Here is a 57,671-nt window from a genome sequence, read left to right as displayed (position 1 = left end):
GACGATCAGCAGTGCGGTGCACAGCAGAAAGTCATAGAACATCGCTGCCAGGCGACGACCTAGGCCAACGGGAGGAAAGTCCCCTTGGGGCGTGAGCAGGTTTTTCGACATGGCAGCCTCTGGATGCAAAATGAAGCGCCATTTTACGGATTCGCGCGTACAAAAAAGCCCCTGATATCAATATCAGGGGCTTTTTCGTAACAGAAAATCAGGCTTCTGCTTGTACTTCGTCAGCCTGCATGCCTTTCTGGCCCTGCACAGCAACGAAGGTCACTTTTTGGCCTTCTTTCAGGCTTTTGAAGCCGTTGCCCTGAATGGCGCGGAAATGCACGAACAGATCCGGACCGCTTTCTGGAGTGATAAAACCAAAACCTTTCTCGTCGTTAAACCACTTGACGGTACCGCTCTGACGTGTGGACATTTCTTATTTCCTTTGACGCAAAAATTGATGACAGTCTCTTTCTCATGAAAGAGTACTGGGGCTGGTTGCAGGAGAGTAAGAAGACGTCGAACGGGATGTAGCTAACTTGTAGGCTACTGCCCAGGTCACGATTCAAAGCTGACCCATGCAAACACAGTGGACAAACTCTACGCCAACTACGGGAGAAAAAACAAGCCCCGTGAAGAGCCCGGTTTTCCTACGCTTGCTGGCACTTAGTCGGTTCGCTAGTGCGGTCTTAGACGATTCGCTTGTTCAATTGTTTTCGAACGTTATAAGCAAAGTTCAAATGCGAATCGAATGTTAGAAAATGCACTTTTTTGTGGCGATTGCGTTACACATTAGTGCACGCATAACGCAATCGCGTTACTTATAGAAACAGTCAATCAACCGCGATAGTAGCGTTGTGGAACAAATGGCATTTTGCTTACAAGCATTTGCACCTTTTTCCCACGAACGATGGCCCAGACCGGTGTGTCGAGGGTTACATAAGCACTGTCGAGGTAACCCATCGCCAGCGGCCCGCCCAAGGTCGGACCGAAACCGCCACTGCACACGCTGCCGATGATTTCGCCGGTTTCGTTGACGATTTCCGCGCCTTCACGCACAGGCGTACGTTCTTGCGGCAGCAGGCCGACGCGTTTGCGCGCGACGCCGTTCTGTTGTTGCGCGAAAACAGTCTCTGCCCCCGGGAAACCGCCAGCCCGTGCGCCATCAGCGCGGCGCGGCTTGGAAATCGCCCACAACAGGCTCGCTTCGATCGGCGTGGTCTCGGTGTTCATGTCGTGGCCGTACAGGCACAGGCCGGCTTCCAGACGCAGCGAATCGCGGGCACCGAGGCCGATGGCTTGGACTTCCGGTTCGGCGAGCAGGGCGCGGGCGAGTTTCTCGGCATCGGCAGCCGGAACGGAGATTTCGAAACCGTCTTCACCGGTGTAACCCGAACGGCTGACGAAGCAATCCACGCCGAGCAACGACACGCGGTTGAATTGCATGAAGGTCATCTTTGCTACTTCCGGCGCAAGACGCGCCAGCACTGTAACGGCCGTCGGGCCTTGCAACGCGAGCAGCGCGCGCTCTTCGAACAGCGCCGTAATGGTGCACTGATCGCCAATGTGTTGTTGCAGGTGAGCCAGGTCCTGATCCTTGCACGCGGCGTTGACCACCAGAAACAGTTCATCGTTGCCGAGGTTGGCGACCATCAGGTCATCGAGAATGCCGCCGTTGTCGTTGGTAAACATCGCGTAACGCTGCATGCCCACCGGCAGATCGATGATGTCCACCGGCACCAGGGTTTCCAAGGCTTTGCCAGCGTTGGCGCCGGTCAGGCGAATCTGGCCCATGTGCGAGACGTCGAACAGCCCGGCCTGCTCACGGGTGTGTTGGTGTTCTTTCATCACGCCAAGCGGGTACTGCACCGGCATGTCGTAGCCGGCGAACGGCACCATGCGGGCGCCGAGTTCGAGGTGCAGAGCGTGCAGCGGGGTTTTCGACAGTTGTTCGGTGGACATGCGTGGCTCCTTGAAAATGTGGTTCGAGGGTCGGGGCTAGATCAAGATCAAAGGCCCCTCACCCCAGCCCTCTCCCGGAGGGAGAGGGAGCTAGTTACGTTTCTCTCCCGGGGGGAGAGGGGGCTAAGTACGATCGTCTCCCTGAGGGAGGCCGAGTTGAATAAGGCTCAGCATTCGATAATGTTGACCGCCAGACCGCCGCGGGCGGTCTCTTTGTATTTGCTTTTCATGTCGGCGCCGGTCTGGCGCATGGTGCGGATGACTTTGTCGAGGGAGACGAAATGCTGGCCGTCGCCTCTCATGGCCATGCGTACCGCGTTGATGGCTTTCACCGAACCCATGGCATTGCGCTCGATGCACGGCACCTGCACCAGTCCGCCAATCGGGTCGCAGGTCAGACCGAGGTTGTGTTCCATGCCGATTTCCGCGGCGTTCTCGACTTGCTGCACGCTGCCGCCGAGCACTTCGCACAATGCCCCGGCCGCCATCGAACAGGCCACGCCGACTTCACCCTGGCAACCGACTTCGGCGCCGGAGATCGAGGCGTTTTCCTTGTAGAGAATGCCGATGGCCGCCGCCGTCAGCAGAAACCGTACGACGCCGTCGTCATTCGCGCCGGGGATAAAACGCATGTAGTAATGCAATACCGCCGGAATAATCCCCGCCGCGCCGTTGGTCGGTGCGGTAACCACGCGGCCACCATTGGCGTTTTCTTCGTTGACTGCCAAGGCGTAGAGGTTGACCCAGTCGAGCACCGACAACGGATCGCGCAACGCTGATTCCGGGTTTTTGCACAGTTGTCGATGCAGCGCTGCCGCACGACGTTTGACCTTCAAGCCGCCCGGCAAAATACCTTCGTTACGGCAACCTGCAGCCACGCAGTCCTGCATCACCTGCCAGATGTTCAGCAGTCCGGCGCGGGTTTCCGCTTCCGGGCGCCAAGCGCTTTCGTTGGTCAGCATCACCTGGCTGATCGACAGACCGTAGGTGGCGCAATGACCGAGCAAGTCTTTGGCACTTTTGAACGGGAAGGTCAGCGGTGTGGCGTCTTCGACGATGCGGTCGGCACCGGCGGCATCCTCGTCGACGACGAAACCACCACCCACCGAGTAGTACTCGCGGCTGCGAATCTGCAGGCCCGCCGCATCGAAGGCGCGGAAGATCATACCGTTGGGGTGATAGGCCAACGGCTTGCGGATCATTGCCAGGTGTTCTTTCTCGTTGAACGCAATGCTGTGCTCGCCGAGCAGATTCATTCGGCCGTTGCCGCGAATCTCTTGCAGGCGCGCGGCGACGGTTTCGGTATCGACGGTGTCCGGATGTTCGCCTTCGAGGCCGAGCAACACGGCTTTGTCGCTGCCGTGACCTTTACCCGTGGCGCCGAGGGAGCCGTAGAGTTCAACGCGAACGCTGGCGGTGGCCGTTAGCAGGTTCTCACGGCGTAAACCTTCGGCGAAACGCGCAGCAGCACGCATCGGGCCGACGGTGTGGGAACTGGAGGGGCCGATGCCAATCTTGAACAGGTCGAACACGCTTAACGACATGAGTGGTTCTCCGGTTTCTTGTTATAGGAATTGGCGGAAATATCAGGCTTGATGCGTTCCTTGTGGGAGCTGGCTTGCCAGCGATGGCGGTGGGTCAGGCAACAAAGATGTAGGCTGATCCACCCTCATCGCTGGCAAGCCAGCTCCCACAGGGATTTGTGGTGTTCAGGAGAAAGAGGCAGGTATTCCTGCCCCTCATTCCATTAAGCGTAGCTTTCGATCGACGGGCAGGCGCACACCAGGTTGCGATCGCCGAAGACGTTGTCGACGCGACCGACCGGTGGCCAGTATTTGCCTTCGATCAACGACGCTACCGGATAAACGGCCTGCTCGCGGCTGTACGGGTGAGTCCACTCGCCAACCAGTTCCGCCGCGGTGTGCGGAGCGTTCTTCAGCGGGTTGTCGTCCTTGTCCAGCGTGCCGTTTTCCACCGCGCGGATTTCTTCGCGGATGCGGATCATCGCGTCGCAGAAGCGATCCAGTTCTTCCTTGGATTCGCTTTCGGTCGGCTCGATCATCAGCGTGCCCGCTACCGGGAACGACATGGTCGGCGCGTGGAAACCGAAGTCGATCAGGCGCTTGGCGACGTCATCAACGCTGATGCCGCTGCTGTCTTTCAACGGACGCAGATCGAGAATGCACTCGTGCGCCACCAGACCGTTGCTGCCGGTGTACAGGACTGGGTAGTGCTCTTCGAGGCGACGGGAAATGTAGTTGGCATTGAGGATTGCCAGTTGCGAAGCGCGCTTCAGACCGGCGCCGCCCATCATGCGAATGTACATCCAGGTGATCGGCAAAATACTTGCGCTGCCGAACGGTGCCGCGCAGACCGCGCCTTCCTTGCGTTCCATCTGGCCGTGGCCCGGCAGGAACGGCGTCAGGTGCGACTTCACGCCAATCGGACCAACGCCCGGGCCGCCACCGCCGTGCGGGATGCAGAAGGTTTTGTGCAGGTTCAGGTGCGAGACGTCGCCGCCGAACTTGCCCGGTGCGCAGAGGCCGACCATTGCGTTCATGTTGGCGCCGTCGATGTACACCTGACCGCCGTTGTCATGAATGATCCCGCAGATTTCGCGGATGCCTTCTTCGAACACGCCGTGGGTCGACGGGTAAGTGATCATCAGCGCGGCGAGGTGTTCGCGGTGCTCGATGGCTTTGGCACGCAGGTCTTCGATGTCGACGTTGCCGCGCGCATCGCAGGCGGTCACGACCACGCGCATGCCCGCCATGTTGGCGGTAGCCGGGTTGGTGCCGTGGGCGGACGAGGGGATCAGGCAGATGTCGCGGCGTTCATCGCCACGGCTCTGGTGATAGGCGCGGATCGCCAAGAGGCCTGCGTATTCACCTTGCGAACCGGCGTTCGGTTGCAGCGAGATCGCGTCGTAACCGGTAGCGGCGCAGAGCATCGCTTCCAGTTCATCGGTCAGTTGCTGGTAACCGGCACTTTGCGCGGCCGGGGCGAACGGGTGCAGGGCACCGAATTCAGCCCAGGTCACCGGGATCATTTCGCTGGCGGCGTTGAGTTTCATGGTGCACGAACCCAGCGGGATCATGGTGCGATCCAGTGCCAGGTCTTTGTCCGCCAGTTTGCGCAGGTAGCGCATCAGCTCGGTTTCCGAGTGATAACGGTTGAACACCGGGTGGCTGAGGATTGGCGACTGACGTACCAGCGAGGCTGGAATAGTGCTCTGCACGGTCGCAGCAAGTGCAGCGAAGTCCGGCAGGGTTTTGCCGTCGGCGAACAGGCTCCACAGGGTTTCGATGTCAGCCTGAGTGGTGGTTTCGTCGACCGACAGACCCAGACGCTGAGCGTCGATCACGCGCAGGTTGATCTGTGCAGCGTGCGCCTTGTCGTGCAGCGCTGCGGTGTGTGCGCCGGTGGCCACGGTCAGGGTGTCGAAGAAACTGGCTTGTTCGACATTAGCGCCCAGCGCGGTCAGGCCCTTGGCCAGAATCGCGGTCAGGTGATGCACGCGGTTGGCGATCTGCGTCAGGCCTTTCGGGCCGTGGTAGACAGCGTACATGCTGGCGATGTTGGCCAGCAGCACCTGCGCGGTGCAGATGTTCGAGGTGGCCTTCTCGCGGCGGATGTGTTGCTCGCGGGTCTGCATCGCCAGACGCAGCGCAGGCTTGCCGAAGCGGTCAACCGAGACACCGACCAGACGGCCCGGCATATCGCGTTTGAACGCATCTTTGGTGGAGAAGTAAGCCGCGTGCGGGCCACCGAAGCCCAGCGGCACGCCGAAGCGTTGCGCGGAACCGATGGCGACGTCAGCGCCGAACTCGCCCGGGGCGGTCAGCAAGGTCAGGGCCAGCAGGTCGGCGGCGACGGCGACCAAGGCGTTGGCGGCGTGGAAGCGTTCGGTCAGTTCGCGATAGTCGAACACATCACCGTTGCTCGCCGGGTATTGCAGCAGTGCGCCGAAGAACGGCGTCACGTCAGTCAGTTCACGCTCATCGCCGACCACAACATCAATGCCCAGCGGCTCGGCACGGGTGCGCAGCACGTCGAGGGTTTGCGGGTGGCTGTGGATCGAGGCGAAGAATTGGTGGCTGCCCTTGTTCTTGCTCAGGCGTTTGCAGAAGGTCATGGCTTCGGCAGCGGCGGTGGCTTCGTCGAGCAGCGAGGCGTTGGCAATCGGCAGGCCGGTGAGGTCGCTGATCATGGTCTGGAAGTTCAGCAGCGCTTCGAGACGGCCTTGGGAAATTTCTGGCTGGTACGGCGTGTAAGCGGTGTACCAGGCCGGGTTTTCCAGCAGGTTGCGCAGGATCGGCGACGGCGTGTGGCAGTTGTAGTAGCCCTGGCCGATGTAGGTTTTGAACAGCTGGTTTTTGCCAGCGATCGATTTGATCATCGCCAGGGCATCGGCTTCGCTCAAACCGTCGTCCATGCCGAGCACGCTGGTGCCCTTGATGCTTTCCGGGATGACGCTGGCGCTCAGCGCTTCGAGCGAATCGAAGCCGAGGCTGTTGAGCATGGCTTGCTCGTCACCGGCGCGCGGGCCGATATGACGGGCGATGAATTCGTTGGCGGTGCCAAGGTTTACTTGAGTCATGTCGGTGTTCCTCAGGCTTCGGCTTGGGCTTTGATCAGACGGTCGTATGCGTCCTGGTCGAGCAGTTTGCCGACAGCGGCGGCGTCGCTTGGCTGAAAGCGGAAGAACCAGCCTTCGCCCAGAGGATCTTCGTTGACCAGTTCCGGGGCGTCTTCCAGCGCCGGGTTGACTGCCAGTACGTCGCCATCGAGCGGCATGTACACGCCGCTGGCAGCTTTTACCGATTCCACGGTGGCGGCTTCGGCGCCTTTTTCGTAAGCCTGCAGCTCAGGCAGTTGCACGAACACCACGTCGCCCAAGGCGTTCTGCGCGAAAGCGGTGATGCCGACAGTAACGCTGCCATCAGCTTCGGTGCGCAGCCATTCGTGATCTTCAGTAAAACGCAACTCGCTCATGGAAACTCCTCAGGGGGCCAGACTCGTCTGGTGGACGCGGTGGAATAGTCGGGCGCGAAGGCCCTTATTTATGAGGGGTTGATTAGCAAGAATGCGGCCAACGTTTATTTATTTATATAAATCAATAAGTTATCTGTTTTGGTGAGATGGCTTGAGCTGGGGTGTGTAGCGAAATCGCTACAGCCTGGAGCGAGGATAAAAGCTGAACGGGATCAAAGCCTTGCACAGCGGTGATCGGAGGAGGGTGTAGCGATATCGTTCCGCTGTAGCGCTTTCAGTACAGTTGGAGGTCGTTTTTAAACTGGGAACCCTGATTTTTTGAATTGGAAACCCGGACTGTAGGAGCTGCCGAAGGCTGCGATCTTGATCCGGGCAATACACATCCAAAGTCAAAAGATCGCAGCCTCCGGCAGCTCCTACAAGGGAATTTGTGGTGCTTTCAGGGTTTGTTGGGAATGCCGTACTTGCGCAGGCGATGGGCGATGGCCGTGTGCGAAGTTTGCAGGCGGCTGGCCAGTTGGCGGGTCGAGGGATAGCTGACGTAGAGTTTTTCCAGCAGGGAACGCTCAAAAGCTTCGACCGCTTGTTCGAGGCTGTCGACATCGCTGTCGGTTTGCCGCGCCACCGAGGTACCGGCAATGTCGAGGTCGCCAATATCCACCAGGCTACTCTCGCAAATCGCCGCCGCGCGGAAGATCACGTTCTGCAATTGCCGCACGTTGCCCGGCCAGCGATTGCCGAGTAGTGCCGGGTAAGTCCCCGGGGCGAGGCGGCAGACCGGGCGCTGAATCTGCGCACAAGCCTGCTGCATGAAATAGCGGGCCAATAGCAAAATGTCCTGCCCGCGCTCACGCAGTGGCGGCACCTCTACGTTGAGCACGTTGAGGCGATAGAACAGGTCTTCGCGGAACAAGCCTTCGCTGACCATTTTCTCCAGATCGCGGTGGGTTGCGCTGAGGATGCGCACGTTGACCTTCACTTCGCGATCACCGCCCACGCGGCGGAAGCTGCCATCGTTCAAGAAACGCAGCAGCTTGGCCTGCAAGTACGGCGACATCTCGCCGATCTCATCGAGAAACACCGTGCCTTGGTTGGCCAGTTCCATCAGCCCCGGTTTGCCGCCGCGCGCTGCTCCGGTGAAGGCGCCGGGGGCGTAGCCGAACAGTTCGCTTTCGGCGAGGTTTTCCGGCAGGGCCGCGCAGTTCAGGGCGAGAAACGGTGCGCTGTGCCGCGCACTGATCGCGTGGCAGGCACGGGCGACCAGTTCTTTGCCGGTGCCGGTTTCGCCTTGAATCAACAGCGGTGCGTCGAGGGCGGCGACTCTTTGAGCGCGGGCCTTGAGGGTGCGGATTGCCGGGGATTCTCCGAGCAATGCATCGAAACCTTCGGCATGGTCGTGGTGCAAGGCCGAGAGTTGTTCGCCGATGCGGTTCGGTTGATACAAGGTCAGCAGGGCGCCAGCGTCGGTGATCGGCGTGGCATCGAGCAACAAGGTCTGACCGTTGACGGTGATTTCGCGCAGCGGCAAACGGAAGCCGTGTTCGAGCAAGGTGTCGAGCAGCGCGGGATCATTGAACAGTTCTGCAACACTCTCACCGGCCGGTTCGCGACCGTACAACGCGATCAACGCCGGGTTGGCCAGCAGCACCTTGCCGGCACTGTCGAGCGCCAGCACCGGATCGGTCATTGCCGCCAGCAACGCGTCGAGCTGCAAGTGCCGACGCTGGCCAGGGAGGATGTCGACCACGGTTACCGCCTCGACGCCGAGCACGCGAAACAAAGCATCTTTCAGCTCTTCGAGCACTTGCGGGCTCAACGTTGGCGCGTCGATGTAGACGTTTGGCGGGATCATCTCCACCGCATCCAGATTGAGATTGCGCCCACCGAGGATAGCCAGGACTTCCTGGGTGATGCCGACGCGGTCGATGAAACTGACGTGGATACGCATGGGGCGGTTCAGTGATCTGCAGAGCGGAGGGTGGCAAGTATGCCTTGGGCTTGGAGAGAGGTGAAAGCAAAAGCACCCTCACCCCAGCCCTCTCCCAGGGGGAGAGGGGGACTGACCGAGGTGTCTGAGGTTTGACATCGACCTGAAAGAACCAGTCGATTATGGATTCGGCAAAGCAAGTTCAGGTCGGCGTAACTCTGAAGCATTCCCCAATCAGTCCCCTCTCCCTTTGGGAGAGGGCTAGGGTGAGGGGCTTTTGCGGGTTACTCGAAATGCTCAAGATTGACCGGATCCCCGGATTTCATATCAAGTTGCTTGCGGATGTCTTCAAACATCATGTCGTAATGCTTGTGCACCGAACCGATCTGACTGTGAGTCTTGGGAATGCCGTACTTCTCGGCGATTTTCGTCACGTTGTTGGCAAAGTTGTAGGCCTCCTCTTTGGGCAGGAAGAAGGTCTCTTTCATGTCCTTGCCCTGAAGGTTGCCATGCATCGTGAACTGGATGCCTTTGCCTTTTTGCGGATCGGTGAATACTTCATAGTCGAGGTGCACGTTGTAACTGACGTCATCCGGCGTCAACGCATGCCGCTCAATGTGCAGATGACCGGGTTCAAACTGGGCCATGGGTTTCTCCTTTCAAGGCATGGGAGAAGGGCAGACCCTCGGTCTGCCCCCGGAGTTTCTGATTATCGGTAAGTGATGCCCGGCTTCGCCGTGGTCACGCGAGTACCGGCAGTGCCCTGAACGATGGCTTCGATATCCGCCAGCGAACCGATCACCGCGACCTTGCCAGTATGGCGCGCGAATTCGCAGGCTGCCTGCACCTTGGGCCCCATCGAGCCGGCGGCGAAACCGAGGCGTTCGAGTTCGTCCGGGTGCGCTTCGGCAATGGCTTTCTGCGTCGGCTTGCCGTAATCGATGAACGCCGCGTTGACGTCGGTGGCGATCACCAGCAGGTCGGCTTCCAGTTGCTCGGCGAGCAGCGACGAGCACAGGTCCTTGTCGATCACCGCCTCAATACCCTTGAGATTACGGTTCTCGTCATACATGGTTGGAATCCCGCCGCCACCGGCGCAAATCACGATGCTGCCCTTGTCCAGCAGCCACTTGATCGGGCGGATTTCGAAGATGCGTTTTGGCCGCGGACTGGCGACCACGCGGCGGAATTTGTCGCCATCCGGAGCAATCGCCCAGCCTTTTTCAGCAGCGAGTTTTTCCGCTTCGGCCTTGTCGTAGACCGGGCCGATCGGTTTGGTCGGGTTCTGGAAGGCCGGATCCTTGGCGTCGACTTCAACCTGGGTCAACAGGGTGGCAAACGGCACTTCGAAATCGAGCAGGTTGCCCAGTTCCTGTTCGATGATGTAGCCGATCATGCCTTCGGTTTCGGCACCGAGCACGTCCAGCGGGTAAGGGCTGACGGAGGTGTAGGCCGCCGCTTGCAACGACAGCAGGCCGACTTGCGGGCCATTGCCGTGGGCGATGACCAGTTGGTTGCCGGGATGGATCTTGGCGATTTGCTCGGTGGCGATGCGGATGTTGGCGCGCTGATTGTCAGCGGTCATCGGTTCACCACGGCGGAGCAGGGCGTTACCGCCCAGAGCTACGACGATACGCATAATGCAATCCTTTCAGAATTCGATGACCCTGTAGGAGCTGCCGAAGGCTGCGATCTTTTGACTTTGTTTCTTAAGATCCAGATCAAAAGATCGCAGCCTTCGGCAGCTCCTACAGGTCAGTGGTTGATCAGGAAATCCCGATCAGCTGTTACAGATCAGCCAGGGTCGAGACCAGAATCGCCTTGATCGTGTGCATGCGGTTTTCCGCTTGCTCGAAGGCGATGCAGGCTGGGGACTCGAACACGTCGTCGGTCACTTCGATGCCGTTGGCCAGGTGCGGATACTGCTCGGCAATCTGTTTGCCGACCTTGGTATCGCTGTTGTGGAACGCCGGCAGGCAGTGCATGAACTTGGTGCGTGGGTTGCCGGTGGCTTTCATCAGCTCTTTGTTGACCTGATACGGCAGCAGTTGCTGGATACGTTCAGCCCAAGCCTCAACCGGCTCGCCCATCGATACCCAAACGTCGGTATGGATGAAGTCGACACCTTTGACGGCGGCTTTCGGGTCTTCGGTCAGGGTGATGCGCGCACCGCTTTCTTCCGCGTATTTGTTGCAGCGCTCGACCAGATCGTCATGCGGCCACAGCGCTTTCGGCGCGCAGATGCGCACGTCCATGCCGAGTTTGGCGCCGACCAGCAGCAGCGAGTTGCCCATGTTGTTGCGCGCGTCGCCCAAGTAGGCGTAGCTGATTTCATGGATTGGTTTGTCGGCGTGTTCACGCATGGTCAGCACGTCGGCGATCATTTGCGTCGGGTGATATTCATCGGTCAGGCCGTTGAACACCGGCACACCGGCGAATTTTGCCAGCTCTTCGACGATTTCCTGTTTGAAGCCACGGTATTCGATGGCGTCGTACATGCGCCCGAGTACGCGGGCGGTGTCTTTCATGCTTTCTTTGTGGCCGATCTGCGACGAGTTCGGGTCGATGTAGGTGACGTTGGCGCCTTGGTCATAGGCCGCCACTTCGAACGCGCAACGGGTGCGGGTCGAGGTTTTTTCGAAGATCAGGGCGATGTTGTTGCCCTTCAGGTGTTGCTGCTCGGTGCCGGTGTATTTCGCGCGTTTGAGATCGCGGGACAAGTCGAGCAGGTAACGCAGCTCACGTGGGGTGTGGTGTTCCAGGCTGAGCAGGTTACGGTTGTGGATGTTGAACGCCATGATGATTCTCCTTGGATTCGGTAATCGGCCCGGCCGCTACGGGATGGGTGCGGCCGGGGAGATGGTCGTTTAGTAATCGATTGGGTCACGCACGATCGGGCAGGTCATGCAGTGGCCGCCGCCACGGCCTCGGCCCAGTTCACCGGCGCTGATGGTGATGACTTCCACGCCGGCCTTGCGCAGCAGGGTGTTGGTGTAGGTGTTGCGGTCGTAGCCGATGACCACGCCCGGTTCCACGGCCACCACGTTGTTGCCGTCGTCCCATTGCTCGCGTTCGGCGGCGAAGCTGTTGCCGCCGGTTTCCACCACGCGCAACTTCGGCAAATTGAGGGCTTTGGCCACGGTGTCGAGGAAAGTGCCTTCTTCGCGGCGGATGTCGATGCCGCCCTGTTTGCTTTCGTCAGGGCGCAGGGTGAAGGCGACGATCTGATTCACCACTTCCGGGAAAATCGTCACCAGGTCGCGGTCGCAGAAACTGAACACGGTATCCAGGTGCATCGCCGCGCGGGACTTCGGCAGGCCGGCAACGATGACTTTTTCCACGGCTTTGTTTTTGAACAGGTTCAGCGCCAGTTGGCCGATGGCCTGACGCGATGAGCGCTCGCCCATGCCGATCAACACCACGCCGTTGCCGATTGGCATGACGTCGCCGCCCTCGAGGGTGGAGCTGCCGTGGTCCTTGTCCGGGTCGCCGTACCAGATCTCGAATTCGGCGTTGGTGAACTGCGGGTGGAATTTGTAGATGGCGGTGGTCAGCAGGGTTTCCTGACGACGCGCTGGCCAGTACATCGGGTTCAGCGTCACGCCACCATAGATCCAGCAAGTGGTGTCGCGGGTGAACTGAGTGTTCGGCAGCGGCGGCAGGATGAAGCTGGAGTGGCCGAGGAAGTCGCGGAACATCTGGATGGTCTTGCCGCCGAAACTGTCCGGCAGATCATCGGCGGACACGCCGCCGATCAGGAATTCGGCGATGTGTCGCGGCTCGAGGCTTTTCAGCCAGGACTTCACTTCGCTGATCAGGCCCAGGCCCACCGAATCGGCGGTGACCTTGCGCTCGAGAATCCAGTCCAGCGCCTCAGGGATGGCGACGATGTCGGTCAGCAGGTTGTGCATTTCCAGCACGTCGATGCCGCGCTCGCGCATTTTGGTGACGAAGTCGAAGTGGTCGCGCTTGGCCTGAGCCACCCAGAGCACGTCGTCGAACAGCAGTTCATCGCAGTTGTTCGGGGTCAGCCGCTGATGGGCCAGACCTGGGGAGCACACCATGACTTTGCGCAGTTTGCCGGCTTCGGAATGGACGCCGTACTTAACTTTTTCCGTGGTCATTTCAGATCCTCCAGATAACAAATCAATCAGGGATTACAGAGTCAGGAAGCCGTCGTAGAGACCGTAGGCAGCCACCAGGGCACCCACGACCACTGCGGCGAAAATCAGCTTCTCGACGTTAGTGAAAATCGGTTGTTTGAGTTCCAGCTTGGCTTTGGCGAACAGGATCGCGCCAGGTGCGTAGAGCAGGGCCGAGAGCAGCAAGTACTTGACCCCGCCGGCATAAAGCAGCCACACCGCGTAGATCAGCGCGATGCCGCCGATAATCAGATCCTTGCGTCGCTCGGCCGCAAAGCCTTCGTAGCTTTCCCCGCGCACCGCCAGCAGCAGGGCGTAAGCCGCCGACCACAGGTATGGCACCAGAATCATCGAGGTGGCGAGGTAGATCAGCGACAGGTAAGTACTGGCCGAGAACAGCGTGATGATCAGGAAAATCTGCACCATCGCGTTGGTCAGCCACAGGGCGTTGACCGGTACGTGGTTGGCGTTTTCCTTGCGCAGGAACTCCGGCATGGTGTGGTCTTTGGCAGCGGCGAACATGATCTCCGCACACAGCAGCACCCACGACAGCAGCGCACCCAGCAGCGAGATGATCAGGCCGACGCTGATCAGCACCGCGCCCCAGTGACCGACCACATGCTCGAGCACTGCGGCCATCGACGGGTTCTGCAGTTTCGCCAGTTCCGGTTGGGTCATGATGCCCAGCGACAGCACGTTCACCAGCACCAGAAACAGCAGCACGGTGATGAAACCGATCACGGTGGCTTTGCCGACGTCCGAGCGTTTTTCCGCACGGGCCGAGAAGATGCTCGCACCCTCGATGCCGATGAACACCCAGACGGTGACCAGCATCATGTTGCGCACCTGGTTCATCACACTGCCCAGATCCGGGTTTTTGATGCCCCAGATGTCGGCGGTGAAGATGTCCAGTTTGAAGGCGAACACCGCGATCAACACGAACAGCAGCAGCGGTACGACCTTGGCGACCGTGGTCACCAGGTTGATAAACGCCGCTTCCTTGATCCCGCGCAGCACCAGAAAGTGCACCGCCCACAACAGCACCGAGGCGCCGATTACCGCCGCAACGGTGTTGCCTTCACCGAAAATCGGGAAGAAATAACCGAGGGTGCTGAACAGCAGAACGAAGTAACCGACGTTGCCCAGCCAGGCGCTGATCCAGTAACCCCAGGCGGACGAGAAACCCATGTAATCGCCGAATCCGGCCTTGGCGTAGGCGTAGACACCGCCGTCCAGGTCAGGCTTGCGATTGGCGAGGGTTTGAAAGACAAAAGCGAGGGTGAGCATGCCGACAGCGGTGATGGCCCAACCGATCAGTACTGCACCGACGTCGGCGCTGGCGGCCATGTTTTGTGGCAAAGAAAATATCCCGCCACCGATCATTGAGCCGACTACCAATGCAACCAGTGCACCTAGTCGTAGTTTTCCGGGAGCTTCAGACATTGCATGACTCCATTGCAGGAGAGAAGAGATCACAGCGTAGTTCTGTTGTCTGTTCAAACAGCTGACTTAGATCAGTGCATGGTCACATTCCATTGTTAATGAATGACTTAGGCTTCGACTGAAGGCATAAATACTCTGCCCGCAAGGCCCGTCCTAGAGGCGTTGTGGCTACATTGTTGGGAATGGCTATTATTACTTTTGAATTATCACGCTAGTTCTTTTTCAGCTTTTGGCAAATTTTCAGCGTCTGTTTTCAGTACAGAATTGATTTATCAGGATCAGCGCACAAAACTGTCTTAACGTGCTAGGCGTTAGCGTCATCGGCTATATATAAACAGGCGTTAATTGGCGTTACCTGATAAACGTCATCTACCTTTATCCGTTTAGTTAATAGTTGTTACAAATGCACGCTCACCACACTTCAAAGGGAAACTGAAATGTCGCAACCGACGCAAAAGCTGCGATTAGGCGCGTTGATCGCCCTGGTGGTGGGTTCGATGATTGGCGGAGGGATTTTCTCGCTGCCGCAGAACATGGCGGCACGCGCCGATGCCGGGGCGATCCTGATCGGTTGGGGCATCACGGCGATCGGCATGCTGACCCTGGCGTTCGTGTTCCAGACGTTGGCCAATCGCAAACCCGAGCTGGATTCCGGCGTGTACGCCTACGCCAAGGCCGGGTTTGGCGACTACATGGGTTTCTCGTCCGCGTGGGGTTACTGGATCAGTGCGTGGCTGGGCAATGTCGGCTATTTCGTCCTGCTGTTCAGCACCCTCGGTTACTTCTTTCCGGTATTCGGCCAAGGCAATACGCCGATCGCCATCGGCTGCGCCTCGGTGCTGCTGTGGGCCGTGCATTTTCTGGTGATGCGCGGGATCAAAGAGGCGGCGCTGATCAATCAACTGACCACGGTGGCCAAAGTCGTACCGCTGATCATGTTCATCGTCATCGCGGCAGTCGCGTTCAAGGCAGACATTTTTACCCGCGACATCTGGGGCACCAGCAACCCGAATTTCGGTGGGGTGATGGATCAGGTGCGCAACATGATGCTGGTCACGGTGTTTGTGTTCATCGGCATCGAAGGCGCCAGTGTGTACTCGGCGCGGGCGGAGAAACGCAGCGACGTCGGCCGCGCCACGGTGATCGGTTTTATCGGTGTGCTGGCGCTGCTGGTGCTGGTCAACGTGCTGTCGCTGGGGATCATGAGCCAGCCGGAACTGGCGAATCTGCAGAACCCGTCGCTGGCGGCGGTGCTCGAGCACATTGTTGGGCCGTGGGGCGCGCTGTTGATCAGCATCGGTCTGGCGATTTCCCTGCTCGGTGCGTTGCTGTCCTGGGCCTTGCTGTGTGCGGAAATCCTCTTCGCCACGGCCAAGGACAAGACCATGCCGGCGTTCCTGAAAAAGGAAAACAAGAACCATGTGCCGGTCAATGCGTTGTGGCTGACCAACGCGATGATCCAGATTTTCCTGTTGATCACGCTGTTCTCGGCGGGCACTTACACCAGTCTTATTTATCTGGCCTCGTCGATGATTCTGGTGCCGTACCTGTGGTCGGCGGCGTACGCGGTGCTGCTCAGCGGGCGCGGCGAAACTTACGAACACGCCTCGGCTGAGCGCACCAAGGATCTGCTGATCGGTGGCATCGCCCTCGGTTATGCGGTGTGGTTGTTGTATGCCGGCGGGGTGAAGTATTTGCTGTTGTCGGCGTTGCTGTATGCGCCGGGGGTGATCCTGTTTGCCAAGGCCAAGCATGAAGCGGGTGAGCCGTTGTTCACTCATGTCGAGAAGGGCATTTTCACCTGCGTGGTCATCGGCGCGGGGCTGGCGGCGTATGGGTTGTACAGCGGTGTGCTGTCGTTGTGAGGTTATCGCTTGCCTATGCGCCGCCGTATGACTGGGAGGCGATGTTGGGGTTTCTCGCGGCGCGGGCGGTGGTCGGGATGGAGGCCGTGGGCGATGGCGTGTATTCGCGTAGCATCGGGTTAAACGGTGTTCACGGCACGGTTTCGGTCTGGCTAGGGACGGCGGATGCGCTGGAGGTCGAGCTGGACTTTCCTGATCCGGCAGCCGTGCCCGAGATCGTTGTCAGGTTGCGGCGGATGTTTGATCTGGATGCGGATCTGGCGCTGAGGCAAGGGCATCTGGCGAATGATCCGTTGCTGGCGCGGTTGATTGTCGAGCGTCCGGGGTTGCGCATTCCCGGTGCGTGGGATGGATTGGAGTTGGCGTTTCGCGCGGTGCTTGGGCAGCAGATTACGGTGGTGGCGGCGATTCGTCTGGCGGGGAAACTGGTTGCGCAATATGGCGCGCCGCTGGATTCCACCGTGCCCGGATTTACGCATGTATTTCCCGAGGCGCACGTAATGGCGGCGGCAGATCTGGCAGCGTTGGGCATGCCGAAAAGTCGTGGGCGCACGTTGTCGAGCGTGGCGCAGACGTTGCTGGATGAACCTTCGTTGTTTGAGCCGAATCGCGAGGGTGGCGTGGCGCGGTTGTTGGCGCTGCACGGGATTGGCGAGTGGACGGCGCAGTACATCGCGTTGCGGCAGTTGCGGGATATGGATGGGTTTCCCCATGGTGATGTCGGGTTGCTGCGGGCGCTGGAAGTGCTGGAAGGCAAGCGGCCGACAGCGCGGGAATTGTCGTTGCGCGCTGAGGCGTGGCGGCCTTATCGAGGGTATGCGGCGCAGTTGTTGTGGACGTCTTTGAGCCGGGCAGATTGATACATCATCGCTCGGCCTGAAATTGCAGCCCTCACCCCAGCCCTCTCCCGGAGGGAGAGGGGGCCACCGAGGTGTCCTGCGTTTTACATCGACCTGCAAGACCGAGTCGATTATGGATTCAGCGCCGATCGTTCAAGTCGGTGAATGTCTTCAGTATCCCCGAATCAGCCCCTCTCCCGGAGGGAGAGGGGGCCGACCGAGGTGTCTTGCGTTTTACATCGACCTGAAAGACCGAGTCGATTATGGATTCAGCGCCGATCGTTCAAGTCGGTGAATGTCTTCAGTATCCCCGAATCAGTTCCTCTCCCGGAGGGAGAGGGGGCCGACCGAGGTATCTGGCGCTGTCCATCGACCTGCAAGACCAAGTCGATTATGGATTCCGAATCAATCGTTCAAGTCGGTGAATCTCTTCAATATCACCCGATCGGTCCCCTCTCCCTCTGGGAGAGGGTTAGGGTGAGGGGCTTTTAATTCCACTGTGGGTGATGAGAACCCAGCTCTGTAGCCGGCAACGCCCACTGAATCGGCGTGCCGCTGATCTTCACCGGCACCTGCAAACGATGCGCCGGGCCCCAAGGGGTCTGTTCCAGAAATGAACCCTGATCCTGCTCATCTTCCGCTCGCAATGCCTCACTTGTCCCCGGCCCATGCTCGATCAACAACTTCGCCGTCCGCGCCAGCGACAACCGCGCCGAGCCACCGCGTCCGGTGTTCAAACGCTCGGTCAACAGTCGGAGCGCACTCGCCGCCATCAAATACCCCGTCGCATGATCCAGCGCCTGCACCGGCAATGGCGTCGGTTTCTCAGCCTGCTGCCAGCGCTGGCCGGCCTCGGCGATGCCGCTGCTCATCTGCACCAAACTGTCGAAGCCCCGGCGGTTCTGCCACGGGCCGTTCCAGCCGTAGGCGTTGAGGGCGACATCGATCAGGCCCGGTGCCAGATGGCGACGGCGCTCAACGCCGAAACCGAGATTGTCCAAAGCGTCGGCGCGGTAACCGTGCAGCAAAATATCGGCGTCTTTCAACAAGCCTTCGAACACCGCGCGATCCGCCGGATCCAGCAAGTTCAGCCGCGCGCAGTGTTTGCCGAGGGTCATTTCCGGAACGACACCAGGCTCATTCCAGGTCGGGGAATCGATGCGCAACACGTTGGCGCCAAGGCCAGCGAGAAAACGGCTGGCGGTGGGGCCGGCGAGCACGCGTGTCAGATCCAGCACCTTGATCCCGGCCAACGGTTGCGCCACCGAGCCTTGCCACGCTTGGTGCTGTTCATCCTGCGAATCAAGGAAATGCACCAGCGGCTCGGCATTCACCGCGAGCCCCTGCGGATGCTTCTGCCATTGCGCCCAACTGCGCATTTCGGCGGCGCAGCCCTGGGCCTCGACCACCGCTTGTTCCAGATCCGTACTCGTCCATTGCGCGACTTTCGCCGCCATTGCATCACGGTCGGCGCAGGCGCCGAGCACACGTTCAGCGGCGGCGCGGTGATGTGGAGCGTTGGTGTGCAGGCGGATCCAGCCGTCGCGGGTCGCGTAGTCGCCGGCGATCGGGTCCCACAGCGGTGGCACCTGCCAGCCGATTGGTCGCAGCGAGCTGGAGAACCAGAACGAGGCCAATCGACGGTCGACTGCAACGGCCGGCAAATGACCTGACTGCTGCTGGATCAACTCGCTGACGGCCTGACCGGCAGCAGCGATGCTGACGCAGGCAAGCTCCGTGACGGCGAACGCCGAGGGCAGGGCGCCTTGCTCGGTGAAAGGAATCGGTGTGCGAGGCAAGCCGAGTGCGGCTTGAATGGACGTGAGTAAATCAGTCATCGAAGGCCCTCCGGAGCGAGAGGGCGATGATAGTGCAAAACAATCCCGTGTCAGATGAAATCCAAGATTGCAGGGTTGCCACTTGACCCTGTGGGAGCTGGCTTGCCAGCGATAGCGGAGTGTCAGTCAACAATGTACTGACTGATGTGCCGCCATCGCTGGCAAGCCAGCTCCCACAAGGTTTTGTGGTGGATTGAGTGGCGGGCTCAGACGCGAAACTGATCCATCAATTTCATCTGCTGACTCGCCAGGGCATTGAGCTGGCTGCTGATCGCCGCCGACTCAGTAGCCTGCTCGGTCAGGGTTTCAGTCACGGTACGAATCGCCGAAACGTTGCGATTGACCTCTTCGGCGACCGCACTCTGCTGCTCAGCCGCGCTGGCAATCTGCAGGTTCATGTCGCTGATCACCGTCACCGCATCACTGATCTTGCCCAGCGCATCCACCGCCTGACGAATCTGCCCGGCGTTGTTGTGTGCCTGAGTCTGGCTCGAATGCATGGTCGCGACCACGCCACGGGTGCCTGTCTGAATCTTCTCGATGACTATGCGAATTTCTTCCACCGAATCCTGCGTGCGCTTGGCGAGGTTGCGCACTTCGTCGGCAACCACGGCAAAACCACGGCCGCTCTCACCGGCGCGGGCCGCTTCAATCGCCGCGTTGAGCGCCAGCAAATTGGTCTGTTCGGCGATACTGCGGATCACTTCCAGTACCGAGCCGATCTGCTCGCTGTTGACTGCCAGCGCTTCAACTTCGGTCACCGCTTTGCTGACTTCTTCGGCCAGTTGATTGATATCGCGGGTGCTGCGCTCGATGATCGACATGCCGTCCTTGGCCGACTGATCGGCACCTTTCGCGGCATTGGCGGCGTTCGATGCGCTGTTGGCGACGTCATGGGCGGTGGCGCTCATTTCGTTGGAGGCGGTGGCCACCTGATCGATCTCGCGGAACTGCACCTGCATGCCTTCGCTGGTCTGGCGGGCGATTTCCGAAGACTGGTCGGCGGTGCCGCGCGCCTCGGTGATGCTCTGCTTGATCTGCGCGATGGTCGGTTGCAGCTTGTCGAGGAAACGGTTGAACCAGTTGACCAGTTCGCCCAGTTCATCCTGTTTGCTGTAGTTCAGGCGTTGGGTCAGATCACCTTCGCCGCTGGCAATGTTCTTCAGCATCTCGGCAACGCTATTGATCGGGCGAGTAACGCCGGACGCGGTCAGCCAGATCAGCAACAGGCCAACCAGACCGGCAACCACGGCGACCAGCAGCGCGGTGATCACGCCGGTTTCCTGAGCATCGTCGAGTACCGCTTGCAGCTTGACCGAATCGGCCAGCAGCACTTGTTTTGGCAGGTCGATGACTACGCCCCAGGCGCGTGAGTTACCGATCGGATCGACCGGGTATACGGCGCGAATCAGATCGCCCTGTTCGAGAATCTTCGGTGTGCCTGAGCTCAGCAGTTGCAGTACGTCCTTGCCATCGGCGCCGAGAGTGTCGCTGATCTTTTTGCCGACCTTGCTCGCGTCGGAACTGTCAGCACCGAGCACGCCGCTGCCGGAAACAATCAGCATGTGCCCGGCGTTGTTGAACAGGTTGCGCTGGGAATCCACGGCCGCTGCTTGCAGGGCATCGAGGGCGATGTCGACACCGACCACGCCGATGGCCTTGCCGTCGACGATCAACGGCACGGAAATAGTCGTCATGAGCATTTCCTTGCCACCGACGGTGTCGGCATACGGGTCGAGCAGGCAGGTGCGCTTGGCATCGCGAGGGCAGGTGTACCAGCTGTTGTACGGTGTGCCGCTGACGCTGAGGGTGGTTTTGGTCAGGTCTTCTTCGACCATGATGGTGTTCAGCGAGGCGCCGGCGGCGCGGCTCCAGTACGTGGCAAAACGTCCGGCTTCGTTGGACTGGCGCGCAGCATCGTTGGCGAACTCGCTGTCCTTGCCGTCGAGAGCGTTCGGTTCGAAAGCGAGCCAGATGCCCAGCACTTTGTCGTTGCGCTCAAAAGCGGTTTTCAGGCTCAGGTTCAACTCTTCGCGCAAGGCACCGGCGTCCAGCGAACGCTTGGCGGCCATGACGCGCATGTCCTTGATCTGGTCAGCCAGGGCAGTGATCACCGTCAGGCTTTCGCCGAAGGTCTTCTGCACCCGCACCGCTTGCTCGGCGGCTTTGGCTTGCAACAGATTCTGCACGCTGGCGGTGAGCAATTTATTGCTCGAGTCACTGACCAGTTGGTCGTTCTGGTTGGTCTGGTAGATGTTCATGCCGACGATCAGCGCAACCACACCGAGCAGGCACAGGCCGGAGAGCAGAACGATTTTCAGGCGAATGGACAGAGAGTCGAACATGGGGCGATCTCGCGAATGAATAAACGGGTGGCAGGCGGATATGAACTATCCGGTTCGCCAAATCCATTCAGCGCCATGCAATGCTCATCGGCGTGGAAGCAGAGGGCATGAGGCGCGTGCCGACGGACGGTCAGCGCTAAACGTTTGCGCAGGAGAAAGTGCTGAAAAAGCGATTAATTACAGGGATGTTTCAGTGTGGATACGGGGGCGGGTTCACGCGGGAATCGATTCCGGACGCGACCAGATCCACAGATTGCCCAGGCTCATCCCGGCAATCGCCAGATAGACCGGCCAGCCGTGATCGAGCATCACCAGCATTAACGTCGCGCAAAGCAACATGCTCACTGTCGCGCTGACTTTGGCCCTGCGCGCGATGATCTTGCCGTTGCGCCAATTGCTGAGGATCGGTCCGAACAAGCGATGGTTTTCCAGCCAGGCACTCAGGCGCGGCGAGCTGCGGGTCGCGGCCCAGGCGGCAAGAAGGATGAACTCGGTGGTCGGCAGGCCGGGCACGACGATGGCGATCAGGCCAATGCCGAGGCTGACGTAGGCCAAGAGGCCGAACAGCACGCGGGCGAGTTTCGAGGAGGCGGGTTGCGGCATGGGCTCAGCGGTGGCTTCTGAAGCGGAATGGAGATCTTACAGGCTTACGCAGTTCCCCTGTAGGAGTGAGCCTGCTCGCGATAGCGGTGTATCAGTCGACATTCATGTCGAATGACAGGACGCCATCGCGAGCAGGCTCACTCCTACAGGGGGATGTGTGTTGTGTCAGGCCGGCTCAGCTTCTGTGGCGTAAGCCTGTTCCAGCAACACGGTGAAGCGGTTGAACGCGTCGATCGCGCCTTGCTCCACTTCAGCCTCTTCTTCAGCAGTGAAATGCAGCGAATCGAGGGTGCGCACGAAGCTTTTCCAGCCTTCGGCACGGCCACCTTCAGGCTCACCCAGGTGACGGGCACCGAAGGTTTCGCTCAGCTCCAGCGCCACCGCGCGTTTGATCAGGAATGCCGCACCGAGCTTCGAACCTTCGGAAACAAAGATCCAGCCCAGAGCACGAGCCTTGCTCGGTTTTTTCACCGCGCCTGCTACCGGGGCCGGTACTTCGGTTTCCAGGTCCGCGAGGTCAGCCTTGGCCGCTTCGGCGCGGCAACGGGCCGGCAGATCCGGGACGATGGCGGTCAGTTCGGCATCGTTGTACAGCTCGACCAGTTCCGACTGGAACAGGTACTGCGCGACGACGAAACGGGCGAAATTGGCGCGGGTCTCGAACGGCGCGTGGGCTTTGACCAGGGCGTCGAGCTTGCTGTGCGGCTCGTGGGTGATCTGGTTCAGGCGTTGTGAACGCAGGGCTTTTTCCGATGTGCTCATGACATGTCCTTGATAAAAGAGGCGCTTGATAACGAGACGAACAAGGCGACGTGCAAGCGTAAAAAAACCTCACTGCGCGGTGCCTGAACACGCGCAGTGAGGTCGACCGGATCAGATGTCCCAGATCAGATTGATCGCGAAGTTGCGACCCGGTTGGGTCAGGCGATCGAGGTTGGCCGGCTGTGTCACCGACGCTTCGCCGACGCTGTCGTAACCGCGCACGTCATCCCACAGCCAGTATTTCTTGTCGGTCAGGTTGTAGATGCCGCCGCTGACGGTGACGTCGTCGGTGACTTTGTAATAACCGGCCAGATCAAGAATGCCGAAGCCCGGGGTTTTGAACTGGCTGCTGACGCCATCGGGCGACTTGAAGTTGCTGTCGTCGACGCGATCCTTTTTCTTCACCACGGTCCAGCTCAGCAGGCCGCCGTAGTTGTCCTGGTCGTAACCCAGACCGAACACGCCAGTCAGCGGGTTGACGCTGTTGATCGGCTCGCCGTTGTCGTTGTTGCGACCGTAGGCGTAGGCAATCGAGCCTTGGGTGTAGAGGCCTTGCGGCGCGCCAAACGCATCCAGATTCAGACGACCTTTGACTTCCGCACCCTTGATGGTGGCGTGCTTGATGTTAGCCGACTGGAAGGTCAGTTCGTTGCGGCCCGGGGTCACGGCGTCTTCGTTAATGAAATCGCGGTACTTGTTGTAGAACACCGCTACGTCGAACGAACCTTGTTCGAAATTGCCGCGCAGTCCGGTTTCATAGCTTTTGCTTTTTTCCGGTTCCAGGTCGGGATTCGGCGCCACGCTGTAGCCAGTGGTGGTGTTTTCGAAGCGGCCGTACAGGGCTTTCGCGGTCGGGGTGCGGAAGCCTTCGGCGTATTGACCGTACCAGGTGTAGTTTTCGGTCAGGGCGTAGGTCAGGCCGAATTTCGGCGAAACTTTGTGCCAGGTCTTGTTCTTGTCGCTGACCGTGCCTTGGCCGTCAGCCGCCACGGTGTTGAGGAATTCCTGGGTGATGTGCGGCTTGAGCTGGGTGTAGTCGTAGCGCAGGCCCGGCAGGAAGGTCCAGTTGTTCCAGCTGATCTGATCCTGAGCGAACACGCTGTAGGTGTTGATGGTCGGGTCCGGGAAGTCGGTGGCTTTGGCCAACACGTCCGCGGTACTGGTCGCGCCGATGGCGGTGCAGCCACGACCGACGGCCAGGCAAGTGCCGTCGCCGCTGCGCGAGCCGGTGACTTTCTGTTGCTTGATGGTGGTGCCGTAAGTCAGCACGTGATCGGTGGCGCCGAGGGCGAACGCCTTGTCCAGCTGCGCGTCGAACACCCACTGTTTCTCTTCGTAAATCGTGTCGCGAGTACGCAGCACTTTACGGGTGATCGGGTAGTAGAACTCAGTGGTGCTCTGGTCGGTTTTGGCGATCTGGTGGTTGAGGCTCCACTTCACGTTATCGACCAGCAGGCTGTCGAGGGCGAACGAGTGCTCGATGCCGAAACGCTCACGGGTGATCGTGTCGTTGCCGGTGCGCCACTGATACATGCCGCCGGGCAGTACGCTGTCGGGAATGGTCGGGGCGCCATTGAAATACGGGCCGCCGTAGGCACTTTTCTGATCGGTGTCGCGATCGTCCTTGTACTTTTCGTAGGTCAGGCCCAGACGCGAATCTTCGTTGTAGTTCCAGCCGATCTTGGCCAATACGTTGTAGGCGTTGACGTCTTCCGGGTTGGCGGCGGTGCGCTCAAGGCCGGTGCCATTGTTGCTGCCGTAGGAATCGGTCTCGTGCCCGTCGCGCTGGCTGTAGTGCAGCAAGCCGTCGAACTGGTCGGCGCGGCCGGCAACGGTGGCGGACTTCAGCCAGCTGTCATCGGCCGAGCTGTAACCGCTTTTCAGGCGCGCACCGACGTCTTTGCCTGGCTTGATGATGTCGTCGGCATCGAGGGTGTAATAGCTGACGGCGCCGCCGATGGCGTTGCTGCCGTACAGCACCGAGGCCGGGCCCCGGAGGATTTCCACGCGTTTGACGATTTCCGGGTCAACGTAATTGCGCTGAGTCTTGGCGTACGGACCGTTGAAGAAACCGTCCGGGACTTCGACGCCGTCAACCTGGGTCAGGATGCGGTCGCCATCGATACCGCGAATGTTATAGCCGCTGATACCGCCACGCTGACCGGCGCCGCCCACGGAAACACCCGGCTCGTAACGCACCAGATCCTTGATGGTGTTGACGTTGTTGCGGTCCAGATCCTGACGGGTCTGCACGGTGACGGTGGCCGGTACGCTGTTGACCGACTGCTCCTGGCGGGTGGCGCTGATGGTCACCTGATCCAGATTGAGCGTGCCACTGGCGTTGCGCTTTTCCAGCACTACGTTGTTGTTGCTGATTTTGCGGAAGCTCAGGTTGGTCCCCACCAACAGGCGCTCAAGGGCTTTTTCCGGGGACAACGAGCCACGCACGCCCGGCGACGACACGCCCTGACCCAGTTCTGCCGGCAAGCCGACCTGCCAACCGGTCACGGCAGTGAAGGCGTTGAGCGCCGACACCAGTGGCTGCTGGCCGATGGCGAACGAGTAATCGCCCATGTTGCGCGTCGGTTGCTCGGTGGCAGCCATCAGCGGCGCGGTGCCGGCCATCAGAATGGCCGCGGTCAGCAGCGACAAGACGCGGGAAGGGGAGGAAGTCTGGCGGGTAAGGCGTGAGGACATCGATAGCGCTCCGTGTCGCACGAATCTTTATAGGGGCTGATTGGCTTCGCGTGTTGCGAATCAATTGCATTGGCTATAACGAGACGTACTGACGTTGGCTATCGAGTAAAAATAATTCTCATTTAGTTCAGGATGACCACGGCGGGGAATTCTTTCAGTTGCGCCGAGGTGATGTGCGCGAGGGAGCGAACCACGTCGAGTGGCTGATCGAGGCGGTAATTGCCGGTCACAGCGACGTCGGCCAATTGCTCGTTGGTGTTGATGATCCAGCCTGGATAGTAGCGGCGCAATTCGGCCAGCACCTGATTCAGCGGGCAGTTCTCGAACACCAAGCGACCTTGCACCCAGGCCAGGTCAGTGTTGACGTCGAGTTTGGCCGGGCGGTCGAAACCGTTGGGGCCGATACGAATACTCTCACCTGCCTTAAGACGTACGCGAGCGTCGTTATGCGTTGCCTGTAGATCGACATCGCCGCGCTGCACGTTGACCTGCGCCACGCCATCGAGATAACGCACCGCGAATGCGGTATCGCGCACGCTGGCGCGGACCGGGCCGGCATCGATTTCCAGCGGTTGACTGCGGCCGCTGGCGATCTCGAAAAACGCTTCGCCCTGAAACAACCGGGCAACGCGCTGCTGATCGTTGATGGTGCTGGAAAATGCCGAATTGGTATTGAGCAGGACTTTCGAACCGTCCTCCAGTTGCAGGCGCTGGCGCTCGCCGACCACGGTCAGATGATCGGCCTGAATGCGCATCGGCAGATTACTGAAACTGAACAAACCGAGGATCAGCACGGCGGCGGTGGCCAGCGGTTTCCAGTGTGGACGCAGACGCTTGAGGAAAGTGACCTTCGCAGGTTTGGCCGCCAGGCTTTGCGCGCACTGGGCGATTTGCGGGCCGTCCCAGATCGCCTGGGCCTTGGCGAACGCTTCGGCATTCAACGGATCGGCCGCCAGCCAGGCATGAAATTGCCGGGTCTGCTCCTCGTCCGGACTGCCGAGCACGATGAGCCAGTCCAGAGCCTGGTCCATTGCGTTGGCAGCGTCCTGCACCGAATCCGGCGAAGGCGAGCGGTGGGTGTCCGTCACGGTGTTTCCTCGGCAGTGTCTGCGCACGGCTGTTTTTTTAAGTGAAGCGTAAAAGTCGGGCAAGGGTAACAAAGCCCACTGATCCGTGCAGGCGATCCTGGCACTTACAGAAAAGCCCTACAACTTCAGTCGCCATTCAGACGTTCGGCGACGCCGATACAAATGGTCATGATCAGCTTCAGTTCTTTCTGCACGGTGCTGAGGGAAACATTCAGCTCATCGGCGATTTCCTGATAACTGTTCCCGTGCAGACGGCTGAGGATGAAAATCTGCTGCTGACGGGGACTGAGTTGACTGAGGCTCACGTTCAGGCGCTCCAGCATCTGTTCGGCGTGGGCGGCATCTTCGGCGCTGCTGGCGGGGGCGGCGACGCTGTGCACGACATCCTGCGGCACGTCATCGACCATGGTTCGCGAATGGATCTTGCGCGCACGCAAATGATCCAGCGCCAGATTGCGCGCGGTCTGGAAGACAAAAGGTTCAAGGTGATCGATGGCCCGTTCGCTCAACGCCCGCGTCACGCGCAGGTAGGTCTCCTGCAGCAGGTCTTCAGCGGTGCTGTGATTGTTGACCATCCGTTCCAGCGTACGCAGCAGCGAGGTGCGCTGGGTGAGGAAGACGTGGTTGAAGCGCGATTGACTCACGGGAGGACCTGATCGATTTCAAGCGAATGATAATGCTTATCATCTAGTTGAATGGTCAAGTATTGTTTTGTGATCGACGCAGATAAATGTAGGAGCTGCCGAAGGCTACGATCTTTTGATGTTGATCTTACAAACAAGATCAAAAGATCGCAGCCTTCGGCAGCTCCTACAGGGGATCAGGACAACCTTACTCGGCGTTACATAGCGCCAGGCAGTTATCCAGCATGCGGTTGGAGAAGCCCCACTCGTTGTCGTACCAGGCCAGCACCTTCAGCAGTTTGCCGCTGGACTTGGTGTGGTTGGCGTCGAATATCGACGACAGCGGATTATGGTTGAAGTCGCTGGATACCAGCGGCAGGGTGTTGAAGCCGAGAATCTTCGAGTGCTGGCTCGCGGATTTCATCAGCGCGTTGACTTCCTCGGCGCTGGCTTCTTTTTTCAACTGCACGGTCAAATCTACCAGCGACACATTGATCACCGGCACGCGCACGGCCATGCCGGTCAGCTTGCCCGCCAGTTCCGGCAGCACCAGGCCTACCGCTTCAGCGGCGCCGGTCTTGCTCGGGATCATGTTCTGCGTGGCCGAACGCGCGCGGTACGGGTCGGTGTGATAGACGTCGGTGAGGTTCTGATCGTTGGTGTAGGCATGAATCGTGGTCATCAGACCGCTTTCAATCCCCAGTTCGCGGTGCAGCACCTGCGCCACCGGTGCCAGGCAGTTGGTGGTGCACGAAGCGTTGGAGATGATCTGGTGCGACTGGCGCAGAATGTCGTGGTTCACGCCATAGACAACAGTGGCGTCGGCACCTTTGGCCGGGGCCGAGATGATCACTTTGCGTGCGCCGGCAGTAATATGCGCGGCCGCTTTGGCGCGATCGGTAAAGAGACCGGTGCATTCGAACACCACATCAATCTTTTCCGCCGCCCATGGCAGCTCGGCCGGGTTGCGAATCGCGCTGACCGCAATGCGGTCGCCGTTGACGGTCAGACTTTCGTTGTCATGCTCGACCTGAGCGTCGAACGTGCCGTGAACGGTGTCGTATTTGAGCAGATGGGCATTGATCGAGCTGTCGCCCAGATCGTTGATGGCGACGATCTGCAAATCCTGTCGATAGCCTTGGGTATACAGTGCGCGCAGGACATTACGGCCGATGCGGCCAAAACCATTGATTGCGATTCGAAGAGTCATGGAACAGCGCCGCCGTCGTTTTGTTGTTGGAATTACAAGATTATTCGCATAAAAATAGAAAACAAGCCTTTTTAGTGGCAATATTTTGTTTTATCTACAACGAGTGACCTGAATCAACTGGTCCGAATGGTCAAAAAAGCCGTCTGTCATTCCAACAACAACGGCGTTTGATCAGCATAGACAATCAGGTCGCCACATCCGTTAGCCTGGAGTTCTACACATGCATCCCCGCGTCCTTGAGGTCACCGAACGGCTTATCGCCCGCAGCCGCGCCACGCGTCAGGCTTACCTTGCACTGATTCGCGGCGCCGCCACTGACGGGCCGATGCGCGGCAAGCTGCAATGCGCCAACTTCGCCCACGGCGTGGCCGGTTGCGGCAGCGAAGACAAGCACAGCCTGCGGATGATGAACTCGGCGAACATCGCCATAGTTTCTTCGTATAACGACATGCTCTCGGCGCACCAGCCGTATGAAGTGTTCCCGGAACAGATCAAGAACGCCCTGCGCGAAATCGGCTCGGTCGGCCAGTTCGCTGGCGGCACTCCGGCGATGTGCGACGGCGTCACCCAAGGTGAGCCGGGCATGGAACTGAGCTTGCCGAGCCGCGAAGTGATCGCCATGTCCACCGCTGTGGCGCTCTCTCACAACATGTTCGACGGCGCGCTGATGCTCGGCATCTGCGACAAAATCGTCCCGGGCCTGATGATGGGCTCGCTGCGTTTCGGTCACCTGCCGACGATCTTCGTGCCGGGCGGGCCGATGGTCTCGGGGATTTCCAACAAGGAAAAAGCCGACGTGCGGCAGAAGTACGCCGAAGGCAAAGCCACCCGCGAAGAGCTGCTGGAATCGGAGATGAAGTCCTACCACAGCCCGGGCACCTGCACCTTCTACGGCACCGCCAACACCAACCAGTTGCTGATGGAAGTCATGGGCCTGCACTTGCCGGGCGCGTCTTTCGTCAACCCGAACACGCCGCTGCGTGATGCGCTGACCCGCGAAGCCGCGCATCAAGTCACGCGCCTGACCAAGCAGAACGGCAACTTCATGCCGATCGGCGAAATCGTCGACGAGAAGTCGCTGGTCAACTCCATTGTTGCGCTGCACGCCACCGGCGGTTCGACCAACCACACCCTGCACATGCCGGCCATCGCCATGGCGGCGGGCATTCAACTGACCTGGCAGGACATGGCCGACCTCTCCGAAGTCGTGCCGACCCTGAGCCACGTCTACCCGAACGGCAAAGCCGACATCAACCACTTCCAGGCAGCGGGCGGCATGTCGTTCCTGATCCGCGAACTGCTTGGCGCCGGTCTGCTGCACGAAGACGTCAACACCGTGCTTGGCCACGGCCTGAGCAAATACACCAAGGAACCGTTCCTCGATAACGGCGAACTGGTATGGCGCGAAGGTCCGGTCGACAGCCTCGACGAAAACATCCTGCGCCCAGTCGCCCGTGCGTTCTCGGCGGAGGGCGGTCTGCGGGTGATGGAAGGCAACCTCGGTCGCGGTGTGATGAAGGTGTCCGCCGTCGCCCTGGAAAACCAGATCGTCGAAGCGCCAGCGATGGTGTTCCAGGATCAACAAGATCTGGCCGACGCGTTCAAGGCTGGCCTGCTGGAAAAGGATTTCGTCGCGGTGATGCGCTTCCAGGGCCCGCGCTCCAACGGTATGCCGGAGCTGCACAAAATGACGCCGTTCCTCGGCGTGCTGCAGGATCGCGGCTTCAAAGTCGCCCTGGTGACTGACGGCCGGATGTCCGGCGCCTCGGGGAAAATCCCCGCAGCGATTCACGTCAGCCCGGAAGCTTATGTCGGTGGTGCTTTGGCGCGCGTGCAAGAGGGCGATATCATCCGCGTCGATGGCGTCAAAGGCACTTTGGAACTTAAAGTCGACGCCGCAGAATTTGCAGCGCGCGAACCCGCCAAAGGCCTGTTGGGCAACAACATCGGCAGCGGGCGCGAACTGTTCGGCTTTATGCGCATGGCCTTCAGCTCGGCGGAGCAGGGCGCCAGCGCCTTCACTTCTGCCCTGGAGACGCTTAATTGAAACTGGCTTTGGTCGGTGACATCGGAGGCACCAACGCGCGGTTCGCGTTGTGGAAAAACCAGCAACTGCAATCGGTTCAGGTGCTGGCCACGGCCGACCACGCCAGCCCGGAAGAGGCGATCAGCCTCTATCTGCGCGGACTCGGTCTGGCGCCGGGTTCGATCGGTTCGGTGTGCCTGTCGGTGGCAGGTCCCGTCAGTGGTGATGAGTTCAAATTCACCAACAATCACTGGCGCCTGAGCCGCAGCGCGTTCTGCAAAACCTTGCAGATCGAGCAGTTGTTGCTGGTCAACGACTTCTCGGCGATGGCGCTGGGCATGACCCGTTTGCAGCCGGGCGAATTCCGCGTGGTCTGCGAGGGCACGCCGGAGCCGTTGCGGCCGGCGGTGGTGATTGGCCCGGGCACTGGCCTTGGTGTCGGTACTTTGCTGGATCTCGGTGAAGGCCGTTTCGCGGCGTTGCCGGGCGAGGGCGGTCATGTTGATCTGCCGCTGAGCAGTCCGCGTGAAACCCAGCTATGGCAGCACATCTATAACGAGATCGGCCATGTCAGCGCGGAAACCGCGTTGAGCGGTGGTGGTCTGCCGCGAGTCTATCGCGCGATTTGCGCAGTGGACGGGCATGAGCCGACACTCGACACGCCGGAAGCGATTACGGCAGCTGGTTTGGCCGGTGATCCGATTGCCCTGGAAGTGCTCGAGCAGTTCTGCTGCTGGCTCGGCCGTGTCGCCGGCAACAACGTGCTGACCACGGGCGGGCGTGGCGGGGTGTATATCGTCGGTGGAGTGATTCCACGCTTCGCCGATTTCTTCCTCGAAAGCGGTTTCGCCCGCAGCTTTGCTGACAAAGGTTGCATGAGCGATTACTTCAAAGGCATACCGGTGTGGCTGGTGACAGCGCCGTATTCCGGCCTTATGGGCGCGGGTGTGGCCCTGGAACAGGCTGGCTGAGGATCGTTCCCACGCTCTGCGTGGGAATGCAGCCCGTGACGCTCCGCGTCACTGGACGCGGAGCGTCCCCAGAGGCGTTCCCACGCAGAGCGTGGGAACGATCGGTTCATCAGGCATAATCCGCCCCAATTCCAACAACAAGGATGCCTTCGAAGTGAGCTCAGTCAACAAGTCGATATTGTTGGTCGATGACGACCAGGAAATACGCGAGTTGCTGGAAACCTACCTGACCCGCGCCGGGTTTCAGGTGCGGGCCACCGCCGACGGTGCCAGTTTCCGTCAGGCCCTCAACGAGGCGCCGAGCGATCTGGTGATCCTCGATGTCATGCTGCCCGACGAAGACGGCTTCAGCCTGTGCCGTTGGGTGCGTCAGCATCCGCGTCAGGCGCAGGTGCCGATTATCATGCTCACCGCCAGTTCCGATGAAGCCGACCGCGTAATCGGTCTCGAACTCGGTGCCGACGACTACCTCGGCAAACCCTTCAGCCCCCGCGAACTGCAAGCCCGCATCAAAGCTCTGCTGCGGCGTGCGCAATTCGGTCAGGAGCGCAGCGGCAGTGACGTACTGGCCTTTGACGAGTGGCGCCTAGACATGGTCAGCCACCGCCTGTTTCACACGGACGGCGAAGAAGTGATTCTCTCCGGCGCCGACTTCGCCCTGCTGAAACTGTTCCTCGATCATCCGCAGGAAATCCTCGACCGCGACACCATCGGCAACGCCACCCGTGGCCGCGACCTGATGCCGCTCGATCGCATCGTCGACATGGCCGTCAGCCGTTTGCGCCAGCGTCTGCGCGACACCGAGAAACCGCCACGGCTGATCCGTACCGTGCGCGGCAGCGGCTACCAACTGGCAGCCAACGTGGTTGCCGGCAATGCTCACTGAGTCGCTGCGTAAACTCGCCGCCAAGGTGCCGGTACCGCGTTCGCTGCTCGGGCGGATGTTGCTGCTGACGTTGCTCGCGGTATTGTTTGCGCAGACCTTGTCGAGCGTGATCTGGGTCTCGCAGCTGCGCGCCACGCAGCTCGAAGGTCTGGTCACCAGTGCCCGCAGCCTCGCCCATTCGATGACCGCCAGCGTCAGTTATTTCCGCTCGTTGCCGGTGGCTTATCGGCCGTTGGTACTCGACCAATTGCGCAGCATGGGCGGCACCCGATTCGTCGTGACGCTCAACGACAAGCCGCTGGGCATGGACGTACTGCCGGTCACGCCGCGTAAAGCGGCGGTGATGAAAGCGGTCGACGAAGTGCTGCGCCAGACCTTGGGCCATGACACCGATATTTCGGTGACCTTTGTCAGCCCCGAAGACCTGCGCATCTTCAACGCCGGGCTGAAACTCGATGAATTGCCGCGTTCGTGGGCGCATTACGCGCTGACCCTGGAACCGGTCAATCCACCCGTGCTGGTCACGCAGATTCAAATGGCCCCGGGCGAATGGCTGTACATCGCCTCACTGTTGCCCGAGCCGTACACCAGTCTTGAAGAACAGGGACTGCCGTCGCAACAGGTGTGGTTCATCGTCCTCACCAGCGGATTTTTGCTGCTGTTCATCGGCCTGTTGGTGCACTGGCAGAGCCGGCCGCTCAAGCGTTTGGCGCGGGCAGCGCGGGATCTGTCGCTGGGTGCCGACGTCGAACCGGTGGCCGAGGGTGGTGGCAGTGAAGTGGTCGAAGTGGGGCGCGCCTTCAACACCATGCGCGAGCGCATCAGCCGCTACCTGACTGAGCGCAGCCAGTTGTTTAGCGCTATTTCCCATGACCTGCGCACGCCAATCACCCGTTTGCGTTTGCGCGTCGAACTGCTGGAAGACGAAAAGCTGCAAGCCAAATTCGGCCGCGATCTGGATGAGCTGGAGTTGTTGGTCAAAGGCGCGCTGCAATGCGTGAAAGACACTGACATCCACGAGAACATCGAACCGGTGGATCTCAACCATGTGCTTGATTGTCTGGTCGAACCGTACCTGGCGCCGAACGGCAACGGCCGGGTGACTCAGCATGGTCGTGCGTTGGCGGCGTATCCGGGCAAACCTTTGGCGTTGAAGCGTTGCATTGGCAATCTGATCGACAACGCGTTGAAGTATGGGCAGAACGCACATCTGCATATCGATGACGATGACAGCGCGTTTGTCTTGCACGTTGATGATGAAGGGCCGGGAGTGCCGGAGCAGCGCTTGGAGCAGGTGTTTGAGCCGCACTTCCGGTTGGCGGGGCAGCAGCAGGGATATGGCTTGGGGTTGGGCATTGCGCGCAATATTGCCCACAGCCATGGCGGGGAGGTGACGTTGCAGAATTTGCGTGAGGGTGGGTTGCGGGTGACGTTGCAGTTGCCGCGTTCAGCGGATTGAGTCAAAAGCTTTCCCTCACCCTAGCCCTCTCCCAGAGGGAGAGGGGACTGACCGCGTTCTTCATTCGAATTGCGCCGACCTGATGCATTGAGTCGATTATGGATTCGGTACAGCTCTTTCAGGTCGGCGCAACTCTTCAGCATCCTGCGATCGGCCCCCTCTACCTCTGGGAGAGGGCTGGGGTGAGGGCCGCTCTTTGTCACGATCTGGTGACAAACCCCGCCCCCTTCGTTACAAGCCCACCCCGACCCGTTGTTTAGACTCCCCGCAGTCATAACAACAAAAAAGGCCCCCCATGGATCTCTTCCAACCCGGCTTCAGCAGTTGGCTGAACGCCCCTGCGCACCAGCAATGGCTCGCCGCCGAAGGCCTGCGTCTGCTGGATTTCGCCAAGGCATCAAAACTGCCCGAAGGCTTCGGCAACCTCGACGAACGCGGCCGCCTGCCAGCGAACGCGCAAGCCGAAACCATGAACACCGCGCGCATGACCCACAGCTTCGCCATGGCCCACATTCAGGGCTTGCCGGGTTTTGCCGAGCTGGTCGATCACGGCATCGCCGCCCTGCGCGGGCCATTGCGTGATGCGTTGCATGGCGGCTGGTTCGCGGTCGCCGAACACCGCGATGACAACACCGGCAAGAACGCCTACCTGCATGCCTTCGTTGCGCTTGCGGCCAGCTCTGCGGTGGTCGCACAGCGTCCCGGCGCCCAAGCGTTGCTGGATGATGCCATCGACATCATCGACACGTATTTCTGGAGCGAGGAAGAGGGCGCCATGCGCGAATTCTTCAATCGTGACTGGAGCGAAGAAGAAGCCTATCGCGGCGCCAACAGCAACATGCACGCGACCGAGGCGTTCCTCGCGCTGGCCGATGTCACTGAAGATCCGCGCTGGCTGGTGCGCGCGCAACGTATCGTCGAGCGGGTGATCCACGGTCACGCTGCCGGCAACGGTTACATGGTCATCGAGCATTTTGACCGCGACTGGCAACCACTGCGTGACTACAACCTCGACAATCCTGCTGACGGTTTCCGCCCCTACGGCACCACGCCGGGTCACGGTTTCGAGTGGGCGCGGCTGTTGCTCCATCTCGAAGCCGCGCGGGTGCAGGCCGGTATGCTCACGCCCGGTTGGCTCGTCACCGATGCGCAAAAACTGTTCGAGAACAATTGCCGCAACGGTTGGGACGTCGATGGTCTGCCAGGCATCGTCTACACCCTCGACTGGGACAACAAAGCGGTAGTGCGCCACCGCTTGCACTGGACCCACGCCGAAGCCAGCGCCGCCGCCAGTGCCTTGCTCAAACGCACCGGAGATGCGCAATACGAAACTTGGTACCGACTGTTCTGGGAATTCTGCGAGACGAATTTCATCGACCGTTGCGACGGCAGTTGGCACCACGAACTCAATCCGCAAAACATCCCAAGTGCCGATATCTGGCCGGGCAAACCCGATCTGTATCATGCCTGGCAAGCGGTGCTGATCCCTCGTCTACCCTTGTCGCCCAGTATGGCGACTGCGCTGGCACAGTTATCCCAGAGCAGTCCTGTGTAACCATGTGGTGACATTCGCGCGTCCCTTCGTTACCTGCGAAGGGAAACGTCCTGTTTAAACTCCTGTGCAGCGCAAGCACCAGACTTGCATGCATAACAACAAGAAAGGTACATCTCAGATGAATGCGATTTCTCGCCTCGCTACTGTCATTTCTGTCGCCTCCCTGTTCCCGCTCGCAATTCTGCCTCTCAGTGTTTCCGCTGCCGAATCCAAAGGTTCGGTCGAAGTCGTGCACTGGTGGACGTCCGGTGGCGAAAAAGCTGCCGTTGATGTGCTCAAGGCCCAAGTCGAAAAAGACGGTTTCACCTGGAAAGACGGCGCTGTCGCCGGTGGTGGCGGTGCGACTGCCATGACCGTGCTGAAAAGCCGCGCAGTCGCTGGCAACCCGCCTGGCGTTGCCCAGATCAAAGGCCCGGACATCCAGGAATGGGCATCCACCGGCCTGCTCGACACCGACGTTTTGAAAGACGTCGCCAAGTCGGAAAAGTGGGACAGCCTGCTCGACAAGAAAGTCTCCGATACCGTGAAGTACGACGGTGATTACGTGGCCGTGCCGGTGAACATTCACCGCGTGAACTGGCTGTGGATCAACCCGGAAGTGTTCAAGAAAGCCGGGATCACCAAGAACCCGACCACCCTCGAAGAATTCTATGCCGCTGGCGACAAGCTCAAGGCAGCGGGCTTCATTCCGCTGGCTCACGGCGGTCAGCCTTGGCAGGACAGCACCGTGTTCGAAGCCGTGGTGCTGTCGGTCATGGGTGTCGATGGTTACAAGAAAGCCCTGGTTGACCTGGACAACGCCGCGCTGACTGGCCCGGAAATGGTCAAGGCGCTGACCGAGCTGAAGAAAGTCGCGACCTACATGGACGCCGACGGCAAAGGTCAGGACTGGAACCTGGAAGCGGCCAAGGTCATCAACGGCAAGGCCGGCATGCAGATCATGGGTGACTGGGCCAAGTCCGAATGGACCGCCGCCAAGAAAGTCGCGGGCAAAGACTACGAGTGCGTAGCCTTCCCGGGCACCGACAAGGCGTTCACCTACAACATCGACTCGCTGGCCGTGTTCAAGCAGAAAGACGCCGGCACTGCGGCCGGTCAGCAGGACATCGCCAAAGTCGTGCTGGGTGAAAACTTCCAGAAAGTCTTCAGCATCAACAAAGGCTCGATCCCGGTTCGCAACGACATGTTGAACAACATGGACAAGCTCGGCTTCGACTCCTGCGCACAGACTGCTGCCAAGGACTTCCTCGCGGACGCCAAGTCCGGCGGCCTGCAACCAAGCATGGCGCACAACATGGCGACCACGCTGGCGGTGCAAGGTGCGTTCTTTGATGTCGTGACCAACTACATCAACGACCCGAAAGCCGACCCGGCCGACACTGCCAAGAAACTCGGCGCTGCGATCAAGTCCGCCAAGTAATGCTTGGCCCCGGTAGGAGTGAGCCTGCTCGCGATAGCAGTTGGTCAGGTAACAGATTTATCAACTGACACACCGCAATCGCGAGCAGGCTCACTCCTACAAGGGGGCGAGTTGCCCAAGTAGTCCTTTTCTCTCGTACTGGATTTCCCCATGAGTTCTGTTGCTGTGTTCAGCAAGGCCTCGCCGTTCGATGCATTGCAACGCTGGCTACCCAAACTGGTGCTGGCGCCGAGCATGTTCATCGTGCTGGTGGGCTTCTATGGCTACATCCTGTGGACGTTCGTGCTGTCGTTCACCACCTCGACTTTCCTGCCCAACTACAAGTGGGCCGGTCTGGCGCAATACGCGCGGTTGTTCGACAACGACCGCTGGTGGGTCGCGAGCAAAAACCTCGCGGTGTTTGGCGGTATGTTCATCGGCATCACCTTGGTGATTGGCGTGTTGCTGGCGGTGTTCCTCGACCAGCGCATCCGTCGCGAAGGCTTTATCCGCACCATTTACCTGTACCCGATGGCGCTCTCGATGATCGTCACCGGTACCGCGTGGAAATGGCTGCTCAACCCGGGCATGGGCCTGGACAAATTGTTGCGTGACTGGGGCTGGGAAGGCTTCCGTCTCGACTGGCTGATTGACCCCGATCGCGTGGTTTACTGCTTGGTGATCGCCGCTGTGTGGCAAGCCTCGGGCTTCATCATGGCGATGTTCCTTGCCGGCCTGCGTGGTGTTGATCAATCGATCATCCGTGCCGCGCAGATCGATGGCGCGAGCATGCCGACGATCTACTGGAAAGTGGTGCTGCCAAGCCTGCGTCCGGTGTTCTTCAGTGCGGTGATGATTCTGGCGCACATCGCGATCAAGAGCTTCGACCTGGTCGCGGCGATGACTGCCGGCGGCCCGGGTTACTCCTCCGACCTGCCCGCGATGTTCATGTATTCCTTCACCTTCAGTCGCGGCCAGATGGGCATGGGCTCGGCCAGTGCGATTCTGATGCTCGGTGCGATCCTCGCGATCATCGTGCCTTACCTGTATTCCGAGCTGAGGACCAAGCGCAATGACTAGTCTCGCTGCCAAACCTGCTATCAGCCTGAGTCGCATCGCGATCTACGCGGTACTGATCCTCGCCGTACTGCTTTATCTGGTGCCGCTGGTGGTCATGTTGCTGACCAGCTTCAAGACTCCGGAAGACATCAGCACCGGCAACCTGCTGAGCTGGCCGACCGTGGTCAGCGGCATTGGCTGGGTCAAGGCCTGGGCCACGGTTGACGGCTACTTCTGGAACTCGATCAAGATCACCGTTCCGGCCGTGATCATCTCCACCGCCATCGGTGCGTTGAACGGTTATGTGCTGTCGTTCTGGCGCTTCCGTGGTTCGCAGCTGTTCTTCGGTCTGCTGTTGTTCGGCTGCTTCCTGCCATTCCAGACCGTGCTGCTGCCAGCCTCGTTCACCCTCGGCAAGATGGGCCTGGCAAGCACCACCACCGGCCTGGTGTTTATCCACGTGGTTTACGGTCTGGCGTTCACCACGCTGTTCTTCCGTAACTACTACGTGAGCATTCCGGATGCGCTGGTGAAAGCTGCACGTCTGGACGGTGCGGGTTTCTTCACGATTTTCCGCCGGATCATTCTGCCGATGTCGACGCCGATCATCATGGTTTGCCTGATCTGGCAGTTCACCCAGATCTGGAACGACTTCCTGTTTGGTGTGGTGTTCTCCAGTGGTGATTCGCAGCCGATTACGGTAGCGCTGAACAACCTGGTCAACACCAGCACCGGCGCCAAGGAATACAACGTTGATATGGCAGCGGCGATGATCGCCGGCCTGCCGACCCTGCTGGTCTATGTGGTCGCAGGCAAGTATTTCGTGCGCGGGCTGACGGCCGGCGCAGTCAAGGGGTAATCATGGCAACGCTCGAACTTCGCAACGTCAACAAGACCTACGGTGCCGGCCTGCCGGACACCCTGAAGAACATTGAACTGTCGATCAAGGACGGTGAGTTCCTGATCCTCGTCGGCCCGTCGGGCTGCGGCAAATCGACCTTGATGAACTGCATCGCCGGTCTGGAAACCATCACCGGCGGCGCGATCATGATCGGTGATCAAGACGTCAGCGGCATGAGCCCGAAGGATCGCGACATCGCCATGGTGTTCCAGTCCTACGCGCTGTATCCGACCATGAGCGTGCGCGAGAACATTGAGTTCGGTCTGAAGATTCGCAAGATGCGGCAGTCGGCGATCGATGAAGAAGTCGCGCGCGTGGCCAAGCTGCTGCAGATCGAACACTTGCTCAATCGCAAGCCGGGTCAGCTTTCCGGTGGTCAGCAACAGCGTGTGGCGATGGGCCGTGCACTGGCACGTCGACCAAAGATTTATCTGTTCGACGAACCGCTGTCCAACCTCGACGCCAAGCTGCGCGTCGAGATGCGCACCGAAATGAAACTGATGCACCAGCGCCTGAAAACCACCACGGTCTACGTAACCCACGACCAGATCGAAGCGATGACCCTGGGCGACAAGGTTGCGGTGATGAAGGACGGCATCATTCAGCAGTTCGGCACGCCAAAAGAGATCTACAACGACCCGGCCAACCTGTTCGTCGCGAGTTTCATCGGTTCACCGCCGATGAACTTCATTCCGCTGCGTCTGCAACGCAAGGACGGTCGTCTGCTGGCGCTGCTCGACAGCGGTCAGGCGCGTTGCGAGCTGCCGATGAGCATGCAGGACGCCGGGCTCGAAGATCGCGAAGTGATCCTCGGCCTGCGCCCGGAGCAAATCGTGTTGGCGAACGGCGAGGGCAATGGCCTGCCAAGCATTCGTGCCGAAGTGCAGGTGACTGAGCCGACCGGCCCGGACACGCTGGTATTCGTCAATCTTAATGAAACCAAAGTCTGCTGCCGTCTGGCGCCGGACGTGGCACCGCAGGTGGGCGAGAACCTGACGCTGCAATTCGATCCGTCGAAAGTGTTGTTGTTCGATGCCAAGACCGGTGAGCGCCTCGGCACTGCCGGCCAACCACAGACCGATGCGCGGTCTGCGAACGTGGCGCAATTCAAAGGCCGCTGAGGAACAGTGTAGGAGTGAGCCTGCTCGCGATGACGGTGTATCAGTCGACAGAGATGTTGAATGTAAAACCGCTATCGCGAGCAGGCTCACTCCTACAAAGGAGCAAGCGGTGCCCGGCCTGTCGAGCATCGCACTTTATGTAAACCGCGTTAGATAAAAACAGTTAATAACAATAAAGACGAGGATGTAGGGATGAAAAAGAAACACGTCAATGCCCGGTTGATCTGCCAAGTGTCGGCTGCGGCGGCCTTGGTGCTGGCCGGTAACGCCATGGCGGCGGATGCCTTCAGTTCCGATTCGAAATGGATGACCGGCGACTGGGGTGGCGAGCGTACCAAGCTGATCGAGCAGGGTATCGACATCAAGGCTGACTACGTTGGGGAAGTCGGTGGCAACCTGAACGGTGGCTACAACGACGACAAGACCGCGCGTTACGCTGACCAGTTCGGTCTGGGCGTGGCACTCGATCTGCAAAAGCTCTGGGGCTGGGATAACACCCAGGCGAAGATCCAGCTGACCAACCGTAACGGTTACAACATCTCCAACGACCGCGTTGGCGATCCGCGTGCCGGCACCTTGAGCTCCTCGCAAGAAGTTTACGGTCGTGGCCACATGGTGCGTCTGACCCAGTTGTGGATTCAGCACCAGTTCTTCGACAACAAACTCGACGTCAAGGCCGGTTACTTCGGTGAAGGCGAAGACTTCAACACCTTCCCGTGCGACTTCCAGAACCTCGCGTTCTGTGGTTCGCAAGTGGGTAACTGGGCGACCAACATCTGGTACAACTGGCCAGTCAGCCAAGCCGCGATCCGTGTGAAGTACAACATCAACGACGAGCTCTACGCGCAAATCGGTGCGTACAACCAGAACCCGTCGCAGCTGGAACACGGCAACGGCTTCAAACTCAGCGGCAGCGGCACCAAAGGTACTGTGTTGCCGGTTGAGTTGGTCTGGTCGCCGAAGGTCAACAGCCTGCCGGGCGAATACCGCGTCGGTTACTACAAGAGCACGGCCGATGCCGACGACGTTCGTGAAGACGTCAACGGTTTCGACGCCGCCACCACTGGCGACGCGTACAAAACCCACAGCAGCAAAAGCGGCTACTGGTTCGTCGCGCAACAGCAACTCACCAGCCACAACGGTGATGCTTCTCGCGGTCTGAATATCGCGGCCAACGCCACGTTCCACGACAAAGACACCAACTTCATCGACAACTATCAGTCGGTGATGTTCGTCTACAAAGGCCCGTTCGACGCGCGTCCGAAGGATGACGTCGGTATCGGCGCGGCGCGTATCCACGTCAACGATGACGTGAAGAAAAACGCCGAGCTGCTGAACGCTTCCAACGGTGTGTCGGACTACGACAATCCGGTGTTCTCGCCAATTCGCGAAACCGAATACAACTACGAGATCAACTACGGCTTCCACGTCACCAACTGGCTGACCGTACGTCCTAACCTGCAGTACATCACTCACCCGGGCGGTGTGGATGAAGTGGACAACGCATTGGTCGCTGGCCTGAAAATTCAGTCTACGTTCTAACGCGTCTGCGATAAGCTCCTCTCTATGTGCGCATATTTGCGGACAGCCCAGGCTGTCCGCTTTTTTTTGAGGGGCAGTAATCCCCGTGACAGTTGAATTCGGAACCGTGGCCAATGCATGAGCATCCGCTACAACGCTTCTTCAAATCCCTGCGTGAACAACCGGTGTTCGCCTGGGAGCGCTATCAGATGCGCGACGTCTTGGTGATCGATCACCCGCTGTGTCAGGCGGTGTTCAGTCGTCAGGGCGCGCAGTTGCTGCACTTTCAGCCGCGTGGGCAAAAGCCGTGGTTGTGGTGTGCGGCGAAGTGGCCGCATGTCGGCGCTATTCGCGGTGGTGTGCCGGTGTGCTGGCCGTGGTATGGCCGTCATCCGAGCGAAAACGCTTGGCCATCGCATGGCTGGGCGCGTTTGCTCGACTGGAAGTTGCTCGACAGCAGCAGCGCCGAAGACGGCGTGCGCCTGCACTGGCAGTTACAGCTGTGCGACTGGCAGGTTGATTTGCATGCACACCTGGGCGAACGCATGGAATTACGCCTGAGCACCGAGCATCAGGACGACATGCCGTGCCAGTTGAGCCAGGCTTTGCACGCTTACTGGCGTATTGGCGATGTCGGTGAGATAGCGCTGTCTGGGCTCGAAGGGGCGCAGGGTTATGACCAGTTGAATCGCCAGGTTTGCCAGCAGGAAGGTGAGTTGCGAGTGGATGGCGGCTGTCAGCGGGTGTTCCAGCACGACGGCGAATTGCAGTTGAAAGATCACGCCTGGCAGCGTGAGTTGTGCATCGATACCGGGGACAGCGCGGACACGGTGGTGTGGCATCCGGGAGCGCGGCCGTTGTTGGGCGTGACGTGGGATGAGATTTCCGAGTTCGTGTGCGTGGAAGCGGCGGCGGGTGGGACGGACAGTCTGCATCTGGCGCCGGGGGAGAAGGCGCATTTGAGTTTGCAGGCGTGGGCGGCGGCTTAGAGGGTTTTGATGATCGTTCCCACGCTCTGCGTGGGAATGCCTCAAGGGACGCTCCGCGTCCAGTGACGCGGAGCGTCACGGGCTGCATTCCCACGCAGAGCGTGGGAACGATCAACCCCTGTAGGAGCTGCCGAAGGCTGCGATCTTTTACGCGAAGCGTCCTAATTAAACTCGTCACCCACCGGATACCGGCTGGCATTCAAGCTCTCTTTGATCTTGCGCAAATGCGGCTGGAAATCCACTCCGCGACGCAAGGTCATCCCGGTCGCCAACACATCCAGCACCGTCAACTGAATGATCCGCGACGTCATCGGCATATAAATGTCGGTGTCTTCCGGCAACGGAATATTCAGGCTCAAGGTACTCGCCTTGGCCAGCGGCGAATTCTCCGCCGTCAAACCCAACACCGAAGCGCCGTTCTCGCGAGCAATGCGCGCCACTTCGACCAGCTCACGGGTACGGCCGGTGTAGGAGATGATCACGAACAACTCACCGGTGTGCGCCACCGAGGCAATCATCCGTTGCATCAACACATCGGCGTGCGCGGTGACGGCGAGGTTGAAGCGGAAGAACTTGTGCTGCGCATCCAGCGCCACCGGTGCCGAAGCACCAAGGCCGAAGAAGTGGATCTGTCGTGCTTGAATCAACAGGTCGACGGCGCGGCTGATCAGGTTCGGATCGAGCGCCTGGCAAGCACTGTCCAGCGACGCGATGGCGCTGCCGAAAATCTTCTGTGTGTACGCCTCGGGATTGTCGTCGGCCTCGACCGCGCGGCTGACATACGCCGCGCCGCTGGCCAGGCTCTGCGCCAGTTGCAGCTTGAGTTCGGGATAGCCGCTGACACCGAACGAACGGCAGAAACGGTTGACCGTCGGTTCGCTCACCGAGGCCGCCTGGGCGAGGGCGGCGATGCTGAAGCGGGTGGCCTGCTGCGGGTTGAGCAGGATCACCTCGGCGACTTTGCGTTCGGCCTTGTTCAGGTCTTCAAGGCGACTCTGGATCTGTTCCAGTAAATTTCGCACGCGGTCCATATGGAATTCCTAATTCACCTGCGCAAAGGTGCGCCGGGCTATGCAAATTGGGCCTTTGATATGGCCCGTAACGGTGGCCTATCCTACTGATGGCTCCGACCGACCACCACTCGGAATCTGTATTTTGCGAAAATGTTGTGGTTATTACTACATTTTCCCTTGAGTGATGCCTTGAAAAAAGGTATTTGTAGCTTAACTTGATAAAAGAACAAACATCATGCCTTCGATTACGGTTGAACCGTGCACCTTTGCCTTGTTCGGCGCGCTTGGCGATCTGGCCCTGCGCAAGCTGTTTCCTGCCCTTTATCACCTCGATGGCGCTGATCTGCTGCACGAGGACACGCGCATCATCGCGTTGGCCCGTGAAGAAGGTTCCGAGCAACAGCACATGGCGTTCATCGCCGCCGAACTGCGTCGTTATGTAGGCAAAGAGCTGGACGAGGCCGTCGCCGAGCGTTTTCTCGCACGCCTGACCTACCTGCACGTCGACTTCCTCAGATCTGAAGATTATGTGGCGCTGGCCGAACTGGCTGGCAGCACGCAACGCATGATTGCCTACTTCGCCACGCCGGCAGCGGTGTACGGCGCGATCTGCGAGAACCTGGCGAAAGTCGGTCTGGCAGAAAATACCCGCGTGGTGCTGGAAAAACCGATCGGCTCCGACCTCGAATCGTCGCGCAAGGTGAACGACGCGGTAGCGCAGTTCTTCCCGGAAAACCGCACCTACCGCATCGACCACTACCTGGGCAAAGAAACCGTTCAGAACCTGATCGCCCTGCGTTTCGCCAACAGCCTGTTCGAAACCCAGTGGAACCAGAATTACATCTCCCACGTGGAAATCACCGTGGCCGAGAAGGTTGGCATCGAAGGCCGCTGGGGCTACTTCGACAAGGCCGGCCAACTGCGCGACATGATCCAGAATCACCTGTTGCAGTTGCTCTGCCTGATCGCCATGGACCCGCCGGCTGACCTGTCCGCCGACAGTATCCGTGACGAGAAAGTCAAAGTGCTCAAGGCGCTCGCGCCGATCAGTCCGGAAGGCCTGACCACGCAGGTCGTGCGCGGGCAGTACATCGCCGGCCACAGCGAAGGCAAATCCGTACCGGGTTACCTCGAAGAACCGAATTCCAACACCCAGAGCGACACCGAAACCTTCGTCGCTCTGCGTGCCGACATCCGCAACTGGCGCTGGGCCGGCGTGCCGTTTTACCTGCGTACCGGCAAACGCATGCCGCAGAAACTGTCGCAGATCGTCATCCACTTCAAGGAACCGTCGCACTACATTTTTGCGCCGGAACAACGCCTGCAGATCAGCAACAAACTGATCATCCGCCTGCAACCGGACGAAGGCATTTCCTTGCGCGTGATGACCAAAGAGCAGGGCCTGGACAAAGGCATGCAACTGCGCAGCGGGCCGCTGCAACTGAATTTCTCCGACACCTGGCGTAGCGCGCGGATCCCCGATGCCTACGAGCGATTGTTGCTGGAAGTGATGAACGGCAATCAGAACCTGTTTGTCCGTAAAGATGAAATTGAAGCCGCGTGGAAGTGGTGTGACCAGCTGATCGCCGGGTGGAAAAAATCCGGTGACGCGCCCAAGCCGTATGCGGCCGGGTCGTGGGGGCCGATGAGCTCCATTGCATTGATCACGCGGGACGGGAGGTCGTGGTATGGCGATATCTGATGTGCAACTGCCTGCGGGCGTGAACGCTCACGAATACAAGAGCCCGGTGCTGTTGGCCGAAGGTCTGGCGCTGAACGTCGCCAAGCAATTGAGCGACGCCATTGCGGCACGCGGCAACGCGGTGCTGGTGGTGTCTGGCGGTCGTAGCCCGGTGGCGTTTTTCCAGCACCTGGCCAAGCAGGATCTGGACTGGTCGAAGGTCGTCGTGACCCTCGCCGATGAGCGCTGGGTACCGGTTGAACACGCTGACAGCAATGCCGGTTTGCTCAAGCAATACTTGCTCAAAGGCCCGGCGGCCAAGGCGCAGTTCCTCAGCCTGTATAGCGCGGCGGCCAACGTCGAGCAGGCTGCTGAACAGGCTGATCGCTTGCTCGCCGAATTGCCGCCGATTGACGTGCTGGTGCTGGGCATGGGCGATGACGGCCACACCGCGTCGCTGTTCCCCGACAGCCCGAACCTCACCGAAGCCTTGCAGGCTGATGGCGCGCGTCGTTGCTGGCCAATGCTGGCGCCGAGCGTGCCGCGTCAGCGTCTGACCATGAGCCGAGCGCTGCTGGCCTCTGCGAAGCACAAGATTCTGTCGATTTCCGGTCAGTCGAAACTGACCACCCTGAATGCCGCACTGGCATCCGACGACGTCGCCACCATGCCGGTGCGCGCGTTTCTGCAACCTACGTTAGAGATTTACTGGTGCCCATGAGCCAAGGAACAGCCGCTATGACAACCCCATCCCCGACCGTTTCCATGGCGGACAAAGTTGCCCTGATCGACAGCCTCTGCGCCAAGGCGCGGATCCTGCCGGTGATCACCATCGCTCGTGAACAGGACGTGCTGCCACTGGCCGACGCTCTGGCTGCCGGTGGTCTGACCGCGCTGGAAGTGACCCTGCGTTCGCAGTTCGGCCTCAAGGCCATTCAGATCCTGCGCGACCAGCGTCCAGAACTGATGACCGGTGCCGGCACCGTACTGGATCGCAACATGCTGGCTGCTGCCGAAGCGGCCGGTTCGCAATTCATCGTCACCCCGGGCATTACCCGTGACTTGCTCGAAGCCAGCGTCGACAGCCCGATTCCGCTGTTGCCGGGCATCAGCAACGCCTCCGGCATCATGGAAGGTTATGGTCTGGGTTATCGCCGCTTCAAGCTGTTCCCGGCTGAGGTCAGCGGTGGCGTGGCGGCAATCAAGGCCCTCGGCGGCCCGTTCGGCGAAGTGAAATTCTGCCCGACTGGCGGCGTCGGCCCGGCCAACATCAAGAGCTACATGGCGCTGAAAAACGTCATGTGCGTCGGCGGTAGCTGGATGCTTGATCCGGAGTGGATCAAGAACGGCGACTGGGCGCGTATTCAGGAATGCACCGCCGAGGCATTGGCGCTGCTGGACTGATTGTTACCAGACACTTCGTTGTGTGTTCTACGGCTTTACGGTGCGCTTGGTCGGTGCACCGTTTTTTTTTGCCTGAAAATTGCTATGTAGAAGCTATGTAGGAGCTGTCGAGTGAAACGAGGCTGCGATCTTTTGACCTTGCTCTTGAGCGCCAACATCAAAAGATCGCAGCCTTCGGCAGCGCCTACATCGACACCGTTACGACGCGATACATAGTTACCGCACAACCGCGTTGGCGTGGCGCTAATCTGCGTTCATCTTACGGAAGAGAGAACGCCTCATGGACGACCATCAATCAGCAGACTTGCCCCATCAGCCTCTTCGGCAACGGCACACTCATATCCCTGGCAGCTTCGATTGGCGCAAAACCGAAGGCAAGGTGCGCAACATCAGTGGCGGCATCGAAGGCCTGCCCCTGATTTTACGTCTGGTCCTGGTCGACGCCATGACCGGTGAGCCAGTGGTTGGCGCCGAGGTACGGATCGAACAGAACATCGGCGCCGACAGCCTGTGCGGCGCCCAGTCGACCGACAGCCAAGGCATCGTGCGGTTTACCAGTATTTACCCGGATCAGCACTCTGGCGGGGCCTCGTGCATCGCCATGACCGTGTGCATCGCCAGTGATGATCAACACCCGCAGTCACATCAGGAGGCCTGGGCAGGACGGCTGCATCTTCCCAGTGTATGTGGCTGTGAAGCGGTGGGCGATGACGCCTCGCGGCTGTCGTTGCGAGCGATTGGCGGGGAAGGTCTTGAGGACGGCTACTTCGGCAGCCTGACGATCGGCGTCGACACCTTTGCGGTGTCGTCGCAGATCGGCCTTGCTGGCTACGAGAAGTCCACTGGCGCGGTGTTTTAGCGCAGCTCGTTCAGCGCGCGAACCAGCAACTGCATGTCGCCAGCGGTGGTGGTCAGCCCCGGTGTAATGCGGATGCTCGGTCCGCTGGCGGCGCCGTTACGCACCACGGTGAACAGGTTGTAATCATTGAGCAGGCGCTCCGCCATCGCTTGTTGATCGTCGTGCCGGGTGAAACGCAGCGATGTGATGCCGCAATACAGCCTTGGATCGTCTGGCGTCATGACTTCGATGCCCGGCAAGTGCCTTACCGCGCTGACCCACAGATTGCGCAGATAATTGACGCGAGCGCCTTTGGCCGGCGCACCGCCGAGGGAGCGGTGCTCCTCGAACACCAGTGGCAAGGTCATCAGTGCTGGAATGTTCGGCGTGCTGTACGACGTGCGCGCACGGATATCATTGGCCGGGTAATGCATTTCATCCATGTCCGGATCGATATCGATCAAGCGTTGCGGCGCGATATAGAGGAAGCCGAGGGTGAGCGGTGCGCCGATCCATTTGTGCAGGTTGAATCCGGCGAAAGAGATGCCGAGGGCATCAAGATCGAACTCGATCTGACCGAGTGCATGGGCGCCGTCGAGGATGACATCGACGCTATGCTCTTTGGCGAGCGCGGCGATGGCTTGAACCGGCATCACCAGACCGGTGCGGTGAGTGACGTGAGTCAGGGCCATCAGCTTGATCTTCGGGTGGCCGCTGAACGCTTCGCGGTAAGTCTCCACCAGGCTGTCGTAACTCGCTGGGTGCGCGTGGGCAATCTCGATCACCTCGGCGCCACGATGTCTGGCCAGCCAGCGCATGGCGCCTTTGACCGTGTCGTATTCCAGATCACTGATCAGCACCTGATCGCCCGGTTGCAAACGGTTGTAGTTGCGGATCAGCGACTGCAGGCCTTCGGTGGCGTTACGGGTGAAGGCTACGCTCTGCGCGCGCACACCGATCAGCTCGGCCAGTTGCGCACGGATATCGAGGTTGTCGTGCTGCTCGAAACGCTGGCGCACGTACACCGAATTGCTGGTGTTGATCAGCTCGATATTGCGCTGGTATTCCTCGATTACTGTGCGCGACATGCGCCCGAAGTAACCGTTTTCCAGGTTCACGGGACCGGGTTGAACGTCGTAACGGTCGGCGAACGTTTGCCAGAAGGCTTCGTCACGGGCACGGCGGGTGTTATCGGGCATGGTCGGCTGACTCTAGAGAGGAGGGCGCTTCAATGGCGCGGGGCAGGTTTGCCGTGTTTGGCGCGCAGCGGTTCGAGCAAGTCCGAGAGGCCGTTATGGTCGATCTCCTGCATCAGCGCGAGCAGGCCGCCGAGTTCGCCGTGAGGGAAACCTTCACGGGCAAACCAGTTCAGGTACGGCCCCGGGAGGTCAGCAATGATTCGGCCCTTGTACTTGCCGAAGGGCATTTCGCGGGTGATCAGCAGTTCGAGTTTTTCGGGATTCATCAGGGATTTCGTCTGGCTTCAAATCAGCTTGGAAAATACAGGCATTCTGCATGCAGGCCAAATGACAGATCATGCAAATAACCGTGATACAGATAGTTCACTTATCTTTAACTCATTGATAATTAAAGAAATTCTATAAATAAAAAAGCTGGCACGCACACTGCAATATCCCTTGCATCTTCAACCAATCGCAAGGAATTGAAAAATGACCGACATGAATAAAGAAGCCATCTCTGTACTCAATGACCTGATTGAAACCTGCAAGGACGGTCAGGAAGGGTTCAAGACTTGCGCCGAAGACATCAAACATCCAGAACTGAAAACCCTATTTGTCACCCGCTCTGCCGATTGCGCAACCGCTGCAGCAGAACTGCAGGCCGAAGTTCGCAAGCTGGGCGGCGATCCGGAAACTTCCACCAGCGTCAGCGGTGACCTGCACCGTCGTTGGGTCGACGTCAAAGCGATGTTCACCGGCAAGGATGAAGAAGCTGTGCTGAACGAAGCCGAGCGCGGTGAAGACCACGCACTGAAGGCCTACAAAGAAGCCCTCGAGAAAATCACCAAGCACAACCTGGTGGGTATTCGTGATCTGGTTGAACGCCAATACCACGGCGTACAACGCAACCACGACCAGGTGAAAGCCCTGCGTAACCAGGCTCGTGCTCGTTCGTAAGCGCTTTTCGGTTATAAAAAACGCCAGCTAGTCTGGCGTTTTTTTATGTCTGGGGGAAAGCCAAAGCAAGAGCCCCTCACCCTAGCCCTCTCCCGGAGGGAGAGGGGACTGATCCAGGTGTTCTGTCGAGGTACGCCGACCTGAAATATCCAGTCGAACTCAAGATCTGAAAACCACGGAGATCGGCTCCCTTTCCCCCTCGCCCCCCTGGGGGCGGTCCGACGTTTCGGGAGGGCTGGGGTGAGGGGGAAAAGCGCTCACTGACACACCACAAATCAATCAGCCAATGCTGATCGCCGGCAGCGTCGGCAACGTTACCGTCTGCTGCTTGCGCGGCGCCAGAATCTCCGCCTCACCATCCACTACCAACTCATCACGCTGGTTGAACACACGAGTGGCAATGCGCACACGAAACTTCGGCAGCTTCTCGAGAATTTCCAGACGCACGGTCAGCGTGTCACCGATCTTCACCGGTTTCTGAAAACTCATCTGCTGGCCAATATAAATAGTGCCCGGCCCAGGCAGTTCACAGGCCACCGCTGCACTGATCAAAGCACCGCTGAACATACCGTGAGCGATACGCTCCTTGAACATGCTCGCGGCGGCAAATTCGGCGTCAAGGTGCACCGGGTTGTGGTCGCCGGACATGGCGGCGAACAGTTGAATATCGCGTTCTTCGACGGTCTTGCTGTAGCTGGCGGTCTGGCCGACTTCGAGGGCTTCGTAAGGGATGTTGGTAACCTGGGTCATCGGTCTCGATTCCTGTGACGGATTCAGTGAATCCACAAAAAATTATTCGCTGCGCTGAGGGCGCGGATGGCTCAGGGCCTGATCGATCCAGGCCAGCACATCAGCGATCACTTCGTCGCGATTGGTTTCGTTGAACAATTCGTGCCGCGCCTGCGGGTAGATCTTCAGTTGCAGGTGCTGGCTGCCGGCCGTGCGCAAGGCATTGGCCAGATCTGTCAGACGCTTGCCTTCACTCACCGGATCACATTCGCCGCCGATTACCAGCAGCGGCAGGCCCGGGTCGATCTGCGCGAGATTGGACGCTTTGCTGATCTGCTGCAAGCCGCCGAGCAGGTCGATCCACAGTTGATTGGTGCAGCGAAAGCCACACAGCGGGTCGTTGGCGTACAAGTCGACCTCCGCCGGATCGCGGCTGAGCCAGTCGAAGCGTGTGCGCACCGGTTTGAATTGGTTATTGAACGAGCCGAACGACAGCCATTCGATCAGCGCACTGCGGCCCTTGCCACCCTGACGGAGTTTTTCCAGGCGGGCGATCTGCCGCGCAGCGCGGTACAGCGCAACGGGCTGAAAGTTGGAACCACTGAGAATCGCTCCGTGCAGACTGGCGCTGTGATGCAGCAAATAACCTTGGGCGATGTAACTGCCCATGCTGTGGCCCAGCAGGATGATCGGCACGCCGGGGTGCTGCTGGCCGATGTGCTGATTGAGGCTGGCCAGATCGCCGAGCACTTTGCACCAGCCATCGTCATCGGCGAAGTGGCCGAGGGTACCGTGATTGGCGGTTTTGCCATGTCCGCGTAAATCCGGCGCATACACGCCATATCCTTTGTCGCAAAACGTGTCGGCCAGTCGTGCGTAGCGGCCGCTGTGTTCCGCCATGCCGTGGGCCAGCAGGATCACCGCTTTCAACGGCGCCGCCGGCAGCCATTGATTGACGAACAGGCGGCTGCGGTCACTCGCGTCCAGCCATAGGGTGTCGTGGATCATGGCGATTCCTTTGCTCAGAGTCGGATCATTGTATAGCGCGTCTGATCAGCCCACGCCACGGCAGGAAGATTCACACGATCAATGACGGCTTTGCCCATATTTGCCTCAATGGCCATAACTGCTAGTGTCCGTGAAGCTCCGCTTTTTCAGAAATGACAGAAAGCGGCCCCGGATCAGCTCAGGTAAAGAGGATAAGAACAATGCAACCTGATTTCTGGAACGACAAACGCCCGGCCGGCGTACCGCTGGACATCGACATGGGAGAGTTCAAGTCGGTGATCGAGGTGTTCGAGCGTTCCTGCAAGAAGTTCGCTGATCGCCCGGCGTTCAGCAACATGGGCATCACCCTGACCTACGCTGAACTCGAGCGTCAGAGCGCCGCCTTCGCCGGTTACCTGCAGGCGCATACCGATCTGGTTCCGGGCGATCGCATTGCGGTGCAGATGCCCAACGTCCTGCATTACCCGATTGCCGTGTTCGGTGCACTGCGTGCCGGGCTGATCGTGGTCAACACCAACCCGCTGTACACCGCGCGGGAGATGCGCCATCAGTTCAAGGATTCCGGCGCACGAGCACTGGTGTACCTGAACATGTTCGGCCAGAAAGTCCAGGAAGTGCTGCCCGACACCGACATTCAATACCTGATCGAAGCGAAGATGGGCGACCTGATGCCCACTGCCAAGGGTTGGCTGGTCAACACCGTGGTCAGTAAAGTGAAGAAAATGGTCCCGGCGTATTCGCTGCCGCAGGCGATCTCCTTCAAAAGTGCACTGCGCATGGGCCGTGGCCTTGGGGTCAAGCCGCTGAAGGTCGGTCTCGACGACATCGCCGTGCTGCAATACACCGGCGGCACCACCGGCCTGGCCAAAGGCGCGATGCTCACTCACGGCAATCTGGTGGCGAACATGCAGCAAGTGCGCGCCTGTCTCGCGCAACTCGGCCCGGACGGCCAGCCGCTGCTGCGCGAAGGCCAGGAAGTGATGATTGCGCCGCTGCCGCTGTATCACATCTATGCGTTCACGGCGAACTGCATGTGCATGATGGTTTCCGGCAACCACAACGTGCTGATCACCAACCCGCGCGACATTGCCGGCTTCATCAAGGAGTTGAAGAACTGGCGCTTCTCGGCGCTGCTGGGCTTGAACACCTTGTTCGTGGCGCTGATGGATCACGCGGATTTCAAGACCCTCGATTTCTCCAGTCTGAAGCTCACCAACTCCGGCGGCACCGCGCTGGTCAAGGCCACCGCCGAGCGCTGGGAGCAAATAACCGGTTGCCGCATCACCGAAGGTTACGGCCTCACCGAAACTTCACCGGTGGCCTGTACCAACCCGTACGGCGATCAATCGCGTCTGGGCACGGTCGGTTTGCCGGTACCGGGCACGTTGCTGAAAGTCATCAACGATGACGGTGTCGAACAGCCGATGGGCGAGCGCGGCGAGTTGTGCATCAAGGGCCCGCAGATCATGAAGGGCTACTGGCACAAACCGGAAGCCACCGCCGAAGTGCTGGATGCCGAGGGCTGGTTCAAGTCCGGTGACATTGCGGTGATCGATCCGGACGGTTTTGTGCGAATCGTCGATCGCAAGAAGGACATGATCATCGTCTCCGGTTTCAACGTGTACCCCAATGAAATCGAAGACGTGGTGATGGCGCATCCGAAAGTCGCCAATTGCGCAGTGATCGGCGTGCCGGACGAGCGCTCGGGCGAGGCGGTGAAGTTGTTTGTGGTGGCGCGGGAAACGGGGGTCAGTCTTGAAGAGCTCAAAGCCTACTGCAAAGAGAATTTCACCGCTTACAAAGTGCCGAAACACATTGTGTTGCGTGAGTCATTGCCGATGACGCCTGTCGGGAAAATTCTGCGGCGCGAGTTGCGCGATATCGCTTAAAGACCAGCAGCAAAAAGATCGCAGCCTGCGGCAGCTCCTACCTTGGAATACATTTCCTGTAGGAGCTGCCGAATGCTGCGATCTTTTGCTTTAAGTCCCCGAAAACCGGGGCTTTAAGGTTGTTCTAGGATTTTTGCTCTAAAATGACTGCTAGATAGTCTTGAGTCATGATAATGACTGTAGGGGCCGCTTTTGGCTCTAGTCGACCCTTGGCAAAGCTGCTACTCTCGGCGCGCTTTGTGACTTCTCGGCCTATATAAAAGCCAGATTCACCAATACCAAACACACACCAATAATAATCGCATCAAATGCGGTGAAGAATTCGCGTTGCTGAGGAGTGGGCTTCCATGATCGAAGACTTTTGGAAGGATAAATACCCGGCTGGAATTGCTGCCGACATCAATCCGGACGAGTATCCGAACATTCAGGCAGTGTTGAAGCAATCCTGCCAACGCTTCGCCAACAAACCGGCTTTCAGCAACCTGGGCAAGACAATCACCTACGGTGAATTGTACGAATTGTCCGGTGCGTTTGCCGCGTATCTGCAACAGCATACCGATTTGCAGCCCGGCGATCGAATCGCCGTGCAACTGCCCAACGTTCTGCAGTACCCGGTGGCCGTCTTCGGTGCGATCCGCGCCGGGCTGATCGTGGTCAACACCAACCCGCTGTACACCGCGCGGGAAATGGAACACCAATTCAATGACTCCGGCGCCAAGGCGCTGGTGTGCCTGGCGAACATGGCGCACCTGGCCGAAGCCGTGGTGCCGAAAACCGGCGTCAAACACGTTATCGTCACTGAAGTCGCCGACCTGTTGCCGCCGATCAAGCGTCTGCTGATCAACAGCGTCATCAAGTACGTGAAAAAAATGGTGCCGGCCTATCACCTGCCCAAAGCCGTCAAGTTCAACGACGTGTTGAGCAAGGGCCAGGGCCAGCCGGTGGCCGAAGCCAATCCGCACAGCGGCGACGTTGCGGTGCTGCAATACACTGGCGGCACTACTGGCGTGGCCAAAGGCGCGATGCTGACCCATCGCAACCTTGTCGCCAACATGCTGCAGTGCAAAGCGCTGATGGGCTCCAACCTCAATGAAGGTTGCGAAATCCTGATCACGCCGCTGCCGCTGTACCACATCTATGCGTTCACCTTTCATTGCATGGCGATGATGCTGATCGGCAACCACAACATCCTGATCAGCAACCCGCGCGACCTGCCGGCGATGGTCAAGGAACTGTCGAAGTGGAAGTTCAGCGGTTTCGTCGGCCTGAACACGCTGTTTGTGGCGCTGTGCAACAACGAAGGTTTCCGCAAGCTGGATTTCTCTGCGCTGAAAGTCACCTTGTCCGGCGGCATGGCCCTGCAACTGGCTGCTGCCGAGCGCTGGAAAGCGGTGACCGGTTGCGCTATCTGTGAAGGTTACGGCATGACCGAAACCAGTCCGGTGGCCACGGTCAACCCGATCCAGAACATCCAGATCGGCACCATCGGTATTCCGGTGCCATCGACACTGTGCAAAGTCATCGACGATGCGGGTGTCGAGCAGCCGTTGGGTGAAATCGGCGAGCTGTGCGTCAAGGGCCCGCAAGTGATGAAGGGTTACTGGCAGCGTCAGGAAGCCACCGATGAAATGCTCGACAGCGAAGGCTGGCTGAAGACCGGTGACATCGCGCTGATCCAGCCGGACGGCTACATGCGCATCGTCGATCGCAAGAAAGACATGATTCTGGTCTCCGGTTTCAACGTCTACCCGAACGAACTGGAAGACGTGCTGGCGACCCTGCCGGGCGTGTTGCAGTGCGCGGCCATCGGCGTGCCGGACGAGAAGTCGGGCGAGGCGATCAAGATCTTCATCGTTGCCAAGCCGGGCGTCACGCTGACCAAGGAAACGGTGATGGAGCACATGCGCGCCAACGTCACCGGCTACAAGGTGCCGCGTTCGGTGGAATTCCGCGATGCGCTGCCGACCACCAACGTCGGCAAGATCCTGCGCCGCGAGTTGCGTGATGAAGAGCTGAAGAAGATCAAGGCCAAGTCCGCCGCCTAAAACACGAAGCCCCGCAGATGCGGGGCTTTTTGTTGGTGTATGCGGGGGAGTTTGCAGTGTCCGGTAAATCCTACCCCCTCACCCCAACCCTCCCGAAACGTCGGACCGCCCCCAGGGGGGCGAGGGGGAAGGGAGCCGATCGGGGGCTGTTCAGAACCTGAGTTCGACTCGATATCTCAGGTCGGCGTACCTTGCCCAGACACCTCGGTCAGTCCCCTCTCCCTCCGGGAGAGGGCTAGGGTGAGGGCTATTGACGGAACGGCGCGAAATTCACATTAGTCCCCGCCGGGCGCATGTCCTGCAGATACGAATCCTTGTCCGCACTCAATTCCAGGCTCAATGCCGCTTTACGCTTGCCTTCGTTGCGAATCACCAGCCCTTCAAGCTTTTCACGCAGGAACACCGTCGGCACTTTCAGGTGCAGCAGTTCGTCAGTGGCCGGCGTGTGCATCAGCAAGTGAATCCACTCGTACTGACCGATGGCCAAACGCGACACTGGCAGGTCGAACCACCAGATGTTGCGGTTACGGTTCAGTTCGGCGAAATGGCAGTTGTTGGTGCCGAGCACGGCACCGCCCAGTTCCTTGTTGCGTCGGGCGATGGCCTGCGTTTTATCGAGTTTCATAACATTCCTGCGGGATCAGTTCCTGGCGATTGGCGCCCATATGTTGCGCATTCTCGGGGCTACGCACGCAAACATAAAGCCCAACCTGCACGCCACGACGAAATGAACCCCTGAAAATAAATGAAACTTGGCGCAAACCCGGCCAGTCAATCATTACGTACTGACTTTTCCCCCTAATTGCACCAAGGAGAAACACCATGAGTAGCACAGGCGATAAAGTAAAAGGCATGGCCAACGAAGCGGTCGGCAACGTTAAGCAAGGCGTCGGTAAAGCCACCGACAACAGCAAGCTGCAGGCCGAAGGCAAGATTCAAGAGAAAAAAGGTGAGGCCCAGCAAGCGGTCGGCAAAGCCAAGGACGCGGTCAAAAAAGGCGTCGACAAGGCGTAATTCAGCCTTGAACGAAAGACAAGAACGGCCATCCAAGGATGGCCGTTTTTGTGTCGAAATTCTGCAGAGACCCGGCAAGGTTCGCCAAACAGGCTACCTTGATGTAAAAAACGGCCCCTGAGTCGCCACGACTTCAACCTGTATTGCGGCGAAAGGAGACGCGAATGATTTTTCCGGACATGAAAGGTCTGCCCCTGCACCGGGTGATGGTGCGCACGGTCACTGAATTCGTCGACGACGAGATGTCGACCTACGCCTCGGCACTGGCCTACCAGATGCTGTTCTCGCTGTTCCCGTTCATTCTGTTTCTGATTGCCCTGATCGGTTTCCTGCACCTGCCGGACTTCTTCTCCTGGCTGCGCCTGCAATCGGAACTGGTCCTGCCGCCACAGGCGCTGGAGCAGGTCAATCCGGTGATCGACCAGTTGCAGCAGTCCAAGGGTGGCTTGCTTTCAGTCGGTATCGTTATCGCCCTGTACACCGCTTCCGCGGGCGTGCGCTTGATGATGAGCGCGATGAACGCCGCGTACGACGTGGTCGAGGGCCGGCCGATCTGGAAGCGTTTCCCGCTGTCGATTGTCTACACCGTCGGCATTGCCGGCATGCTGCTGGTGGCCGCCGCGCTGATGGTGCTCGGGCCGCAAGTGATGGGCTGGATCGCCGCGCAGGTGGGTCTGGAAGACTTCATCGTCACCGTGTGGACGATTGCGCGCTGGCCGGTGATCGTGATTCTGATGATGGTCGCCGTGGCACTGATCTACTACGTCATGCCCGACGTCAAACAGGAGTTCCGCTTCATCACCCCCGGTTCGGTGCTGGCCGTGGTGGTGTGGATCATCGCCTCGTTGGGGTTCGCGTTCTACGTGAAAACCTTCGCCAACTACAACGCGATGTATGGCAGCATCGGGGCGATTATCGTGCTGTTGCTGTATTTCTACATTTCCGCCGCGGTGCTGTTGCTTGGCGCCGAGATGAATGCGGTGATCGAGCACATGTCCAGCGAGGGCAAGGATGCGGGTGAGAAAGTCCCCGGCGAACTCGATGAACATCCCAAACAACACGTCTCGGGCCTGGGCCGCGATCATTCGCTCAAGCCGGACACTGACGAAGTCTGATCATGATTCGTGAAATTCTGAAAATGGGCGACGAGCGCCTGCTGCGTATCGCCCCGCCCGTGCCGGCCGAGATGTTCGACAGCCCTGAGCTGTGGCAACTGATCGACGACATGTTCCAGACCATGGAAAGCGTCGGTGGTGTCGGCCTGGCTGCGCCGCAGATCGGTGTCGATCTGCAACTGGTGATCTTTGGTTTCGAACACAGCGAACGTTACCCGGACGCTGAAGCGGTGCCGCAGACGATCCTGATCAATCCACTGATCACACCGTTGAGTCCGCTGACGGAAGAGGGCTTTGAAGGCTGTCTGTCGGTACCGGGGTTGCGCGGTGCGGTGGATCGTTATCAGCAGATTCGCTATGAAGGGTTTGATCCGAAGGGCGAGCCGATTGTGCGCACTGCGTCGGGCTTCCACGCACGGGTTGTGCAGCACGAATGCGATCACCTGATCGGTCGGTTGTACCCGTCGCGGATCACCGACTTCACTAAGTTCGGTTTTACCGAAGTGATGTTCCCGGACCTCGATCCCACAGCAGACGACTAATCCCCGAGAACACCACAATCCCCGTGTAGGAGTGAGCCGGC

Annotated in this window: 48 protein-coding genes and 2 pseudogenes (1 of these 50 running past the window's edge); 23 read left to right on the top strand and 27 right to left on the bottom strand. The window is 59.4% G+C overall.

Annotated elements, in window-relative coordinates; all coding sequences use genetic code 11:
- The 12 genes from ACM6JQ_RS07440 to arcD (ACM6JQ_RS07385) form a co-directional block, all read right to left on the bottom strand.
- On the bottom strand, positions 1 to 111 hold the beginning of the coding sequence (locus tag ACM6JQ_RS07440; RefSeq protein ID WP_007950167.1) for an RDD family protein. The gene continues 378 nt to the left of window position 1, outside the view; 111 of the gene's 489 nt are visible here — the first part of the coding sequence; it begins with the start codon at positions 109 to 111; the stop codon falls past the left edge of the window.
- Positions 112 to 208: 97 nt separating this feature from the next.
- The gene (locus ACM6JQ_RS07435) at positions 209 to 421 is read right to left on the bottom strand and encodes a cold-shock protein (RefSeq protein WP_003227496.1); all 213 of its coding nucleotides are present in this window, start codon (positions 419 to 421) and stop codon (positions 209 to 211) included.
- Positions 422 to 825: 404 nt separating this feature from the next.
- Complete coding sequence (gcvT, locus tag ACM6JQ_RS07430; protein WP_095112278.1) at positions 826 to 1,950, bottom strand: glycine cleavage system aminomethyltransferase GcvT; 1,125 nt, start codon at positions 1,948 to 1,950, stop codon at positions 826 to 828.
- A 167-nt stretch (positions 1,951 to 2,117) separates the two neighbouring features.
- Positions 2,118 to 3,494 carry an L-serine ammonia-lyase gene (locus tag ACM6JQ_RS07425; RefSeq protein WP_414893492.1) on the bottom strand — a complete coding sequence of 459 codons (1,377 nt, stop codon included), beginning with the start codon at positions 3,492 to 3,494 and terminating at the stop codon, positions 2,118 to 2,120.
- A 203-nt stretch (positions 3,495 to 3,697) separates the two neighbouring features.
- Complete coding sequence (gene gcvP, locus ACM6JQ_RS07420) at positions 3,698 to 6,550, bottom strand: aminomethyl-transferring glycine dehydrogenase (RefSeq protein WP_414893491.1); 2,853 nt, start codon at positions 6,548 to 6,550, stop codon at positions 3,698 to 3,700.
- Between the two features lie 11 nt (positions 6,551 to 6,561).
- On the bottom strand, positions 6,562 to 6,945 hold the full coding sequence (gene gcvH, locus ACM6JQ_RS07415) for a glycine cleavage system protein GcvH (protein WP_016983835.1): 384 nt from the start codon (positions 6,943 to 6,945) through the stop codon (positions 6,562 to 6,564).
- A 439-nt stretch (positions 6,946 to 7,384) separates the two neighbouring features.
- The gene (locus ACM6JQ_RS07410) at positions 7,385 to 8,893 is read right to left on the bottom strand and encodes a sigma-54-dependent transcriptional regulator (protein WP_007908048.1); all 1,509 of its coding nucleotides are present in this window, start codon (positions 8,891 to 8,893) and stop codon (positions 7,385 to 7,387) included.
- Between the two features lie 263 nt (positions 8,894 to 9,156).
- Positions 9,157 to 9,519: a DUF5064 family protein gene (locus ACM6JQ_RS07405; protein ID WP_007908047.1), complete on the bottom strand. Its 363-nt coding sequence runs from the start codon at positions 9,517 to 9,519 to the stop codon at positions 9,157 to 9,159.
- Between the two features lie 62 nt (positions 9,520 to 9,581).
- Positions 9,582 to 10,511, bottom strand: coding sequence for a carbamate kinase (arcC, locus tag ACM6JQ_RS07400; RefSeq protein WP_007908046.1), 930 nt, complete (start codon positions 10,509 to 10,511; stop codon positions 9,582 to 9,584).
- Between the two features lie 148 nt (positions 10,512 to 10,659).
- Positions 10,660 to 11,670 (bottom strand): ornithine carbamoyltransferase, encoded by a 1,011-nt coding sequence (locus ACM6JQ_RS07395; RefSeq protein WP_007950113.1) that lies wholly within the window; start codon positions 11,668 to 11,670, stop codon positions 10,660 to 10,662.
- A gap of 69 nt (positions 11,671 to 11,739) precedes the next feature.
- Positions 11,740 to 12,996 (bottom strand): arginine deiminase, encoded by a 1,257-nt coding sequence (gene arcA / locus ACM6JQ_RS07390; RefSeq protein ID WP_007908043.1) that lies wholly within the window; start codon positions 12,994 to 12,996, stop codon positions 11,740 to 11,742.
- A 33-nt stretch (positions 12,997 to 13,029) separates the two neighbouring features.
- A complete protein-coding gene (gene arcD / locus ACM6JQ_RS07385) occupies positions 13,030 to 14,457 on the bottom strand; it encodes an arginine-ornithine antiporter (protein ID WP_007908042.1) in 1,428 nt (475 codons plus the stop codon).
- A gap of 437 nt (positions 14,458 to 14,894) precedes the next feature.
- On the opposite strand from arcD (ACM6JQ_RS07385), the gene arcD (ACM6JQ_RS07380) reads away from it, so the two are divergent.
- Both arcD (ACM6JQ_RS07380) and ACM6JQ_RS07375 read left to right on the top strand, forming a co-directional pair.
- Positions 14,895 to 16,322, top strand: a complete 1,428-nt coding sequence (gene arcD / locus ACM6JQ_RS07380) for an arginine-ornithine antiporter (RefSeq protein WP_007908041.1) — start codon at positions 14,895 to 14,897, stop codon at positions 16,320 to 16,322.
- Positions 16,319 to 17,182: a DNA-3-methyladenine glycosylase family protein gene (locus ACM6JQ_RS07375; protein ID WP_414893490.1), complete on the top strand. Its 864-nt coding sequence runs from the start codon at positions 16,319 to 16,321 to the stop codon at positions 17,180 to 17,182. Before arcD (ACM6JQ_RS07380) ends, ACM6JQ_RS07375 begins: the two co-directional genes overlap by 4 nt.
- A 467-nt stretch (positions 17,183 to 17,649) precedes the next feature.
- On the opposite strand, the gene ACM6JQ_RS07370 is transcribed toward ACM6JQ_RS07375, so the two are convergent.
- The 9 genes and pseudogenes from ACM6JQ_RS07370 to gap all read right to left on the bottom strand — a co-directional run bounded on the left by ACM6JQ_RS07370 (position 17,650) and on the right by gap (position 28,327).
- Complete coding sequence (locus tag ACM6JQ_RS07370; protein ID WP_414893489.1) at positions 17,650 to 18,999, bottom strand: CoA transferase; 1,350 nt, start codon at positions 18,997 to 18,999, stop codon at positions 17,650 to 17,652.
- Between the two features lie 206 nt (positions 19,000 to 19,205).
- Positions 19,206 to 19,736: pseudogene (locus tag ACM6JQ_RS07365) on the bottom strand (methyl-accepting chemotaxis protein); the annotation flags it as partial.
- A gap of 375 nt (positions 19,737 to 20,111) precedes the next feature.
- Positions 20,112 to 21,071, bottom strand: a pseudogene (locus tag ACM6JQ_RS07360) (chemotaxis protein); the annotation flags it as partial.
- A 486-nt stretch (positions 21,072 to 21,557) separates the two neighbouring features.
- On the bottom strand, positions 21,558 to 21,947 hold the full coding sequence (locus tag ACM6JQ_RS07355) for a YbaN family protein (RefSeq protein ID WP_414893488.1): 390 nt from the start codon (positions 21,945 to 21,947) through the stop codon (positions 21,558 to 21,560).
- Positions 21,948 to 22,112: 165 nt separating this feature from the next.
- Positions 22,113 to 22,709, bottom strand: a complete 597-nt coding sequence (locus ACM6JQ_RS07350) for a biliverdin-producing heme oxygenase (RefSeq protein ID WP_414893487.1) — start codon at positions 22,707 to 22,709, stop codon at positions 22,113 to 22,115.
- A gap of 111 nt (positions 22,710 to 22,820) precedes the next feature.
- Complete coding sequence (locus ACM6JQ_RS07345) at positions 22,821 to 25,406, bottom strand: TonB-dependent receptor (RefSeq protein ID WP_414893486.1); 2,586 nt, start codon at positions 25,404 to 25,406, stop codon at positions 22,821 to 22,823.
- 122 nt (positions 25,407 to 25,528) lie between these two features.
- Positions 25,529 to 26,494, bottom strand: coding sequence for a FecR family protein (locus tag ACM6JQ_RS07340; RefSeq protein WP_007917894.1), 966 nt, complete (start codon positions 26,492 to 26,494; stop codon positions 25,529 to 25,531).
- 125 nt (positions 26,495 to 26,619) lie between these two features.
- Positions 26,620 to 27,138, bottom strand: a complete 519-nt coding sequence (locus ACM6JQ_RS07335; RefSeq protein ID WP_007917886.1) for an RNA polymerase sigma factor — start codon at positions 27,136 to 27,138, stop codon at positions 26,620 to 26,622.
- A 187-nt stretch (positions 27,139 to 27,325) separates the two neighbouring features.
- Entirely contained in the window at positions 27,326 to 28,327 is a 1,002-nt protein-coding gene (gene gap / locus ACM6JQ_RS07330; RefSeq protein ID WP_007917884.1) for a type I glyceraldehyde-3-phosphate dehydrogenase, read from the bottom strand.
- A gap of 220 nt (positions 28,328 to 28,547) precedes the next feature.
- Here gap and edd point away from each other — a divergent pair, with 220 nt between their 5' ends.
- From edd to ACM6JQ_RS07275, 11 genes are all read left to right on the top strand, one after another.
- On the top strand, positions 28,548 to 30,374 hold the full coding sequence (gene edd / locus ACM6JQ_RS07325) for a phosphogluconate dehydratase (protein ID WP_095112266.1): 1,827 nt from the start codon (positions 28,548 to 28,550) through the stop codon (positions 30,372 to 30,374).
- Positions 30,371 to 31,324 carry a glucokinase gene (locus ACM6JQ_RS07320; protein ID WP_414893485.1) on the top strand — a complete coding sequence of 318 codons (954 nt, stop codon included), beginning with the start codon at positions 30,371 to 30,373 and terminating at the stop codon, positions 31,322 to 31,324. Before edd ends, ACM6JQ_RS07320 begins: the two co-directional genes overlap by 4 nt.
- Before the next feature lie 154 nt (positions 31,325 to 31,478).
- A complete protein-coding gene (locus ACM6JQ_RS07315) occupies positions 31,479 to 32,210 on the top strand; it encodes a response regulator (RefSeq protein ID WP_007917879.1) in 732 nt (243 codons plus the stop codon).
- Positions 32,200 to 33,669: an ATP-binding protein gene (locus ACM6JQ_RS07310; RefSeq protein WP_007917878.1), complete on the top strand. Its 1,470-nt coding sequence runs from the start codon at positions 32,200 to 32,202 to the stop codon at positions 33,667 to 33,669. Before ACM6JQ_RS07315 ends, ACM6JQ_RS07310 begins: the two co-directional genes overlap by 11 nt.
- Before the next feature lie 295 nt (positions 33,670 to 33,964).
- Complete coding sequence (locus tag ACM6JQ_RS07305; protein WP_414893484.1) at positions 33,965 to 35,224, top strand: AGE family epimerase/isomerase; 1,260 nt, start codon at positions 33,965 to 33,967, stop codon at positions 35,222 to 35,224.
- A gap of 118 nt (positions 35,225 to 35,342) precedes the next feature.
- A complete protein-coding gene (locus ACM6JQ_RS07300) occupies positions 35,343 to 36,644 on the top strand; it encodes an ABC transporter substrate-binding protein (protein WP_007917875.1) in 1,302 nt (433 codons plus the stop codon).
- A 150-nt stretch (positions 36,645 to 36,794) separates the two neighbouring features.
- On the top strand, positions 36,795 to 37,703 hold the full coding sequence (locus ACM6JQ_RS07295; protein ID WP_007917874.1) for a carbohydrate ABC transporter permease: 909 nt from the start codon (positions 36,795 to 36,797) through the stop codon (positions 37,701 to 37,703).
- Positions 37,696 to 38,541, top strand: a complete 846-nt coding sequence (locus ACM6JQ_RS07290) for a carbohydrate ABC transporter permease (RefSeq protein ID WP_007917872.1) — start codon at positions 37,696 to 37,698, stop codon at positions 38,539 to 38,541. Before ACM6JQ_RS07295 ends, ACM6JQ_RS07290 begins: the two co-directional genes overlap by 8 nt.
- Positions 38,542 to 38,543: 2 nt before the next feature.
- Positions 38,544 to 39,704, top strand: coding sequence for an ABC transporter ATP-binding protein (locus ACM6JQ_RS07285; protein WP_414893483.1), 1,161 nt, complete (start codon positions 38,544 to 38,546; stop codon positions 39,702 to 39,704).
- 192 nt (positions 39,705 to 39,896) lie between these two features.
- Complete coding sequence (locus tag ACM6JQ_RS07280; RefSeq protein WP_007917870.1) at positions 39,897 to 41,246, top strand: carbohydrate porin; 1,350 nt, start codon at positions 39,897 to 39,899, stop codon at positions 41,244 to 41,246.
- Between the two features lie 113 nt (positions 41,247 to 41,359).
- The gene (locus ACM6JQ_RS07275) at positions 41,360 to 42,214 is read left to right on the top strand and encodes a D-hexose-6-phosphate mutarotase (RefSeq protein ID WP_007917868.1); all 855 of its coding nucleotides are present in this window, start codon (positions 41,360 to 41,362) and stop codon (positions 42,212 to 42,214) included.
- A 161-nt stretch (positions 42,215 to 42,375) separates the two neighbouring features.
- Here the strand turns inward: ACM6JQ_RS07275 and ACM6JQ_RS07270 are convergent, their stop codons facing one another.
- Positions 42,376 to 43,236, bottom strand: coding sequence for a MurR/RpiR family transcriptional regulator (locus ACM6JQ_RS07270; RefSeq protein ID WP_171057240.1), 861 nt, complete (start codon positions 43,234 to 43,236; stop codon positions 42,376 to 42,378).
- A 226-nt stretch (positions 43,237 to 43,462) separates the two neighbouring features.
- Between ACM6JQ_RS07270 and zwf the strand changes: the two genes are divergently transcribed.
- The 4 genes from zwf to ACM6JQ_RS07250 all read left to right on the top strand — a co-directional run bounded on the left by zwf (position 43,463) and on the right by ACM6JQ_RS07250 (position 47,171).
- A complete protein-coding gene (zwf, locus tag ACM6JQ_RS07265; protein WP_007917863.1) occupies positions 43,463 to 44,929 on the top strand; it encodes a glucose-6-phosphate dehydrogenase in 1,467 nt (488 codons plus the stop codon).
- A complete protein-coding gene (gene pgl / locus ACM6JQ_RS07260) occupies positions 44,916 to 45,629 on the top strand; it encodes a 6-phosphogluconolactonase (protein WP_414893482.1) in 714 nt (237 codons plus the stop codon). The genes zwf and pgl overlap by 14 nt, the downstream gene beginning before the upstream one ends.
- Before the next feature lie 17 nt (positions 45,630 to 45,646).
- Positions 45,647 to 46,312: a bifunctional 4-hydroxy-2-oxoglutarate aldolase/2-dehydro-3-deoxy-phosphogluconate aldolase gene (locus ACM6JQ_RS07255; RefSeq protein ID WP_008082815.1), complete on the top strand. Its 666-nt coding sequence runs from the start codon at positions 45,647 to 45,649 to the stop codon at positions 46,310 to 46,312.
- Positions 46,313 to 46,592: 280 nt separating this feature from the next.
- Positions 46,593 to 47,171, top strand: coding sequence for a hypothetical protein (locus ACM6JQ_RS07250; protein WP_095112261.1), 579 nt, complete (start codon positions 46,593 to 46,595; stop codon positions 47,169 to 47,171).
- On the opposite strand, the gene ACM6JQ_RS07245 is transcribed toward ACM6JQ_RS07250, so the two are convergent.
- Both ACM6JQ_RS07245 and ACM6JQ_RS07240 read right to left on the bottom strand, forming a co-directional pair.
- Positions 47,168 to 48,349: an aminotransferase class V-fold PLP-dependent enzyme gene (locus ACM6JQ_RS07245; RefSeq protein WP_007917855.1), complete on the bottom strand. Its 1,182-nt coding sequence runs from the start codon at positions 48,347 to 48,349 to the stop codon at positions 47,168 to 47,170. The two genes, ACM6JQ_RS07250 and ACM6JQ_RS07245, sit on opposite strands and share 4 nt — an antisense overlap.
- Before the next feature lie 29 nt (positions 48,350 to 48,378).
- Positions 48,379 to 48,615 carry a DUF3820 family protein gene (locus tag ACM6JQ_RS07240; RefSeq protein WP_003227425.1) on the bottom strand — a complete coding sequence of 79 codons (237 nt, stop codon included), beginning with the start codon at positions 48,613 to 48,615 and terminating at the stop codon, positions 48,379 to 48,381.
- Between the two features lie 205 nt (positions 48,616 to 48,820).
- Here ACM6JQ_RS07240 and ACM6JQ_RS07235 point away from each other — a divergent pair, with 205 nt between their 5' ends.
- Positions 48,821 to 49,288 (top strand): ferritin-like domain-containing protein, encoded by a 468-nt coding sequence (locus tag ACM6JQ_RS07235; protein WP_007917852.1) that lies wholly within the window; start codon positions 48,821 to 48,823, stop codon positions 49,286 to 49,288.
- A gap of 279 nt (positions 49,289 to 49,567) precedes the next feature.
- On the opposite strand, the gene ACM6JQ_RS07230 is transcribed toward ACM6JQ_RS07235, so the two are convergent.
- Positions 49,568 to 50,038 (bottom strand): MaoC family dehydratase, encoded by a 471-nt coding sequence (locus ACM6JQ_RS07230; protein WP_003227420.1) that lies wholly within the window; start codon positions 50,036 to 50,038, stop codon positions 49,568 to 49,570.
- Positions 50,039 to 50,080: 42 nt separating this feature from the next.
- Positions 50,081 to 51,025, bottom strand: coding sequence for a lysophospholipase (locus ACM6JQ_RS07225; protein WP_414893481.1), 945 nt, complete (start codon positions 51,023 to 51,025; stop codon positions 50,081 to 50,083).
- A 200-nt stretch (positions 51,026 to 51,225) separates the two neighbouring features.
- Between ACM6JQ_RS07225 and fadD2 the strand changes: the two genes are divergently transcribed.
- Together fadD2 and fadD1 are read left to right on the top strand one after the other, a co-directional pair.
- A complete protein-coding gene (gene fadD2 / locus ACM6JQ_RS07220; RefSeq protein WP_095112256.1) occupies positions 51,226 to 52,914 on the top strand; it encodes a long-chain-fatty-acid--CoA ligase FadD2 in 1,689 nt (562 codons plus the stop codon).
- A gap of 347 nt (positions 52,915 to 53,261) precedes the next feature.
- Positions 53,262 to 54,959 carry a long-chain-fatty-acid--CoA ligase FadD1 gene (gene fadD1, locus ACM6JQ_RS07215; protein ID WP_007917844.1) on the top strand — a complete coding sequence of 566 codons (1,698 nt, stop codon included), beginning with the start codon at positions 53,262 to 53,264 and terminating at the stop codon, positions 54,957 to 54,959.
- A gap of 247 nt (positions 54,960 to 55,206) precedes the next feature.
- On the opposite strand, the gene ACM6JQ_RS07210 is transcribed toward fadD1, so the two are convergent.
- Positions 55,207 to 55,584, bottom strand: coding sequence for a hypothetical protein (locus tag ACM6JQ_RS07210; protein WP_007917843.1), 378 nt, complete (start codon positions 55,582 to 55,584; stop codon positions 55,207 to 55,209).
- 197 nt (positions 55,585 to 55,781) lie between these two features.
- Here ACM6JQ_RS07210 and ACM6JQ_RS07205 point away from each other — a divergent pair, with 197 nt between their 5' ends.
- The 3 genes from ACM6JQ_RS07205 (at position 55,782) to def (ending at position 57,630) form a co-directional block, all read left to right on the top strand.
- Entirely contained in the window at positions 55,782 to 55,973 is a 192-nt protein-coding gene (locus ACM6JQ_RS07205) for a CsbD family protein (protein WP_007917841.1), read from the top strand.
- Positions 55,974 to 56,137: 164 nt separating this feature from the next.
- Complete coding sequence (locus ACM6JQ_RS07200; RefSeq protein WP_007917840.1) at positions 56,138 to 57,088, top strand: YihY/virulence factor BrkB family protein; 951 nt, start codon at positions 56,138 to 56,140, stop codon at positions 57,086 to 57,088.
- 2 nt (positions 57,089 to 57,090) lie between these two features.
- Entirely contained in the window at positions 57,091 to 57,630 is a 540-nt protein-coding gene (gene def, locus ACM6JQ_RS07195) for a peptide deformylase (RefSeq protein WP_007917839.1), read from the top strand.
- Positions 57,631 to 57,671 lie beyond the last annotated feature (41 nt).

The organism is Pseudomonas sp. IT-232MI5 (genome assembly GCF_949767845.1).
Taxonomy (GTDB): Bacteria; Pseudomonadota; Gammaproteobacteria; order Pseudomonadales; family Pseudomonadaceae; genus Aquipseudomonas.
This window is presented reverse-complemented; position numbering and strand designations above follow the sequence as displayed.

Excerpts from the sequence above, each read along its gene's own strand:
- ACM6JQ_RS07285 (WP_414893483.1), top strand. The coding sequence starts at position 38,544 with ATGGCAACGCTCGAACTTCGCAACGTCAACAAGACCTACGGTGCCGGC.
- ACM6JQ_RS07310 (WP_007917878.1), top strand. The coding sequence starts at position 32,200 with ATGCTCACTGAGTCGCTGCGTAAACTCGCCGCCAAGGTGCCGGTACCG.
- ACM6JQ_RS07230 (WP_003227420.1), bottom strand. The coding sequence starts at position 50,038 with ATGACCCAGGTTACCAACATCCCTTACGAAGCCCTCGAAGTCGGCCAG.
- ACM6JQ_RS07395 (WP_007950113.1), bottom strand. The coding sequence starts at position 11,670 with ATGGCGTTCAACATCCACAACCGTAACCTGCTCAGCCTGGAACACCAC.
- pgl (WP_414893482.1), top strand. The coding sequence starts at position 44,916 with ATGGCGATATCTGATGTGCAACTGCCTGCGGGCGTGAACGCTCACGAA.
- ACM6JQ_RS07255 (WP_008082815.1), top strand. The coding sequence starts at position 45,647 with ATGACAACCCCATCCCCGACCGTTTCCATGGCGGACAAAGTTGCCCTG.
- ACM6JQ_RS07355 (WP_414893488.1), bottom strand. The coding sequence starts at position 21,947 with ATGCCGCAACCCGCCTCCTCGAAACTCGCCCGCGTGCTGTTCGGCCTC.
- ACM6JQ_RS07240 (WP_003227425.1), bottom strand. The coding sequence starts at position 48,615 with ATGAATCCCGAAAAACTCGAACTGCTGATCACCCGCGAAATGCCCTTC.
- ACM6JQ_RS07295 (WP_007917874.1), top strand. The coding sequence starts at position 36,795 with ATGAGTTCTGTTGCTGTGTTCAGCAAGGCCTCGCCGTTCGATGCATTG.
- ACM6JQ_RS07245 (WP_007917855.1), bottom strand. The coding sequence starts at position 48,349 with ATGCCCGATAACACCCGCCGTGCCCGTGACGAAGCCTTCTGGCAAACG.
- fadD2 (WP_095112256.1), top strand. The coding sequence starts at position 51,226 with ATGCAACCTGATTTCTGGAACGACAAACGCCCGGCCGGCGTACCGCTG.
- arcD (WP_007908041.1), top strand. The coding sequence starts at position 14,895 with ATGTCGCAACCGACGCAAAAGCTGCGATTAGGCGCGTTGATCGCCCTG.
- gcvP (WP_414893491.1), bottom strand. The coding sequence starts at position 6,550 with ATGACTCAAGTAAACCTTGGCACCGCCAACGAATTCATCGCCCGTCAT.
- ACM6JQ_RS07235 (WP_007917852.1), top strand. The coding sequence starts at position 48,821 with ATGACCGACATGAATAAAGAAGCCATCTCTGTACTCAATGACCTGATT.
- ACM6JQ_RS07205 (WP_007917841.1), top strand. The coding sequence starts at position 55,782 with ATGAGTAGCACAGGCGATAAAGTAAAAGGCATGGCCAACGAAGCGGTC.
- arcC (WP_007908046.1), bottom strand. The coding sequence starts at position 10,511 with ATGCGTATCGTCGTAGCTCTGGGCGGTAACGCCCTGCTCCGCCGTGGT.
- ACM6JQ_RS07350 (WP_414893487.1), bottom strand. The coding sequence starts at position 22,709 with ATGAGCACATCGGAAAAAGCCCTGCGTTCACAACGCCTGAACCAGATC.
- ACM6JQ_RS07290 (WP_007917872.1), top strand. The coding sequence starts at position 37,696 with ATGACTAGTCTCGCTGCCAAACCTGCTATCAGCCTGAGTCGCATCGCG.
- ACM6JQ_RS07345 (WP_414893486.1), bottom strand. The coding sequence starts at position 25,406 with ATGTCCTCACGCCTTACCCGCCAGACTTCCTCCCCTTCCCGCGTCTTG.
- ACM6JQ_RS07425 (WP_414893492.1), bottom strand. The coding sequence starts at position 3,494 with ATGTCGTTAAGCGTGTTCGACCTGTTCAAGATTGGCATCGGCCCCTCC.
- gcvT (WP_095112278.1), bottom strand. The coding sequence starts at position 1,950 with ATGTCCACCGAACAACTGTCGAAAACCCCGCTGCACGCTCTGCACCTC.
- ACM6JQ_RS07410 (WP_007908048.1), bottom strand. The coding sequence starts at position 8,893 with ATGCGTATCCACGTCAGTTTCATCGACCGCGTCGGCATCACCCAGGAA.
- ACM6JQ_RS07225 (WP_414893481.1), bottom strand. The coding sequence starts at position 51,025 with ATGATCCACGACACCCTATGGCTGGACGCGAGTGACCGCAGCCGCCTG.
- ACM6JQ_RS07405 (WP_007908047.1), bottom strand. The coding sequence starts at position 9,519 with ATGGCCCAGTTTGAACCCGGTCATCTGCACATTGAGCGGCATGCGTTG.
- arcA (WP_007908043.1), bottom strand. The coding sequence starts at position 12,996 with ATGACCACGGAAAAAGTTAAGTACGGCGTCCATTCCGAAGCCGGCAAA.
- arcD (WP_007908042.1), bottom strand. The coding sequence starts at position 14,457 with ATGTCTGAAGCTCCCGGAAAACTACGACTAGGTGCACTGGTTGCATTG.
- ACM6JQ_RS07250 (WP_095112261.1), top strand. The coding sequence starts at position 46,593 with ATGGACGACCATCAATCAGCAGACTTGCCCCATCAGCCTCTTCGGCAA.
- ACM6JQ_RS07300 (WP_007917875.1), top strand. The coding sequence starts at position 35,343 with ATGAATGCGATTTCTCGCCTCGCTACTGTCATTTCTGTCGCCTCCCTG.
- gcvH (WP_016983835.1), bottom strand. The coding sequence starts at position 6,945 with ATGAGCGAGTTGCGTTTTACTGAAGATCACGAATGGCTGCGCACCGAA.
- ACM6JQ_RS07275 (WP_007917868.1), top strand. The coding sequence starts at position 41,360 with ATGCATGAGCATCCGCTACAACGCTTCTTCAAATCCCTGCGTGAACAA.
- ACM6JQ_RS07370 (WP_414893489.1), bottom strand. The coding sequence starts at position 18,999 with ATGACTGATTTACTCACGTCCATTCAAGCCGCACTCGGCTTGCCTCGC.
- gap (WP_007917884.1), bottom strand. The coding sequence starts at position 28,327 with ATGACTCTTCGAATCGCAATCAATGGTTTTGGCCGCATCGGCCGTAAT.
- def (WP_007917839.1), top strand. The coding sequence starts at position 57,091 with ATGATTCGTGAAATTCTGAAAATGGGCGACGAGCGCCTGCTGCGTATC.
- ACM6JQ_RS07280 (WP_007917870.1), top strand. The coding sequence starts at position 39,897 with ATGAAAAAGAAACACGTCAATGCCCGGTTGATCTGCCAAGTGTCGGCT.
- edd (WP_095112266.1), top strand. The coding sequence starts at position 28,548 with ATGCATCCCCGCGTCCTTGAGGTCACCGAACGGCTTATCGCCCGCAGC.
- ACM6JQ_RS07305 (WP_414893484.1), top strand. The coding sequence starts at position 33,965 with ATGGATCTCTTCCAACCCGGCTTCAGCAGTTGGCTGAACGCCCCTGCG.
- fadD1 (WP_007917844.1), top strand. The coding sequence starts at position 53,262 with ATGATCGAAGACTTTTGGAAGGATAAATACCCGGCTGGAATTGCTGCC.
- ACM6JQ_RS07210 (WP_007917843.1), bottom strand. The coding sequence starts at position 55,584 with ATGAAACTCGATAAAACGCAGGCCATCGCCCGACGCAACAAGGAACTG.
- ACM6JQ_RS07200 (WP_007917840.1), top strand. The coding sequence starts at position 56,138 with ATGATTTTTCCGGACATGAAAGGTCTGCCCCTGCACCGGGTGATGGTG.
- zwf (WP_007917863.1), top strand. The coding sequence starts at position 43,463 with ATGCCTTCGATTACGGTTGAACCGTGCACCTTTGCCTTGTTCGGCGCG.
- ACM6JQ_RS07435 (WP_003227496.1), bottom strand. The coding sequence starts at position 421 with ATGTCCACACGTCAGAGCGGTACCGTCAAGTGGTTTAACGACGAGAAA.